Genomic DNA, 40430 nt, shown 5'->3' on the forward strand with positions numbered 1-40430 from the left:
ATCGCTCGGAATGCAAAGCCTCTGATCGAAAACCGCTAGTCGGGGCATCGCATGGCGACTATTATGCGCGCCTTCGAATTCAGCCTAAACAAGGCGCAAACCCATGCTAGTACTGGGATTAGAAACTTCCTGCGACGAAACCGGCGTCGCATTATACGACAGCGAACGCGGCCTGCTGGCCGACGCGCTGTTCAGCCAGATCGACCTGCACCGCGTCTATGGCGGTGTAGTGCCGGAGCTGGCCTCGCGTGACCACGTCAAGCGCATGCTGCCCTTGATTCGTCAGGTGTTGGCCGAGGCTGACTGCGTGCCGACCGAGATCGATGCGATCGCCTACACCGCGGGCCCGGGCCTGGTCGGGGCGCTGCTGGTCGGGGCCTCGTGCGCTCAGGCGCTGGCGTTTGCCTGGGGCATTCCGGCACTCGGTGTGCACCACATGGAAGGCCACTTGCTGGCGCCGATGCTGGAGCCAAAACCGCCGCAATTCCCGTTCGTCGCTTTGTTGGTTTCCGGTGGTCATACGCAGTTGGTTCAGGTCGATGGCATCGGCCAATACAGCCTGCTTGGCGAAACCCTCGACGATGCCGCCGGCGAAGCGTTCGACAAAACCGCAAAAATGATGGGGCTCAATTATCCGGGCGGACCGGAAATCGCCAAGCTGGCCGAGAAGGGCGTCGCAGGACGTTTCACCTTCCCGCGTCCGATGTGTGATCGTCCCGGTCTGGATTTCAGCTTCAGCGGCTTGAAAACCTTTGCTCTCAATACCTGGCAGCAGTGCGTCAGCGCCGGGGACGACAGCGAGCAAGCCCGTTGCGACATCGCGCTGGCGTTCCAGCAGGCCGTGGTGGAGACTTTGACCATCAAGTGCAAGCGTGCCCTGAAACACGCGGGCATGAAGCGCCTGGTGATCGCTGGCGGCGTCAGCGCCAACAAGGCCTTGCGCGCGTCTCTGGAAAAGATGCTCGGTGACATGCAGGGCGAGGTGTTCTACGCCCGTCCCGAGTTCTGCACCGACAATGGCGCGATGATCGCGTTTGCCGGTTGCCAGCGTTTGCAGGCCGGTCAGCAGGAAAGTCTGGCGATCAGCGTACAGGCGCGCTGGCCGATGGAGCAGTTGTCGGCGCTGTGATGGGCGGTGTGGCTGAGCGGTATTTAAAAATGCCGTTCGCGCCCGGCAAACAGGTCGCGTAGATTGCCGCGGTGGCGCCAGACGATCAGTAGCGTCAACGCGCTCATCGGCAGCAGCGCCTCCGGTTCCTGCCAGGCCAGCAAGGGCAGGGTCAGGGGCGTGGCGATCAGTGCCGCCAGCGAGCTGGTGCGGGTCAGGTAGAACGTCAGCAGCCAGGCGCACACCGCCAGCAGTGCGGCGGGTGGATACAGGCCCAGCAGCATGCCGGCAGCCGTGGCGACGCCTTTGCCGCCGCGAAAACGGAAATACAGCGGGAACAGGTGACCGATCACGGCGCACACGCCGATCCAGGCCTGGTCCTGCAGCGAAAGGCCGGCGGCCGCTGCGATCAGCACCGGTACCAGGCCTTTGCACAGATCACCCAGCAGGGTCAGGATCGCCAGTTTGCGACCGACCAGGCGCAGCATGTTGGTGGCGCCGGCATTGCCCGAGCCACTCATTCGCGGGTCCGGATTTCCGGTCAGGCGGCTGAGCAAAATGGCGAAGGACAGAGAGCCGAGCAGGTAGGCGAGGGTCGCCAGTAACCAAAACATGCTAACTATTCCGGGCGAGGACGCCCTGATTCTAACGGCGCATTGCGCCCTTGTCGTGCAGCGGAGAGAAGTGCTTGGACAGAGTGTTTATCGAGGGCCTGGAAGTCGACACCGTGATCGGTGCCTACGACTGGGAGCGTGGCATCCGACAGTGCCTGCGTCTTGATCTGAGCTTCGCCTGGGACAATCGCCCGGCCGCAGCCGGCGACGACCTGACCCTGGCGCTCGATTACGCCAGCGTTTCCACGCGCATCCAGGCTTTTGCCGAGCAATCTCAGTATCAACTGGTCGAGACCTTTGCCGAGCGTCTGGTTGAAGTGCTGATGGCCGAATTCAAGATCACTTGGGTGCGCCTGAAACTGACCAAACCGGGTGCCGTGCCGGCCGCCAAGGGTGGCGTGGGCGTGGAGATCGAGCGCGGATGTCGCTGACTCAGGTGTACCTCGGGCTCGGTAGCAATATCGAGCGCGAAACCCATTTGCACGCGGGACTCGACGCTTTGGCGACGTTTCTCGTCGATATCCGCTGTTCGGCGGTGTTCGAGAGCCAGCCGGTGGGGATCAAGAGCGGGCCGTTCTTCAATTTCGTGGTGTCGGCGTTTACCGATCTGCCGTTGATCGAACTGGATCGGCGCCTGAAATTCATCGAGGCCGATAACGGTCGCTATGCCCCGGATCGCAAGGGGCTGCCGCTGGATATCGACGTGCTGTTGTACGGCGATCTGACCGGCAACTTCGACGGCTTGATTCTGCCGCGCGCCGAAATTCTGAAAAACGCCTTTGTGCTGTGGCCGCTGTCGCTGATTGCGCCGGATCGGCTGCATCCTGGCGTGGGAAAAAGCTTCGCGACGCTGTGGGCAGAGGCGCAGATTGATCAGGTGTTGGCACCGGTGGCCTTTGAGTGGCGTGGGCAGCAGCTCACGTCTTCGGATTTGCGTTGAATTAACTGCCGCTTTCGCGAGCAAGCCCGCTCCCACATTTGGAATGCATTCCCCTTGTGGGAGCGGGCTTGCTCGCGAAGCTTTTCAGGCTGACGCCTCGTCTTTGTAGGCTTTTAGCGCCTTCAGTCGTTCTCGCTTCAGCGCTTCCCCCAGTTCCGGGCCTTTAAAACCCTTCTCCAGCAGCGGCTGCACCGCCACCCCGCGTGCCACATTGGCTGCCCCACGCAGATAATCGGCTTGGGGATAACTGCGCTGTTCCAGCCCCTTGCGTCCGCGCGCATCCATCTCGCACGCGACGATGAACTCCTCGAAACGCTGCGGTCGGCGATACACGTCAAAACTCTGCAGCAGCTCCAGCAAGGTCGATGCCTTCAGCTCCAGAGCGCGATGGCTGTGGGTGTGGTACTTGCCGACCAGAAGCGCCAACTCCTGACAATCCTTCGGTACCTTGAAGCGTTCGTTGACCGCTTTGATCAGCTTCAACCCAGTGTGCTCATGGGCGATATGTCGTGGCCACTCTTCTTCCGGCGTCAGGCCTTTGCCGAGGTCATGCAGCAGGCAGGCCCAGCGCACCGTCAGCGGTTGTTCGTGCAGCGCTGATTGCTCCAGAACGCTGAGAGTGTGCAGGCCGGTGTCGATTTCCGGATGATGAGCCTCTGGTTGCGGTACGCCGAACAACGCGTCGACTTCCGGCATCAATACTTTCAAGGCGCCACAGTCGCGAAGCACCTGAATGAACACCTGCGGTTGATCTTCCATAAGCGCCCGGGAGATTTCCTTCCAGCTGCGTTCGGCGGTCAAGGCCTGCAGTTCGCCCGATTCACTGAGCTGACGCATCAACTCCAGCGTTTCCTCCGCGACCGTAAAGCCAAGTCCGGCATAACGCGCTGCAAATCGGGCAACGCGCAGCACTCGGAGCGGATCTTCGGCGAATGCGGGGGAAACATGACGCAAGATGCGCGCTTCAAGATCGCGCTGGCCATGATACGGATCGGTCAGATGGTGCTGGTCGTCCTCGGCCATGGCATTGATGGTCAGGTCACGACGGATCAGATCTTCTTCAAGGGTGACTTCGGGGCTGGCGTGAAAAGTGAACCCGCCATAACCGCGACCGCTTTTGCGTTCGGTGCGGGCAAGGGCGTATTCCTCGCCGGTCTTGGGGTGAAGGAATACCGGAAAATCCGCGCCAACCGGACGATAACCCTGAGCAAGCATCTCCTGCGCCGTGGCGCCGACCACTACCCAGTCAATATCGGTCACCGGTAACCCGAGCAAGCGATCACGCACTGCACCGCCAACCTTGAAAATCTGCATAAAAAACCTCCGTTAGCCCGACAGGATAACCCTTGCGCCGAACTTTCGGAGGCCAGAGCTGCAGCTAAAGGTGAATCACGGCCAGGTCGAGCCGACCATAATCGCCTTCGCTGTGGTCGCTGCGCGGCGGTACGTGGTGGGTTTTCATGATCTGGTCGCCCTGCAGGGTTTCCAGATGAATGTCGAAGCCCCACAACCGGTGCAGGTGTTTCAGTACTTCTTCGGTGGAGTCGCCCAAGGGTTTGCGGTCATGTTGCTGGTGACGCAGGGTCAACGAGCGGTCGCCGCGCCGGTCGATGCTGTAGATCTGCACGTTGGGCTCACGGTTGCCGAGGTTGTACTGCGCGGCCAGGGTTTCACGAATGATCCGGTAACCGGTTTCGTCATGGATCGCCGGTACCAGTAGGTCGTCCTTTTGATCGTCATCGAGGATGCTGAACAGCTTCAGGTCGCGAATGACCTTGGGCGACAGGTACTGCAGGATGAAACTCTCGTCCTTGAAGCTGCTCATGGCGAACTTGATGGTCGACAGCCAGTCGGAACCGGCAATGTCCGGGAACCAGCGCCGATCTTCCTCGGTGGGTTCCTCGCACATGCGGCGGATGTCGCGATACATCGCGAACCCCAGTGCGTAGGGGTTGATCCCGTTGTAGTAAGGGCTGTCGAAGCCGGGCTGGAACACTACGCTGGTGTGCGAGGTGAGGAATTCCATCATGAACCCGTCAGTCACCAGGCCCTCGTCGTACAGGTCGTTCATCAGCGTGTAGTGCCAGAACGTGGCCCAGCCTTCGTTCATCACCTGAGTCTGGCGTTGTGGATAGAAATACTGGGCAATCTTGCGCACGATCCGCACGATTTCCCGCTGCCACGGCTCCAGCAGCGGGGCGTGTTTCTCGATGAAATAGAGGATGTTTTCCTGCGGCTCGGCCGGGAAGCGCGCGTTGTCCTTGTCGCTGTATTTGTCTGCTCCTTTGGGAATGGTGCGCCACAGATCGTTGATCTGCTTCTGCAAGTGTTCTTCGCGGTCTTTCTGGCGCCGGCGTTCTTCCTCGGCGGAAATCGGATACGGACGTTTGTAGCGGTCGACGCCGTAGTTCATCAGCGCATGGCAGGAATCGAGCAGGTCCTCGACCGCGTCGATACCGTGGCGCTCCTCGCATTGCATGATGTACTGCTTGGCGAACACCAGGTAGTCGATGATCGAGCTGGCATCGGTCCAGGTGCGGAACAGATAGTTGCCCTTGAAGAAACTGTTGTGTCCGTAGCACGCGTGCGCCACCACCAGCGCCTGCATGCAGATGGTGTTCTCCTCCATCAGGTAGGCGATGCACGGGTCCGAGTTGATCACGATCTCGTAGGCCAGCCCCATCTGCCCGCGACTGTAGGATTTCTCCGTGCTGAGGAAGTGCTTGCCGTAGGACCAGTGGTGATAGCCCAGTGGCATGCCGACCGAGGCATAGGCATCCATCATCTGTTCGGCGGTGATCACTTCGATCTGGTTGGGATAAGTGTCCAGGGCATAGCCGGCCGCGATCCGGGCAATCTCGCGGTCGTAGGCCTGGATCAGCTCGAACGTCCATTCGGAGCCGGTGGAGATGGGTTGGCGTTTCTGCTCTTTGGCGGTCATGTCACTAACCTGCGCTGGAAGAGTTCACGGAAGACCGGATAGATATCCCCGGCCGAGACCAGCTGCTGCTGGGCAAACGTGTCGGAAAAGGCTTCGGCGATGCGCTCATATTCGTACCAGAGGGCCTGGTGTTCGCGCGGGGTGATCTCCACATAAGTGTAGTACTGCACAAACGGCATGATCTGGTTGATCAGAATGTCCCGGCAGATCGGCGAGTCATCGTTCCAGTTGTCGCCGTCGGAAGCCTGGGCGGCGTAGATGTTCCACTCGTTGCTCGGGTAGCGCTCGGCCATGATCTCCTGCATCAGTTTCAGGGCGCTGGAAACGATGGTGCCGCCGGTTTCTCGCGAGTAGAAAAACTCTTCCTCGTCCACTTCCCGGGCGCTGGTGTGGTGGCGGATGAACACCACATCAATCTTGTCGTAGTTACGCTTGAGGAACAGGTACAACAGGATGAAAAAGCGCTTGGCGATGTCCTTGGTCGCCTGGGTCATGGAGCCGGAGACGTCCATCAGGCAGAACATCACCGCTTTCGAGCTGGGGTTGGGTTGTTTGATCAGCAGGTTGTACTTGAGGTCGAACGTATCGAGAAACGGCACCCGGTGGATGCGCGCGCTGAGTTTTTCGATTTCCGCTTCGAGTTCCTGAATATCGCCGAAGTTATCCGGCTCTTCACGCTTCAATCGCGCCAGTTCCTCCTTGGCTTCGCGCAGTTTGGCGCGGCTGCTGCCGGACAGCGCAATGCGCCGGGCGTGGGCCGAGCGCAGGGTGCGGATGATGTTGATCCGCGACGGGTTGCCCTCGTTGCTGATCCCCGCGCGTACGGTCTTGAAGGTGTCGGTGCCGCTCAGGTTGCGTTTGACCAGATTCGGCAGTTCGAGGTCTTCGAACATGAACTCGAGGAATTCTTCCTGAGTAATCTGGAAGACGAACTCGTCCATGCCCTCACCGGAATTACCGGCCTTGCCCGGACCGCGTCCGCCGCCACCACCCGGTGGACGGGCGATATGTTCGCCGGCAGTGAATTCCTTGTTGCCGGGATGAACCACGGTCTGCTTGCCGCCACGGCCATGGTGAAGCACCGGTTCGTCGATGTCGCGACCGGGGATGCTGATCTGTTCGCCGTGTTCCATGTCGGTGATGGAACGACGGCTGACCGCCTCTTCGACAGCCTTCTTGATGTGATCACGGTAACGCCGCAGGAAGCGCTGGCGGTTCACCGTGCTCTTGTTCTTGCCATTGAGACGTCGGTCGATCACATAGCTCATAGACCCCTCCGGGGAGCTTCAAGTCATAAGCTTCAAGCTACAAGAGAAAGCTCCCGCCGCTCTCGAGACCGGTCTTTGCTTTTCTCTTGCAGCTTGTCGCTGAAAGCTTGCAGCTGCTTTATTGCGATTTGCGGACCCGTAGGTACCATTCGGACAGCAGTCGTACCTGTTTGTCGGTGTAACCGCGCTCGACCATTCGAGTAACGAAGTCGTTGTGTTTCTGTTGATCCTCTTTGCTGGCCTTGGCGTTGAAGCTGATGACCGGCAGCAAGTCCTCGGTGTTCGAGAACATTTTCTTCTCGATGACCACCCGCAGTTTTTCGTAGCTGAGCCAGGTCGGGTTCTTGCCGTTGTTGTTGGCCCGGGCGCGCAATACGAAGTTGACGATCTCGTTGCGGAAATCCTTCGGATTGCTGATGCCGGCCGGTTTCTCGATTTTCTCCAGTTCTTCGTTCAGGGCGACGCGGTTGAGAATCTCGCCGGTTTCCGGATCGCGGTATTCCTGATCCTGAATCCAGAAGTCGGCATACAGCACGTAGCGGTCGAAGATGTTTTGCCCGTACTCGCTGTAAGACTCGAGATAGGCAGTCTGAATCTCCTTGCCGATGAACTCGATATAACGCGGCGCCAGGTACTCCTTGAGGTAGCGCAGGTAGCGTTCGCGGGTTTCGGCCTGGAACTGTTCCTGCTCGATCTGCTGTTCCAGCACGTACAGCAGGTGCACCGGGTTGGCGGCGATTTCATGCGGATCGAAGTTGAACACCTTGGACAGGATCTTGAACGCGAAGCGGGTCGACAGACCGTTCATGCCCTCGTCGACGCCCGCCGAGTCGCGGTACTCCTGAATCGACTTGGCCTTCGGATCGGTGTCCTTGAGGTTTTCCCCGTCATAGACACGCATCTTCGAATAGATGTTGGAGTTTTCCGGCTCCTTGAGGCGCGACAGCACGGTGAACTGCGCCAGCATCTTCAGGGTGTCGGGTGCGCAATGCGCCTTGGCCAGCGAGCTGTTGAACAGCAATTTGTCGTAGATCTTCACTTCGTCGCTGACCCGCAGGCAGTACGGCACTTTGACGATGTAGATCCGGTCGATGAAGGCTTCGTTGTTCTTGTTGTTGCGGAAGGTGTGCCACTCCGATTCGTTGGAGTGCGCGAGCAGGATCCCGGTGAACGGTATCGCCCCCAGACCTTCGGTACTGTTGTAGTTGCCTTCCTGGGTGGCGGTCAGCAATGGGTGCAGCACCTTGATCGGTGCCTTGAACATTTCGACGAATTCCATCAGACCCTGGTTGGCCCGGCACAGCGCGCCGGAGTAGCTGTAGGCGTCGGCGTCGTTCTGTGGGTATTCCTCGAGTTTGCGGATGTCGACCTTGCCCACCAGCGCCGAGATGTCCTGGTTGTTCTCGTCGCCCGGTTCGGTCTTGGCCACGGCGATCTGATTGAGGATCGACGGGTACAGCTTGACCACACGGAACTGGCTGATGTCGCCGCCAAATTCGGCCAGGCGTTTGGTCGCCCACGGCGACATGATGGTGTTCAGGTAGCGGCGGGGGATGCCGAAGTCTTCCTCGAGGATCGCGCCATCTTCGGTGGCGTTGAACAGACCCAGGGGCGATTCGAATACCGGCGAGCCCTTGATCGCGTAGAAGGGCACTTTTTCCATCAATTGTTTCAGCTTCTCGGCCAGGGACGATTTACCGCCACCGACAGGGCCGAGCAGGTAGAGAATCTGTTTCTTCTCTTCCAGGCCTTGGGCGGCATGGCGGAAATACGAGACGATCTGGTCGATGCATTCTTCCATCCCGTGGAAGTCTTCAAAGGCCGGATAGCGACGAATCACCTTGTTGGAGAAGATCCGCGACAGCCGCGAGTTGGTCGACGTATCGAGCAGCTCGGGTTCGCCGATGGCCATCAATAGACGCTCGGCGGCGGAAACGTAAGCGCTGCGGTCCTTTTTGCACAGCTCCAGGTACTCCTGCAGCGAGAGTTCTTCCTGGCGTGTGGACTCGAAGCGTTGTTGGAAGTGGCTAAAGATACTCATGACGTCACCTCGCTCGATACGTGGAGCCGACGCCGGATCACTCAGTCGATGCTGGCAAGCAGCCGCGGTGGCCGCTTGTTTACCCCCCAGAACACTTTCGCGGTCGACAACCTTGAAAGTCACTCCCGATGACCCGTGCGCCGGTGTACCGGCTCTCCCCTGTTTTGGATGGCCTGGGCTTAAGGATAGTTGGGAATTCGAGAGGTAAAGGCGAGATACGTAATTATGTGTGGCAGACCGTTCGTCTGCCACGCGCAGGCCCGCGTGAGCCGGGGCCTGCGTGCTGCAAAAAAATTATTCGGGTGTGCCTTGCGCGGTTTCCGCAGGATAAGTCGTACGCCACAACTCAAAGCCGCCGTCCATGCTGTAGACCTCGGAGAAGCCCTGACTGATCAGGTACGCGGCGGCACCCTGGCTGGAATTGCCGTGATAGCAAACGACGACAGTCGGCGCATCAAGGTCGGCGCCCTGGATAAAAGCGTGCAAGGAATGATTGTCCAAATGCTTCGAGCCACTGATATGCAGTGCGGCAAAGGTGGCGGGATCACGGACATCAACCACGACTGCGCCTTGTTCACGCAGGGCCTGGGCCTGTTCCGGGGGGATTCGTTTGAATTCGCTCATGGCGGGTTCCTGTAGCTCGGCAGAATGCGCAGTCTAACGCGGCGCGCTGACTGGCGACGTTTCGGGGATAAGTGGTGCGACTGATGGTGCAAGGCCGCCGTGTTCATCGCATTTGCATGACACGCGCTCGCCGCTGTCGACATTCATCAGGGTCAGGCTGCCGCCCCAGACGCAACCGGTGTCCAGCGCCGAGATGCCGGGCTCGTGAACATCGCCTTCCAGCGCGGCCCAGTGGCCGAAGATGATCCGCTGGCCGTGCGTCTTGCGCTCCTTGTGCTGGAACCAGGGTTTATAGCCCGGAGGTGCGGTGTCGAGACCTTCCTTGCTTTTAAGGTCGAGCTTGCCTTCGGCGGTGCAGAAACGCATGCGGGTGAAGTAGTTGGTGATGACGCGCAGGCGGGTCACGCCTTTGAGGTCGTTGTCCCATTTCGCCGGTTCATTGCCGTACATGCCGTCAAGGAAGGCAGGAAACAGATTGTCATCGCGCAATGCGGTTTCGACTTCGGCGGCGCACTTCAAGGCGCGACGCAGCGACCACTGTGGTGGAACGCCGGCATGGACCATGACCACGTCACGCTGCTCGTCGTAATGCATCAGCTTTTGCTGACGCAGCCACTCAAGCAGCTCAGCCGCATCGGGTGCCTCGAGAATTTCGCGCAACGTGTCGGACTTTTTCAGGCGCTCGATGTGCCGGCTGACGGCCAGCAGATGCAAGTCGTGATTACCCAGCACACAGACCAGCGATTCGCGCATGCCATAAAGGAAGCGCAGGGTCTCCAGTGACTGCGGGCCGCGGTTGACCAGATCGCCGACCAGCCACAGCCGATCAAGCCTGGGGTCGAACGCGACCTGCTTGAGCAGGCACTTGAGTGGTTCCAGGCAGCCTTGCAGGTCGCCGACGGCGTACGTCGTCATCAGTGCAAGGCTCCGGGTACGGCGAGGCGGAAGGGTTTGATGATTGCGTCAAAATGCTTGCCGTCGTCGGCGACCATTTCGTAAGTGCCCTGCATGGTGCCGACCTTGGTGGTCATCACCGTGCCGCTGCTGTAGGTGTGACTTTTGCCAACGTCGATCAGCGGTTGCTGGCCGACGACGCCGGCGCCGCGCACTTCTTCTTTATGCCCGTCGCCGTCGGTGATCACCCAGTGCCGCGACATCAGCCGGGCAGGGCGCTCGCCATTGTTGTGCACGGTGATGGTGTAGGCGAAGGCGAAGCGGTCGTGCTCGGGTTGCGATTGGTCTGCCAGATAGCGGGTAACGACGCTGACATCGACCTGATAACGAGGATCGGACATGCAAAAGGGCCTTAAGCAAAGCGGAACGCGAGGCGTAGCTGATGGGGAATCAGTCTAGGCAAGTATCGGGCAGTAAACCAGAGTGGCGGCCTGCCCGATAGCGTTCATCGCCGGTCAGTCGGCGGCGGGGGCTTGCGGGGCTTGTTCGCTGAGCTTGTCGGCCAGGCGCACGAATGCGGCCAGATCCAGTTGCTCGGGGCGCAGGCTGCCATCGACGCCGGCGGCTTCGATCTCGGCTGCGGTCATCAATTGCTTGAGGGTGTTGCGCAGGGTCTTGCGGCGCTGGTTGAACGCTTCGCGCACCACGCGCTCGAGCAGACGATGATCCTTGGCCGGGTGTGGCAGGACGGCGTGCGGCACCAGACGAACGATCGCCGAGTCGACCTTCGGCGGCGGGTTGAACGCGCCCGGGCCGACGTTGAACAGGTGTTCCACGCGGCAGTGGTACTGAACCATGATCGACAGACGACCCCAGTCACCGCCACCCGGACCAGCGGCCAGACGTTCGACCACTTCCTTCTGCAGCATGAAGTGCATGTCGCGAATGATGCCGGCGTTGTTCAGCAGGTGAAAAATCAGCGGCGTGGAGATGTTGTATGGCAGGTTGCCGACCACGCGCAGGCTGTTCGGCGCAGCGTTGAGGGTATTGAAGTCGAACTTCAGCGCATCGCCCTGATGCAGGTTGAAATTGCTCTTGCCGGCAAACTGCTGGTTGAGGATCGGGATCAGATCCTTGTCCAGTTCCACCACGTCGAGTTGCGCACCGGAGTTGAGCAGGCCAGCGGTCAGTGCGCCCTGGCCCGGGCCGATTTCCAGCATGCGGTCGCCGGATTTGGCGCTGATGGAGCGCAGGATGCGGTCGATGACGCCGGCATCGTGCAGGAAGTTCTGGCCAAAGCGTTTGCGCGCCTTGTGTTGGTATTGCTCGGTCATAAACGGGTCTCGGCCATCTGGTAGGCGGTTTCCAGGGCGACCTGCAGGCTGCCGGTGTCAATCTTGCCGCTGCCGGCCAGATCCAGGGCTGTGCCGTGGTCGACCGAGGTGCGGATGATCGGCAGGCCAAGGGTGATGTTGACTGCGGCGCCGAAGCCTTTGTACTTCAGCACGGGCAGGCCCTGGTCGTGGTACATCGCCAGCACTGCGTCGCAGTGCTCCAGATATTTTGGGGTAAACAGAGTGTCGGCAGGCAGCGGGCCACGAAGGTCCATGCCCTCGCCGCGCAGGCGCTCTAATGTAGGTTCGATGATGTCGATTTCTTCATGGCCCAGATGGCCGCCTTCACCGGCGTGCGGGTTGAGCCCGCAAACCAGGATGCGTGGCCGGGCGATGCCGAATTTGTCTTGCAGGTCGGCGTGCAGAATCCGCGTGACCCGCTCCAGCCGCTCCGGGGTGATCGCATCGGCAATCTCGCGCAGGGGCAGGTGGGTGGTGACCAGTGCCACGCGCAAACCGCGGGTGGCGAGCATCATCACCACTTGGGCGGTATGGGTCAGGTCGGCGAGGAATTCCGTGTGTCCTGAGAAGGCGATACCCGACTCGTTGATCACACCCTTGTGCACCGGTGCGGTGATCATCCCGGCGAAGTCGCCGTTCAGGCAGCCATTGCCGGCGCGGGTCAGGGCTTCCAGAACGAAGGCGGCGTTGGCCTTGTCCAGTTGCCCGGCGACTACCGGGGCGCTGAGCGGGGTATCCCAGACATACAGGCTACCGGCGGGCGCTGGCGCATTCGGCCAGCGACCTGGCGCGACCCCCAGCAAAGTGACGGCCAGCCCCAGCTGCGCGGCCCGCTCAGTGAGCAGGTCGCGGCTGGTGATGGCAATCAGGGGGTGTGGCTGGGCTTGCGAGGCGAGCAGCAGGCACAGGTCGGGACCGATGCCGGCTGGTTCGCCGGGTGTCAACGCGAAACGCTGGGGTTTCACTGCGCTGCCTGGTCTGCACCAGGGAGTTTGATTTCTACGTAGGCTTCTTCACGAATCTGACGCAGCCAGTTTTGCAGCTCTTCATCGTATTTTTTGTTACGCAGAACAGTCATTGCCTGTTGCTCGCGGGCCGACTCGGTGCTATCCGTGGCGCGGCGGCCAAGGACTTCCAGGACGTGCCAGCCGTACTGGGTCTGGAACGGCTTGGACAGCTGACCTTGTGGGGTCTTGGCCATCACTTCGCGGAATTCCGGTACCAGTGCGTTAGGGTCGATCCAGTTCAGGTCGCCACCGTTGAGTGCCGAACCCGGGTCTTCGGAGTAGTTCTTCGCCAGTTCAGCGAAGTCTTCGCCAGCCAGGATACGGTCGTACAGCGATTGCACCAGGGCTTTGGTCTTGGCTTCGTCGCGGATCGGGCTTGGCTTGACCAGGATGTGGCGCACGTGCACCTCATCGCGCATCTGGGTTTCACCGCCGCGTTTTGCCAGCAACTTGAGGATGATGAAACCACCCGGGGTGCGTGCAGGCTGGGTGATGTCGCCGACGGCCATGCTGCTCAGCTCGCGGTCGAACGGCGGTGGCAGTTGCGCGGCTTTGCGCCAGCCCATGTCGCCGCCTTCCAGAGCGTTGTCGCTGCCGGACTTGGCTACGGCCAACTGACCGAAGTCAGCGCCTTGCTTGAGTTGCTGGTAAACGTCCATGGCCTGACGGTAAGCGCTCTGAATCGCTTCAGAACTGGCGCTTTCCGGCGTAGGAATCAGGATGTTCGCCAGGTGCAGCTCTTCGGACAGCTGCATCTTGCCCAGGTCGGAGGCGAGGAAGTTTTTCACTTCCTGCTCGGAGACCTGGATGCGTTCTGCCACGCGACGCTGACGCACACGGCTGATGATCATTTCGCGCTTGATCTGGTCACGGGCGTCGTCATAGTTCAGACCATCGTGAGCCAGGGCTGCGCGGAATTGATCCACGGTCATGTTGTTGCGCTGAGCGATAGTGCCGACCGCCTGGTTCAACTCTTCATCGGTAATGCGGATGCCGGAACGCTCGCCGATCTGCAGTTGCAGGTTTTCGACGATCAGGCGCTCAAGCACCTGCTGATCCAGCACGCCCGGCGGCGGCATGCCGCCGCCACGCTTGGCGATGGTCTGCTGAACTTCGTGGACACGCTGGTCCAGTTGGCTCTGCATGACCACATCGTTATCAACGATCGCGACCACTTTATCGATGGACTGTACTGCAGCGTTGGCTGCAGTACCCAGGAACAGCGCGCCCAGCAGCAGCGGGCGCAGACAATCAGAAAGCTTGGTCTTCACGTTGACGATAACCTTGGATGCCTTTGTCGAGGAAGCTCTCTACCTTGGCGCCAGTCAGGCCGCCGAGTCCCTTCAGAACAATTTGGAGGAAGACGCCGTGGTCGCCTTTTTCGTTTTGCGGAGCTTCCTGACTGAATTCGTCGTAGGAAACCCAGTAACGGTTGATCAGGCGCAGTTTCCAGCAGCAGTTGTCGTACTCGAAACCACCAAAGGCTTCCAGTGTACGGTTGCGGTTGTAGTCGTACTGCCAGCGGCTGATCGCGCTCCATTGTGGAACGATCGGCCAGATGACCGAGAAGTCATGCTGCTGGATCTTGTAGTAGTCCTTCACGTAGCCAGGCTGGCCCGGGGTGCCATAGTCACCGCCACCCACCGCCCACTTACCGGTGTTCTGGTCGTAACGGATCTGGTCGTTACGATAGCGATAACCGACGTTGACCACCTTGTTCGGGTTGTCTTCGGGCTGGTAATGGAACATCGCACTGCCGGAACGCGGGCTGCGGCTGTCCGGGTCCCAGTTGTAATCGGCGGTGGTGCGCCAATCGCGGTTCCAGCGGTATTCGTATTCCAGCGCGTATGGCGAAACATTGGAGTGCGCGTCGTCACGGGTTTTGGCGTCGATACCTGGCAACTGGACTTCACGATCTTTGAAGTACAGGGCCTGACCTACACTGATGCGTTGACGTTCGAAACCGTTGTCTTCGATCCAGCGACTGGTTATACCCAGTGACAGTTTGTTCTCATCGCCGACCCGGTCGGAGCCAGAGAAGCGGTTGTCACGGAACAGCGAAGCATAGTTGAAGGTATATTCGCCCGTATCGAATACCGGAATGTCTTGCTGGTCGACTTCAGGCACATAAAGGTAGAACAGGCGTGGTTCCAGGGTCTGGCGATAGTTTTTACCGAAGAAAGACGTGTTGCGGTCGAAGTACAGGCCGCCGTCGATACTGGCAATTGGTACGCCACGGTTCTGGTTGCTATCGAATTTGCCATTGAGCTTTTGCGCATCCGGACTCAAGGAGTCAATCTGCGACTTGCCGGTACTGTCCAGATCAAGCTGGTACTGAGTGTACTGATATTTGAGCGATGGCTTGAGGAAGCCATAGGTCCAGTTCAATGGCAGGCTGACGCCCGGTTTCAGGTTCAAGCGGTCGCCATTGGCGCGAGCGAGCCCGAAGACGTTGTTATCGAGGCGCGGCTCAACGGTGCCATCTTCGTTAACAAAGTCGCCGCTTTTCAGATCACGATCAAACCGCACAATCTCGGTCTCGTAATCGAAGTTCAAACCTTTCGGATGATATGGCAGCTGACCATTGAAGGTGACCTGCGGCAAACGACCATACGGTGTGATGTTGGAAACTGTAGCTAGCTGGTACTGCTGGACATTCAAGCGCGCGGTATAGCTGTCGCCCCGGTAAGTCACCGAACCCTGCTGGTTCACGTAGTCAGCGCTCTTCACGCCGATCTGATCAGTGGTCAGATCCTGGAAGTAATACGGATCGCTGATCTTGGTGTAGTCAACCTGGGTGAACACGCGGGAGTCGAGACCGCCCTTGTGCTGCCAGTTGTACATGTAGCGATTTTTTTCGTAATCGGACTGCTTGCTGCGATCGGTATCTTCGTCGTTCAGATACGCCGCACCGAACTGGCCTTCGCTGGACTTGGTCAGGTAGCGGAACTCGCCTTCGACCAGCATGCCGCGCTTGCTCATGTAACGCGGGTACAACGTGGCATCGTAGTTCGGCGCCAGGTTGAAGTAGTACGGGGTCACCAGCATGAAGCCGGTGTCGCTGCCGGTGCCGATGGTCGGCGGCAGGAAACCCGATTGGCGACGATCGTCGATCGGGAAGTAGATGTACGGCGTGTACAGGATCGGAATGTCCTTGACCCGCAGTGTCACGTTGGTCGCGGTACCGAAGCCGGTGGCAGGGTTCAGGGTGATGTTGTTGCCCTTGAGCTGCCAGGCGTTGCTGTTCGGTTCGCACGTGGTGTACGTGCCGTCCTTCAAACGGATGATCGCGTTCTCGGCACGCTTGGCGTACAGCGCGTTACCGCGGATGCGCGATTTGTGCATCACGTATTCGGCGTTGTCGACCTTGGCTTCACCGGTGTCGAGCTGCACATCGGCGTGGTCGCCGACGATCAGCGCACCGTTGTCGCGGATGCGCACGTCGCCATTGAGTTCGGCGCGGCTCTCGGCTTGATACAGGCTGGCCTCATCGGACTCGACCTGCATGCTGCCCTGACGCAGGACCACGTCGCCGGCCAGCGTACCCACCTGATCTTCGGTGTTGTAGCGCGAGGCCTTGGCGCCGATAAAGGTCGGTGCGTCACTTTTATTCGTCTTGTCATTCATGCCAGGACGAATCGGTTCGATATAGGAACCAGAGCAGTAAGGACCGGTCTCGGCCAATTGGGCGGCGGTGAGCTTCTCGCGCGGAACCCAGTCGAGGTGACTGTAGTCTTCGCTACGGGATTTCAGGCCACGGCCCTTGGCTTCGGTGACGAGCGCTGGTTTGGCGCCTGCGGCCTCGGTGGTACCTGGCGCTGCCGGTGTTTCACCGGTGGCGCTGACGGCACTGCCGTCATGCACCGGACGCGGCGGCAATGCAGCTGCCGGCGTCTTGGGCGCACAGGCCCAGCCTCCCGTTGCCGAGACGGCGCAGTCATACTGCTCGGCGGCAACAACGAATTGGCTGGCCAGAGGTTGCATAGCCAGCAGACTGCCGGTTACCAACAACGGAAATTTTTTACGAAACGCGGGGGATTTCAATGCCATCTTATTAGTCCGGGCTTCCTGCGTGCCATCTGCCCGCGGTGTGGGCCGCACGCCTCTCGATGGTCTGAAAAAGATGCTGGATAATAAAGCATGACCCGCTTGACGGCTAGCGCCGTCGGAGACCCTTGCAATGCCTGACCAAGATGTACGCTTGCAACACCTGAAAGTTTGGCTCGATGAGCAGTTGGCAATCCTGTTTGCAGATCAGGGCTGGGGCACCGTACCCCCGGCCACGTTGACCGCGGCCAGCAGCGACGCGAGTTTCCGGCGGTATTTCCGTTGGGAAGGCGCGGGTCGCAGCTTCGTCGTGATGGACGCGCCACCGCCCCAGGAAAACTGCAAACCGTTCGTGGATATCGCCTTTTTGCTGGCGAAATCCGGAATTAACGTGCCGAAAATTTATGCAGAAGACCTCGAACGCGGATTTCTTTTGCTCAACGACCTGGGCAACAAGACCTATCTCGACGTAATCGACAGCGAAAATGCCGACGCTTTGTTCAACGATGCCCTACAGGCACTGTTGGCTTTTCAGCAATTGCCGATGGTTGCACCGCTGCCGAGTTACGACGTGGCTCTGCTGCGCCGCGAGCTGGAATTGTTCCCCGAGTGGTACGTGAAGCGCGAACTCGGCATCGAGTTCGACGCGGCACAGCAGCAACAATGGCAAGCCGTCAGCGAGCTGCTGATCGACAGCGCCCTGGCCCAGCCGAAAGTGCTGGTACACCGCGACTACATGCCGCGCAATCTGATGCTCAGCGAGCCGAATCCCGGCGTACTCGACTTTCAGGACGCGGTCTACGGCCCGGTCACCTACGACGTGACCTGCCTGTTCAAGGACGCCTTCCTCAGTTGGCCTGAAGAGCGCGTGCGTGGCTGGCTGCAAAGCTACTGGCAGCAAGCCGCGGCGCTGGACATCCCGGTGCAGGCCGACTTCGAAGACTTCCTGCGTGCCAGCGACTTGATGGGCGTACAGCGCCACCTGAAAGTCATCGGCATTTTCGCCCGCATCTGCCATCGCGATGGCAAGCCGCGTTACCTGACCGACGTGCCGCGTTTCTTCGCCTATATAGAAGCGGTGATTGCGCGTCGTCCGGAACTGGCGGATCTGCAGGCGTTGCTCGCCAGTCTGCGTGGCGGAGCGACGGCATGAAGGCGATGATTCTGGCGGCAGGCAAAGGCGAGCGCATGCGCCCGCTGACCCTGACCACCCCCAAGCCGCTGGTGCGTGCCGGCGGCGTGCCGTTGATCGAATATCACCTGCGCGCGCTGGCAGCGGCCGGTTTCAGCGAGATCGTGATCAACCATGCCTGGCTCGGTCAGCAGATCGAGGATTATCTGGGCGACGGTGCGCAGTTCGGCGTGAGCATCCAGTACTCGCCGGAAGGTGAGCCGCTGGAAACCGGCGGCGGGATTTTCCGCGCCTTGCCATTGCTCGGTGACGATGCGTTTCTGGTGGTCAACGGTGACATCTGGACCGATTACGACTTCAGCGTGTTGCATCAACCGATCAACGGTCTGGCGCATCTCGTACTGGCGGACAACCCGGCCCATCATCCGACGGGCGATTTCACCCTGACTGACGGTCGGGTCAGCGATGGCCAGCCGGATGCGCCAACCCTGACCTACAGCGGCATCGCCGTCCTGCATCCGCAGTTGTTCGATGGCTGCGCGGACGGCGCATTCAAGCTCGCACCGTTGCTGCGCAAAGCCATGGCAGACGGGCAGGTCAGCGGTGAGCGTCTGAAAGGTCACTGGGTGGATGTCGGTACGCATGAGCGTCTGGCCGACGCTGAAGCATTGATAGAAGCGAGTCGTTGATATGTTGTGGCCAGGGACTCTGATTGGAGCCGGAGCGGGTTTTGCGATCGCCAGCATTCCGGGGGCCATGCTTGGGGCATTGTTGGGGCAGGCGCTGGATCGGCGCCTGCACTTGCAGAGCTGGGGGCACTTGCGGGAAAAGCTCGGCGGCCGGCCGATGTTGCGCAACGACGAATTGCTGTTTGTGTTGCTCGGGCGTCTGGCCAAGAGTGACGGGCGGGTGACGGACGGCCATATCCAGCAGGCGCGCCATGAAATGAACGCGCTGGAAATGAGCGAGCCGGCACGGCGGCGGGCGATTGCTGCGTTCAATCGCGGCAAGTCCGGCGGTGACCGCCTGCGCGGGTATCTGCGCCGCCTGAGTGCTCAGCCGCATGCCGCCGAAGGCGTGTTGCGCGCCTGCTGGCGGATGGTCTGGGCCGATGGTCGCGCGGGCGTCAGTGAGCGTGAGTTGTTGGCGCAGTGGGGCAAGTGGCTGGGCTGGACGACGCACCAGATCCAGGCGCTGGCTAATGATTACGAGCCGAACAAACGGCCGATTGTCAGCGCCGCGGTGAGCTATCAGGAAGCGATGCGTCTGCTCGGGGTCTCGGCGACCAGCGAACCGGCGCAGATCAAACGCGCCTATCGACGGCTGCTCAGCCGTCATCACCCGGACAAGATCGCCGGCAGCGGCGCGACGCCGGAGCAGGTGCGTGACGCGACCGAGAAAACCCGTGAGCTGCACAATGCGTTTACGCTGATTCGGGCGCGGCGCGATTTTCGCTGATCGTTAGAGTTGAGTTGTTGATGAGGGCCTCTTCGCGAGCAAGCCCGCTCCCACCTTGATCACATTCCAACTGAAGGAACGCGATCAGGGTGGGAGCGGGCTTGCTCGCGAATGGGGCGACTCGGTCTATCAGTCAGTCTTCTGCGGATTCAACCAGCCACGCACCCGCCGGAACAACTGTTCCTGCTCAGCCTTTTTATCCGGCAACGCCTTGAGCGCCACCTGGCTGAACGCTGAAGTCTTCAGGCGCTTGCTGGCCTGCATGCGTTCCAGTGCCGCGGTGCGATCCAACGCCTTGTCCATGTAGAAAATGTCTGCGGTCGGCAGCTTCAAAGTCGGCGTCAGTTCCGCCAGCGGCGGCTTGGCCCTGCTCGGCGTTTGCGCATCGACCAGCACCAGTTTCTCGACCTGCGAACTCTGCCGCTCACTGAGGAAACGCGCCGCCCAGTACGCGCCCGTACCGTGGCCGAGGACCACGACCCGGCGAGCGCTTTGTTGTTCGGCGTAGGCAATCGCCGCGTCGATCCGCGCGAAAATTCGCTCGGCATCCGCCTTGGATTGTTCTTCAGTGGTTTCGGCGACCACCTGATCCGCCACTTCCGCCTCACCGCCCGCCGCCTGTTCGATCGGTTGCGCGGTGGTGGAATCCTTGCTGCCACTTTCCGGCGCTTTCGGCGCGGCGGCGGGCGCAATCACTCGCGGGGCGATAGCATCGCTTTGCAGATCCGGCAGGGTGATACTCAGGCTGCTCCACTCGACGTCGGGCAATTTGCTGCGCAACGGGCCGATCACTTGGGGCCAGTCAGCGGTTTCGCCGGCGCCGGGGACAATAATCACTGCACCTTTGGGTTCGGCGGTGTTGGCCGGTTTCCACAGGGCGAGGAACGTGTCGGCGCCGGCCTGCAATTGCTGCTGTTCTTGTGCCGGGACTTTGCGTTCGAGTGCCGCGGCTTCTTCCTGACTACGCTCAAGCAGTGGCTGGCGTTCGGCCGGTTTTTCGGCGGCCGGTTGCTCGGCAGTGGAGGCAGGCGCCGGGTCGGCGGCTTCGACGGAAAACGCACAAGGCAGGATCAGCGACAGGCACAATGCTGGCATTGCCAGGCGGTAGACAGAGGGCATCGGTTATTCCAGGCCAGAAAAGTATCCCGGCAGCCTAATGGGTTGGTCAGAATTTGTCAGTGTACGAGACTTCAATGATGCGTTTTTGCTGCCTGTGGGTTATCGGCTGGTTGTGTTTTCCCTTGATGGGCTGGGCGGCGTCTGCGCCAGCGGCGCATGCAGCGTTGTTGACGCCCGGCGAGCAGCAATGGCTGGCGCAGCACCGTGAGCTGCGCGTCGGTCTGGTGTTGCAGGCACCGTACGCGCAATACGACCGGCGTTTGCAGCGACTGTCAGGGGCCAACGTCGAACTGATGAAGGCGCTGGCCAAGACCCTGAATGTCGAGTTGAGCTGGCGCAACTTTCAGGATCTGGCGCAACTGGAAGACGCCGCCCGCGACGGCGAAATCGACATCGCCCCGGGCCTGACCCAGACCCCGGGTGCGCTGCGCCTGTGGTTGTTTTCCGATCCCTACATGCGTGTGCCGCAACTGGTGGTCAGCGACCAGAAGAGCGGCGGCGTGGTCGAGCTGGAAAAACTCGACAGCCTGTCTCGCGTCGCCGTGCGCATGCCCAGCGTCACCGCCGATTATTTGCGCAGCAATTATCCCCATCTCAATCTGCAAGGCGTGCCGCTGGAGCGCCAGGCGCTGCAACTGTTGTTGACTCAACAAGCGTCCTACGCCGTGGTGGATGAAGCGCAACTCGGGCGCTTGTCTGCCGAGCCGGAGTTCGCCGGGCTGGTGGTGGTCGGCGATATCGGTTTGCCGCAGCTGTTGCGGGTTGCCACGCGGCGCGACTGGCCGCAGTTGGCCGGGATTATCGAAAGCGCCTTGCGAGCGATCCCGGCCAAGGATCTGGAGCGCCTGCACAACCAATGGCTGCAACCCAAGTACCCGCGGCTCACGGAATCGCCGGGGTTCTGGCAGAACCTCAGCCTGTTGTTTGCGGTGTTGCTGCTCAGTTGTGCGGCCATCGTCATCTGGCAACGGCGCCAGCAACACAACCTCGAGCAGCGTCTGCTTGCCGCCCGCGAAGACATCGCCCTGCGCGCAGCGAGCGAAGAGGCCTTGCGCCTGACCCAGTTCTCCATCGACCAGAGCACCGTCGGCATTCTCTGGGTCAACTGGGACAGCCATGTGCGCTACGCCAACCGTGCGGCGGAACACATGCTCGGTTATCCACAGGGCGCGCTGATCGAGCGGCCGCTGATCGACTTCGAACCCGGTCTGCACATGGATCGCTGGCTCAACCTGTGGAAACGCGCGCGGGCCAGTGAAGAGGGGCCGCTGAGCTTTGAAACCAGTTGCGTGCGCGCCGATGGCAGCATCCTGCCGGCGGACGTTTCGTTGAGTTTTCTGCGCTTTCGCGACAGTGAGTATCTGGTGGTTTATCTCACCGACGTCACCGAGCGTCGTCGCGCCTTGGCCGCGTTGCAGGAAAGTGAAGCGCGCCTGCAAGGCATCGCCGCCAACGTGCCGGGGCTGGTGTTCCGTCTGGAGCGGGCGCCGGTGACCGGGCAGATTGATTTCGCCTACATCAGTGAGGGCAGCGAGAGTCTGGTCGGTTACGCGCCAGCCGCCATCGCGCACCGTGACATGGGTTTGCGCAGTCTGGTGCATCCGGACGACAAGGCCAGTTACCACCAGACCCAGGATCAGGCACTGGACACCGACAGTGACTGGTCGTGGCAGGGTCGCATCCTCACCCGTCAGGGCGAACAGCGCTGGGCCGAGATCAAGGCGATCACCCGCCAACTGGAGGATGGCGCCTATGTCTGGGACGGCATCGTCTGGGACATCAGCGAAAGCAAACGCATTGAACTGGAGCTGGCCGCCTCCCGTGAGCAACTGCGCGAGCTGTCGGCGCACCTTGAGAGCGTGCGCGAAGAAGAGAAGGCGCGGATCGCCCGGGAAGTGCACGATGAACTGGGGCAGATGCTCACGGTGCTGAAACTGGAAACCTCGATGTGCGAGCTGGCCTACGCGCAACTCGATCCGGGGCTGAACGAGCGCTTGAACAGCATGAAACGCCTGATCGCCCAGTTGTTCCAGCTGGTGCGCGATGTGGCGACGGCGCTGCGCCCGCCGATTCTCGATGCCGGGATTGCCTCGGCGATTGAGTGGCAGGCGCGGCGATTCGAAGCGCGTACGCAGATTCCGTGTCTGGTGCAGGTGCCGGACAATCTGCCGGCGCTCAGCGATGCCAAGGCGATTGGCCTGTTCCGCATCCTGCAAGAGGCACTGACCAACGTCATGCGCCATGCCCGGGCGCATACTGTGGAACTGACGCTGGCGCTGGACGGCGATGAATTGTGTCTGACGGTCAGCGATGATGGCGTAGGCTTTGTCGCCGCTGCGGATCGGCCGACGTCCTTCGGTTTGGTCGGCATGCGCGAGCGGGTGCTGATCATGGGCGGGCGCTTGCAACTTGAGAGTGAGCCGGGGGAGGGCACCAGTCTGCATGTGTGGGTGCCGGTGAGTGAGGTTTGAAGGTTTGTGGTGTTTGAGCTGACGCTATCGCGAGCAGGCTCGCTCCCACAGGATTTGGTGTGTACCTGAAATCTGGAGAAAAACGTGATCCGTGTACTGGTAGCCGAAGACCACACCATCGTCCGTGAAGGCATCAAGCAATTGATCGGCCTGGCCAAGGATCTGCAAGTGGTGGGGGAGGCGAGCAATGGCGAACAGCTCCTCGAAACCTTGCGCAGCGTGCCGTGCGAGGTGGTGCTGCTGGACATCTCGATGCCAGGGGTCAACGGGCTGGAGGCGATTCCGCGGATCCGTGCGCTGAACAACCCGCCGGCGATTCTGGTGTTGTCGATGCACGACGAAGCGCAAATGGCTGCCCGTGCGCTGAAGGTCGGCGCCGCTGGCTATGCGACCAAGGACAGTGATCCGGCATTGTTGCTGACAGCGATTCGCAAAGTCGCGGCCGGCGGGCGTTACATCGACCCGGAGCTGGCCGACCGGATGGTCTTCGAGGTCGGCCTGACCGACACGCGTCCGTTGCATTCGCTGTTGTCCGAACGCGAGTTCTCGGTATTCGAGCGCCTGGCCCAGGGCGCCAACGTCAACGACATCGCCCAGCAACTGGCCCTGAGCAGCAAGACCATCAGCACGCACAAGGCGCGGCTGATGCAGAAGCTCAACATCACCTCGCTGGCCGAGCTGGTCAAATACGCGATGGAACACAAACTCCTCTGACCTTGGCACAAAAAACTGTGGGAGCTGGCTTGCCAGCGATGAGGGAGTGTCAGTCACATCCATGCAAGCTGAACCACCGCTATCGCTGGCAAGCCAGCTCCCACAGGTTTCTCTGTGTAGCCTGAGAATGTGGGCATATCCGTTAGCGACACGCGCTTTTGCTTGTTCTTGCGGCTTGCAGCTCAACGCTCGCCACTGCTCTATCTATTAGCGCCATCCTTGTAGGGCAATCCCTACCCCCAACCTTCCATCCGGCTGAGGCGATTCTCTCCTGCGCCCCGATTTGCGTGACTGGCGCCAGCCACTAGGCTTAATCCACAGCAGTTACCAATAACAAAGGTGTGGGTATGAGCCAGGTCGATTCAAACGCAGGGGCCAGTGACGTGCTGGTCAGCTTTCGTGGAGTGCAGAAGAGCTACGACGGCGAGAACCTGATCGTCAAAGACCTCAACCTGGACATTCGCAAGGGCGAGTTCCTGACCCTGCTCGGGCCGTCCGGCTCGGGCAAGACCACCAGCCTGATGATGCTCGCCGGGTTCGAAACCCCGACCGCCGGCGAGATCCTCCTGGCCGGCCGTGCAATCAACAACGTGCCGCCGCACAAGCGCGACATCGGCATGGTGTTCCAGAACTACGCGTTGTTCCCGCACATGACCGTGGCCGAGAACCTGGCTTTCCCGCTGACCGTGCGCGGCCTGAACAAGAGCGACGTCAGCGACAAGGTCAAGAAAGTCCTGAGCATGGTCCAGCTCGACGCCTTCGCTTCGCGCTATCCGGCGCAACTCTCCGGCGGTCAGCAGCAGCGTGTGGCGCTGGCGCGGGCGCTGGTGTTCGAACCGCAACTGGTATTGATGGACGAACCGCTGGGCGCACTCGACAAGCAACTGCGCGAACACATGCAGATGGAGATCAAGCACCTGCACCAGCGCCTCGGCGTGACCGTGGTCTACGTGACCCACGATCAGGGTGAAGCGCTGACCATGTCCGACCGCGTCGCCGTGTTTCATCAGGGCGAAATCCAGCAGATCGCCCCGCCGCGCACCCTTTACGAAGAACCGAAAAACACTTTCGTCGCCAACTTCATCGGCGAGAACAACCGCCTCAACGGCCGTCTGCTCAGCCAGAGCGGCGAGCGCTGCGTGGTCGAGTTGGGCCGTGGCGAGAAGGTCGAGGCGCTGGCGGTCAACGTCGGCCAGACCGGCGAGCCGGTGACCCTGTCGATCCGTCCGGAGCGCGTCAGCCTCAATGGCTCGAGCGACCAATGCGTCAACCGCTTCTCAGGGAGGGTGGCGGAATTCATCTATCTGGGCGACCACGTCCGGGTGCGCCTGGAAGTCTGCGGCAAGACCGACTTCTTCGTGAAACAGCCGATTGCCGAGCTCGATCCAGCGCTCGCGGTCGGGGACGTGGTTCCGCTTGGCTGGCAGGTCGAGCACGTTCGTGCACTCGATCCGCTGTTAGAGGCGAACTGATCGCCCCCCGCAATACCAACACCAACCCTGCACGTGGAGAGAACAATAAATGTTGAGATCCCTGAAGTTCACCGCCCTGACCCTGGGCCTGATGGGTGCGGCCAGCGCCATGGCCGCCGGTCCCGATCTGACTGTGGTGTCGTTTGGCGGGGCGAACAAGGCGGCGCAAGTCAAAGCCTTCTATGCACCGTGGGAAGCGGCGGGCAACGGCAAGATCGTTGCCGGCGAGTACAACGGCGAAATGGCCAAGGTCAAAGCCATGGTCGACACCAAGAGCGTGTCGTGGGATCTGGTCGAAGTCGAATCGCCAGAGCTGTCCCGTGGTTGCGATGAAGACATGTTCGAACAACTCGATCCGGCACTGTTCGGCAAGACCGAGGATTACGTCAAAGGCGCGATTCAGCCATGCGGCGTGGGCTTCTTCGTCTGGTCGACCGTGCTCGCGTACAACGCCGACAAGCTGAAAACCGCGCCAACCAGTTGGGCTGATTTCTGGGACACCAAGAAATTCCCGGGCAAACGCGGCCTGCGCAAAGGCGCCAAGTACACCCTCGAATTCGCGCTGATGGCCGACGGTGTCGCACCGAAAGACGTCTACAAAGAGCTGGCGAGCAAGGGCGGTCAGGATCGCGCGTTCAAGAAGCTCGATGAGCTGAAACCGAACATCCAGTGGTGGGAAGCCGGCGCCCAACCGCCGCAATACCTCGCTTCCGGTGACGTGGTGATGAGCTCGGCCTACAACGGTCGCATCGCTGCCGTGCAGAAAGAATCCAACCTGAAAGTGGTGTGGAACGGCGGCATCTACGACTTCGATGCATGGGCCATCCCGAAAGGCCTGGACGCCAAGCGCGCCGAAGCGGCGAAGAAATTCATCGCCTACTCGGTGCAGCCGCAGCAGCAGAAGACCTACTCGGAAAACATCGCCTACGGCCCGGCCAACACCCAAGCAGTCCCGCTGCTGAGCAAGGACGTGCTGAAAGACATGCCGACCACCCCGGAAAACATCGCCAATCAGGTGCAGATCGACGTCAGCTTCTGGGCTGACAACGGCGAGCAACTGGAGCAGCGCTTCAATTCCTGGGCTGCGAAATAACCATCGCTCCCACTATGGGGGCTCCTGTGGCGAGGGAGCTTGCTCCCGCTTGAGTGCGCAGCACTCACAAAATTGGCACTGCCAACACAATTTTGGGGCCGCTTCGCAGCCCAGCGCGAGCAAGCTCGCTCGCCACAGGGAATCGCCATCCTCAGGCATGGTGTTTCAACACAACAGAGGTGGTTCGCCACCTCTGTAACGATCAAAGATTTGCGGAGTACGTCATGGCCATCGCCGTTCCCCTGAACGAGGGCGCCAGCCCCACCTTGAAGCAGAAGCTCAAGCGCGCCGAGCGGGTCAACCGCTGGAAGGCCCAGGCGTTGATTGCGCCGCTGGTGCTGTTTCTGTTGCTGGTGTTCCTGGTGCCGATCGTGGCGCTGCTCTATAAAAGCGTCGGCAACCCGGAAGTGGTCGGCGGCATGCCGCGCACCGTGGCGGCCATCGCCAGTTGGGACGGCCGTGGCCTGCCCGCTGAGCCGGTGTACAAAGCGGCCGGCGAAGACCTCGCCGAAGCGCGCAAAAACCAGACGCTGGGCGATCTGTCCAAGCGCTTGAACATGGAGTTGGCCGGCTATCGCAGCCTGCTGACCAAAACTGCCCGGGCGCTGCCATTTGCCGGCGAACCGGCCTCCTATAAAGAAGCTCTCGAAGCGCTTGATGAGCGTTGGGGCGATCCGGCCTACTGGCAAGCGGTCAAACGCAACACCAGCAGCATCACGCCTTACTACTTGCTGGCGGCGGTCGATCACCGCATCGACGATCTCGGTGAGCTGGCCCCGGCCACGCCGGATCAGGCGATCTACCTCGACATCTTCGCCCGGACTTTCTGGATGGGCCTGGTCATCACCGTGATCTGCCTGTTCCTCGCCTATCCACTGGCTTACCTGCTGGCGAATCTGCCATCGCGGCAGAGCAACCTGCTGATGATTCTGGTGCTGCTGCCGTTCTGGACCTCGATTCTGGTGCGGGTCGCGGCGTGGATCGTGTTGCTGCAATCGGGCGGGCTGATCAACAGCGCGCTGATGGCGATGGGCATCATCGATAAACCGCTGGAACTGGTGTTCAACCGCACCGGGGTCTACATCTCGATGGTGCACATTCTGCTGCCGTTCATGATTCTGCCCATCTACAGCGTGATGAAAGGCATCTCGCCGACCTACATGCGCGCTGCGATTTCGCTGGGTTGCCATCCGTTCGCCAGTTTCTGGCGGGTGTACTTCCCGCAGACTTATGCCGGCGTTGGCGCCGGTTGCCTGTTGGTGTTCATCCTCGCTATCGGCTACTACATCACCCCGGCGCTGCTCGGCAGCCCGAACGATCAGATGGTCAGCTACTTCGTCGCGTTCTACACCAACACCAGCATCAACTGGGGCATGGCCACTGCGTTGGGCGGCTTGCTGCTGCTCGCGACCGTGGTGCTTTATCTGATCTACAGCTGGCTGGTGGGCGCCAGTCGCCTGCGCCTGAGCTAAGGGGAATTTGAAATGCTGAGTCCTTACATGTCGCCCATCGAACGGGTGTGGTTCTACAGCTTGCGGATTCTCTGCGGCCTGATCCTGCTTTTCCTGATTCTGCCGGTGCTGGTGATCGTGCCGCTGTCGTTCAACTCTGGCAGTTTCCTGGTGTATCCGCTGCAGGGCTTTTCCCTGCACTGGTATCAGGACTTCTTCGCCTCGGCGGAATGGATGCGTTCGCTGAAGAACAGCATCATCGTCGCCCCCGCTGCGACCGTGCTGGCTATGGTCTTCGGTACGCTGGCCGCGATCGGCCTGACCCGTGGCGATTTCCCCGGCAAGGCGCTGGTGATGGCGCTGGTGATTTCGCCGATGGTGGTGCCGGTGGTGATCATTGGTGTGGCGAGTTATCTGTTCTTCGCACCGCTGGGACTGGGTAACAGCTTCTTCTCGCTGATCGTGGTGCACGCGGTGCTGGGTGTGCCGTTCGTGATCATCACCGTGTCGGCGACGTTGCAGGGTTTCAATCAGAATCTGGTGCGGGCGGCGGCCAGTCTCGGCGCTTCGCCGTTGACCACCTTCCGCCGGGTGACCCTGCCGCTGATTGCACCGGGGGTGATTTCCGGGGCGTTGTTTGCTTTTGCGACGTCGTTCGATGAAGTGGTGGTGACGCTGTTCCTCGCCGGCCCTGAGCAAGCGACGCTGCCACGGCAGATGTTCAGCGGCATTCGCGAGAACCTCAGCCCAACGATTGCGGCGGCGGCAACCTTGTTGATCGCGTTCTCCGTCATCCTGCTGTTAACCCTGGAATGGCTGCGCGGTCGCAGCGAGAAATTGCGTACCGCGCAGGTCTGACGCTGTACGTGGTCAAAACTGTGGGAGGGGGCTTGCTCCCGAAAGCGGTGGATCAGTTGAAGTAGATGTCGACTGACCCGCCGCTTTCGGGAGCAAGCCCCCTCCCACAGGGAATTTGTGTCGTATGCGAAGTTTTGTGTCATTCATGGGGTGAATGCCAGACAACCCCAAATCCCCAGCTAACCTTGTGCTCAGCTCCCACATCTATAAGAGGCTGCGCACGATGAGTCTGTCTCAGTTCAAAATCGCTCACAAACTGATCACCGGCGCCGGGGCCATCGAGCAACTGGCGGCGGAACTCACGCGGCTGGATATCGACAACCCGCTGATCGTCACCGACGCCGCGCTGGTCAAGTCCGGCACGGTGGAGCTGGCGCTGTGCCAATTGGGCGGGCGCGAGTATGAGATTTTTGATCGGGTGCTGCCGGACCCGGAAATCGCCATCGTCGAAGATTGCATGCGTGTGTACCGCGAGGGCGGGCACGACGGCTTGATCGGCCTGGGCGGCGGCAGTGCCATCGACATCGCCAAGAGTGTTGCCGCGTACGCCGGTTATCACGGCGCGCTGGAAGACCTGTTCGGCGTCGATCAGGTGCCGCGCAAAGGCCCGCCGCTGATCGCTATCCCGACCACCGCCGGCACCGGCTCGGAAGTGACCAACGTCGCCATCCTCTCCGACAAGGTCGCGCAACTGAAGAAAGGCATCGTCAGCGACTACCTGTTGCCGGACGTGGCGCTGGTCAGTCCGCAAATGACCCTGACTTGCCCGCGCAGCGTCACCGCCGCCAGTGGTGTCGATGCGCTGGTGCATGCCATCGAATCCTATCTGTCGGTCAACGCCTCGCCGATCACCGATTCGCTGGCGCTCGGCGCAATCAGGTTGATTGCCAGGTCGCTGCCCAAGGCCTACGCCAATGGCGGCAATCTGCAAGCCCGTGAAGACATGGCCACCGCCAGCCTGATGGCCGGCATGGCGTTCGGCAACGCGGGGGTCGGCGCGGTGCATGCGTTGGCGTATCCGTTGGGCGGGCGTTTCAACATCGCCCATGGCGTCAGTAATGCGTTGCTGCTGCCTTACGTCATGACCTGGAACAAGATGGCCTGCGTCGAGCGCATGCAGGATATCGCCGAAGCCATGGGGGTGAAGACCGCTCATCTGAGTGCCACGGAGGCGGCGGATAAAGCCGTGCAGGCGATGACCGAGTTGTGCGCGGCGGTGGAAATTCCGCCCGGGCTGCGCAGTTTTGGCGTGCCGCAAGAGGCGATCCCGGCCATGGCCGTGGAGGCCGCGGGAATCGAGCGGTTGATGCGTAACAACCCGCGCCAGCTCAGCGCTGCGGATATCGAGAAGATCTACCGAGCGGCGTACTGATCATCGCGGTCACGGTGCGCGCACGGAAACTTGAGGTATACAATGCGCGCCATCGTGATTTAGCTCAGAAAAGGTGCGTCATGCAGCCCTTCGTAATTGCTCCGTCGATTCTCTCCGCCGACTTCGCCCGCCTCGGCGAAGAAGTGGACAATGTTCTGGCCGCCGGTGCCGACTTCGTCCACTTCGATGTCATGGACAACCACTACGTGCCGAACCTGACCATCGGCCCGATGGTCTGCGCGGCACTGCGCAAGTACGGCATCACCGCGCCGATCGACGCGCACCTGATGGTCAGCCCGGTGGATCGCATCGTCGGCGACTTCATCGAGGCCGGCGCGACCTACATCACTTTCCACCCGGAAGCCACGCTGCACGTCGATCGTTCGCTGCAACTGATCCGTGAAGGCGGTTGCAAGTCCGGCCTGGTGTTCAACCCGGCGACCCCGCTGGACGTACTCAAGTATGTGATCGACAAGGTCGACATGGTCTTGCTGATGAGCGTCAACCCGGGCTTCGGCGGGCAGAAGTTCATCCCTGGCACCCTCGACAAACTGCGCGAAGCGCGGGCGATCATTGATGCCTCAGGGCGTGACATCCGTCTGGAAATCGATGGCGGGGTCAACGTCAACAATATCCGTGAAATCGCTGCGGCCGGTGCTGACACCTTCGTCGCTGGTTCGGCGATCTTCAATGCGCCGAACTATCAGGAAGTCATCGACAAGATGCGCTCCGAACTGGCGCTGGCGCGCCCATGAGCGGTTTTGAGCAGTTGTTCCCGGGGCAACTGCCACGGTTGGTGATGTTCGATCTGGATGGCACGTTGATCGACTCGGTTCCCGACCTGGCGGCCGCGGTGGACACCATGCTGCTCTCCCTCGGCCGCAAGCCTGCCGGCATCGAGGCGGTGCGCGAGTGGGTCGGCAATGGCGCACCGGTGCTGGTGCGCCGGGCGTTGGCCGGTGGCATCGACCACTCGGCGGTGGACGACGTCGAGGCCGAGCACGCGCTGGAAGTGTTCATGGAAGCCTACGGCGCGAGTCATGAGCTGACGGTGGTCTATCCCGGCGTGCGCGACACCCTCAAGTGGCTGCACAAGCAGGGCGTGGCCATGGCGCTGGTCACCAACAAGCCGGAGCGCTTCGTCGCGCCGCTGCTGGATCAGATGAAGATCGGCCGCTACTTCAAGTGGATCATCGGCGGCGATACCCTGCCGCAGAAGAAACCTGACCCGGCCGCACTGTTCTTCGTGATGAAAATGGCCAACATCCCGGCCTCGCAATCGCTGTTCGTCGGCGACTCGCGCAGCGACGTGCTGGCGGCGAAAGCGGCGGGGGTCAAATGCGTGGCGCTGAGTTACGGCTACAACCATGGCCGGCCGATTGCCGAAGAGTCCCCGGCATTGGTGATCGACGATCTGCGCAAGCTAATTCCCGGTTGCCTCGGTACAGCCGCTGAGATAACTTTGCCCGACGCTTCTCAATCTCCTTCTGGAAACGCCATCGTGGTGGTCACCCGCAAACTCTGGATGAAAGTCATCAAGGCTCTGGCCCGCTGGCGTTGGCGCGCCTGACTGGTTCCTGGCCGGCTTGCCGGCGCGTTTGCACACCTGACTGTTAGCACCTCACACCACGAGGCACCTCATGATCCGCGAAGAATTCCTGCGCTTGGCCGCTGACGGCTACAACCGCATTCCGTTGGCCTGCGAAACCCTGGCCGACTTCGACACGCCGCTGTCGATCTACCTGAAACTGGCCGACCAGCCCAACTCCTACCTGCTCGAATCGGTGCAGGGTGGCGAGAAATGGGGCCGTTACTCGATCATCGGTCTGCCGTGCCGCACCGTGCTGCGGGTGCACGACCATCACGTGAGCATCACTGTCGATGGCGTCGAGACCGAAAGTCATGACGTCGAAGACCCGTTGGCTTTCGTCGAAACTTTCAAGGCCCGCTACAACGTGCCGACCATCGCCGGTCTGCCGCGTTTTAACGGTGGCCTGGTCGGTTACTTCGGTTACGACTGCGTGCGCTATGTCGAGAAGCGTCTGGGCAAATGCCCGAACCCGGATCCACTGGGGGTGCCGGACATTCTGCTGATGGTCTCTGATGCGGTGGTGGTGTTCGACAACCTCGCCGGCAAGATGCACGCGATTGTCCTCGCTGACCCGGCGCAAGCCGATGCTTACGAGCAGGGCCAGGCGCAATTGCAGGAACTGCTGGAGAAACTGCGTCAGCCGATCACCCCGCGCCGTGGCCTGGATTTCAGTAAGCAACAAGCGGCTGATCCGGTGTTCCGCTCCAGTTTCACCCAGAGCGACTACGAAAAAGCCGTCGACACCATCAAGGAATACATCCTCGCGGGCGACTGCATGCAGGTCGTGCCGTCGCAGCGCATGTCGATCGACTTCAAAGCCGCGCCGATCGACCTGTATCGTGCGCTGCGTTGCTTCAACCCGACGCCGTACATGTACTTCTTCAACTTCGGCGACTTCCACGTCGTCGGCAGTTCCCCGGAAGTGCTGGTGCGGGTCGAAGACAATCTGATCACCGTGCGCCCGATTGCCGGCACCCGCCCGCGTGGCGCCACCGAAGAAGCGGATCTGGCGCTGGAAGAAGACCTGCTGTCGGACGACAAAGAGATCGCCGAACACTTGATGCTGATCGACCTGGGTCGTAACGACACTGGCCGGGTTTCGGAAATCGGTTCGGTGAAGCTCACCGAGAAAATGGTCATCGAGCGTTATTCCAACGTGATGCACATCGTCTCCAACGTCACCGGCCAGTTGAAGGCCGGGCTGACCGCGATGGACGCGCTGCGGGCGATTCTGCCGGCGGGCACCTTGTCCGGTGCGCCGAAGATCCGTGCGATGGAAATCATCGACGAGCTCGAACCGGTCAAGCGTGGCGTGTATGGCGGTGCGGTCGGTTACTTCGCCTGGAACGGCAACATGGACACCGCAATTGCGATTCGTACCGCGGTGATCAAGAACGGCGAGCTGCACGTGCAGGCCGGTGGCGGCATCGTCGCCGACTCGGTGCCGGCGCTGGAATGGGAAGAAACCCTGAACAAGCGCCGCGCGATGTTCCGTGCTGTGGCCCTGGCCGAGCAGACCCCGGAAAGCTGAGTTCGCACAATTCCCCCGGGTGGGAGCGGGCTTGCTCGCGAATGCGGCCTGTCATTCAACATTAATGTCGACTGATACACCGCGTTCGCGAGCAAGCCCGCTCCCACATTGGATTGTGGTCTGGCATAAAAAAACGCGGCGCCCGTGAGGGCGCCGCGTTTTTTATGCCTACAGATCAGAAATCCAGACTGACCCCGACATTAACCCCCTGCTGGGTAAAGTCATCATCCTTGCGCACGTTGTAGCTGGCGCGTAATGCCAGGTCCGGAGTGAGCTTGTGGCTCACGCCCAGGTTCAGGCGATTGAGGTTGGTCTGCGGCTCGTAGCCTTCGAGCGTGAAGCGGTTGTTCGGCAGGCTGTTGAGGTTGATGGTCAGGTCCTGGCGGTCGTCGTTGTACTCACGCTCGTGAGCGAATTCGCCGAACACTTCGGTCTGCGCGGTGATCTGGTACTTGCCCTGGATACCCAGGCCCAGACGCCGCGAGTTGCGCGATTGGTCATCGAAGGTCAGCGCCGTGGAATCCGCACCTTTTTCCGAGTAGCCATCGACTTCGGTCTTGCCGAAATCGGCGCTGACGAACGGCGACAGGTGCCACGGGCTGCTGGCCTGCTGCGCGATGTCGTAGCCGATGCGGCCGCTGATCGCCAGCACATAACCGTCGGTATCGCCTTTCTCCCCGCGCTCGTTGACCCCCAGCTGGAATTTACGCTTGAGGCTGTCGTAGTCGAGTTTGCCGGCGGTCATCGCCAGATCGCCCCACCAGCGGTCTTGCTGATACTGGGCGAACGCGGTGCCCATGTAGGAATTGAGTTTGTATTCCGAGTCGGCGTCGCCGGCTTCGAGTTTCTGGTGGTAAAGACCTGCAGCCACACCGACACGCCAGGCTTCGTTGACGCGATAGCTGCCGCCGATGTTCAGGTTATAGCCGTTGCCATCGGCACTGGCTGCGCTGTGCTGGCCGTCGAAATCCTGATGCTGACCGCCACCGGCAACAATCGCCCGCCATTGGCCGATGCCCTGCCAGTTTTCCCAGTCGGCCAGCCATTGATTGCGCAGTTCATCCTGATGCGCGCGCAACGAACCTTGGGCCATTTCCGGCAGCAGGGTCAGCTCCCAAGGGGCGGCCAGCAGCGAGTAGGCGTAATCGGCAATCAGCCGCTGGCCGGCTTCGGTCGGGTGCACCGAGTCGTTGTAGATCAACTTGGTGGGATCCGGTGTGGCGCTGTTGATGCCGTATTTGGCGTTCTCGGTGCAGCTGTTGCCGCTGAAGCAAGTGGCCGTCAGGTTCTGGTCGGTCGCGAGGCCGAACTGCGCCGGGTTGGCGAAGGCTTCTTTGAGCAGTACCGGAATGTTCAGCGGAATGATTTCGGCGTTGATGCCCTGCAACTGCTTGACCAGTTCGGTATTGAACTGGGCGCTGAGCTGTGAGGTAAAGCTCTGTAGCGGCGAGCCGTTGATGGCTGGGGTCAGGCCGATGTCCGGCAGCAGCCAGACCATGATGTATTTGGCGCCGGCGCCTTGCAGCGTGCGGGCGCTGTCGGCCAGGCGATCGGCCGCCGAGCTGGCCTGATCGAGGCTGAGTACGCGGCCCTGAAGGAAGTCGTTGCCGCCCCCGGACAGGTAATACAGGGCGTTAGGATCGGCGCGGAAGCCGTTCGACGGCAGGTAACCGGAGCGGGTGCGTTCACCGGTGGCGGACTGCGTGGTGATCGAATCGAGAATCTGGTCGGTACGATAACCGCCAACCGCCCAGTTGTTGCCATCCGGCAGTCCTTCGCCGGCGCGCACGGCCGAGGACGAGGAGGCAGTCTGGTCGGGGCTGAAACCGAGTTTGCCACCGATGATCTGGGTGGCATTCAGGTCGCGGTTTTCCCCGGTGCCATCCTTGTACAGCGGGCCGGTGCGGTTGGTGTAGCGTTGCGTGGCGCCGGCCGGGCCACCGGTGTCCTTGAAGGTCCCGGCATCGTTCAGGCTGTCACCGAACACGATGAAGTTGGAATAGGGAGCGGGTGCTGCGTACGCCTGGGCGCAAGCCATGGCGAGCAGGCAACCGGCGAGCGGTACAAACAACGTCTGTTTGATCATGAGCAAGTCCGTTTATTTATTGTTGTAGGTGAACGAAACGACAGTACCAAAAACTCCCGGCGTTTTGCCATCGGTCGCGAAGCCTCCCTTAGTTTTGTCCCCCGTCGGCCCCGCCATATTGCACGCTCTGCCCAGCTAAGTTACTGTGCCGGAACGTATGAACGAGACCTTCCCCGTGTTGATCGTCAGCAAACTCCTGGATCAAGTCATCAAGGCACACGCCCGTTGGCGTTGGCGCGCCTGAATCTTTTCTGCCGGCCCGGCCGGATCTGTATCGCTTTGCCTTCCTTGCCCGTTTGAAATGCCGCTGTGCCGACGCCATCTGCGCGTCCGACATCGTGCAGCGCCCTGCGGGCTAGTGATTCGAAGGCTGTCTTCAAGTAAGAATTCAAGAGGTTCGAAACGCCATGTTGCTGATGATCGACAACTACGACTCCTTTACTTACAACGTCGTGCAATACCTCGGCGAGCTGGGTGCCGAGGTCAAGGTGGTGCGCAACGACGAACTGACCATCGCTGAAATCGAAGCACTCAACCCGGAGCGCATCGTGGTATCTCCCGGCCCGTGCACGCCGAGCGAAGCCGGCATCTCCATCGAAGCCATCAAACATTTCGCCGGCAAACTGCCGATCCTCGGCGTTTGCCTCGGCCATCAGTCCATCGGGCAAGCGTTCGGCGGCGATGTCGTGCGTGCCCGACAAGTGATGCACGGTAAGACTAGCCCGGTATTCCACGAGGACAAGGGGGTTTTTGCCGGTCTGAATCATCCGTTGACGGTTACCCGCTACCACTCGCTGATCGTCAAGCACGCGACTTTGCCCGAGTGCCTGGAGCTGACCGCGTGGACGCAGCACGATGACGGCTCGGTCGACGAAATCATGGGCCTGCGGCACAAGACCCTGAACATTGAGGGCGTGCAGTTCCACCCTGAGTCGATCCTGACCGAACAAGGTCATGAACTGTTTGCCAACTTCCTCAAACAAACCGGCGGCACGCGCTAAGGACTCCCATGAATATCAAGACAGCCCTGAGCCGTATCGTTGAACACCTCGACCTCAGCACCGAAGAAATGCGCGACGTGATGCGCGAAATCATGACCGGTCAATGCACCGAGGCGCAGATCGGCGCATTCATGATGGCGATGCGCATGAAGAGCGAGAGTATCGACGAAATCGTCGGCGCCGTTTCCGTGATGCGTGAGCTGGCCGACCAGGTCGAACTCAAGACCCTCGACGGTGTGGTCGATGTGGTTGGCACTGGCGGTGACGGTGCGAATATCTTCAACGTGTCGACCGCATCCGCGTTCGTCGTCGCGGCAGCCGGTTGCACCGTGGCCAAGCACGGCAACCGTGCGGTGTCGGGCAAGAGCGGCAGCGCCGACTTGCTCGAAGCCGCCGGCATCTACCTGAACCTGACGCCGGTGCAGGTCGCTCGTTGCATCGATAACGTCGGCATCGGTTTCATGTTTGCCCAGACCCACCACAAAGCGATGAAGTACGCCGCCGGCCCGCGCCGCGATCTCGGCCTGCGTACGCTGTTCAACATGCTTGGCCCGCTTACGAATCCGGCCGGTGTGAAACATCAGGTGGTGGGCGTGTTTACCCCTGCGCTGTGCCGGCCATTGGCCGAAGTCTTGCAGCGCCTGGGCAGCAAGCACGTGCTGGTGGTGCACTCGAAGGATGGTCTGGACGAGTTCAGTCTCGCCGCGCCGACCTTCGTCGCTGAACTGAAGAACAACGAAATCACTGAGTATTGGGTCGAGCCGGAAGACCTGGGCATGAAGAGCCAGAGCCTGCACGGCCTGTCGGTGGATGGACCGGAAGCATCGCTGGCGCTGATTCGTGACGCACTGGGCAAGCGCAAGACCGAGAACGGCCAGAAAGCTGCCGAAATGATTGTGCTCAATGCCGGTGCGGCGCTGTACGCGGCTGACCTGGCGACCAGTCTCAAAGAAGGCGTGGCGCTTGCGCACGACGCACTGCACACCGGTCTTGCTCGGGAAAAACTCGAGGAGTTGGGTGCCTTTACCGCGGTATTCAAAGTGGAGAATGAGGGATGAGTGTGCCGACGGTTCTGGAAAACATTCTGGCGCGCAAGGTCCAGGAAGTCGCCGAGCGCAGCGCTCGCGTCAGCCTGAGCGAGCTGGAAAGTCTGGCCAAGGCGGCCGATGCACCCCGCGGTTTTGCCCAGGCATTGCTGGCGCAGGCCAAGAAGAAGCAACCGGCGGTGATCGCTGAGATCAAGAAGGCCTCGCCGAGCAAAGGCGTGATCCGCGAGAACTTCGTGCCGGCCGATATTGCCAAGAGCTACGAGAAGGGCGGGGCGACCTGCCTTTCCGTACTGACTGATATCGACTACTTCCAGGGCGCTGATGTCTACCTGCAACAGGCCCGCGCCGCGTGCAAATTGCCGGTGATCCGCAAGGACTTCATGATCGATCCGTACCAGATCGTCGAAGCCCGTGCGCTGGGCGCCGACTGCGTGCTGTTGATTGTCTCCGCACTGGACGATGTGAAAATGGCCGAGCTGGCCTCGGTGGCCAAAGGCGTCGGTCTCGATGTGCTGGTGGAAGTGCACGATGGCGATGAGCTGGAGCGCGCACTGAAAACCCTCGACACGCCGCTGGTCGGGGTCAACAACCGCAACCTGCACACCTTCGATGTCAGCCTGGAAACCACCCTCGACCTGCTGCCGCGCATCCCGCGCGACCGTCTGGTGATTACCGAGAGCGGGATTCTCAACCGTGCCGACGTCGAGCTGATGGAAATCAGCGACGTCTACGCGTTCCTGGTGGGCGAAGCGTTCATGCGCGCGGAAAGCCCGGGTACCGAACTGCAGCGCCTGTTCTTCCCGGAGCGTGGTGTGCCGGTCAGTGGTTCGACCCTCGACTGATCTGCTTCAGACCGAGTCGACCCTTTCGCGAGCAGGCTCGCTCCCACAGGAAATGTATTATTGATGTGGGAGTGAGCCTGCTCGCGAAGGGGTCATAAGATTCACTACAGACTGCTCGTCTAACGGATTTCTTTATGACTCCAGTTTGCCTCCCCATCGAAGCCGGCCTGCAAGCCGAACAAGACTTGCTCGCTTCCGTCTGCGCCGGCGACGCCGAATTCGGCCTGCTGTTCTGGCAACCCAGCGATCGCGCGCTGGTCATGCCGCGCCGCCTCAATCGCCTACCCGGTTTCGAACAGGCCTGCGAAGTCTCCGCCGCTGCCGGTTGGCCAGTCTTGCTGCGCGAAACCGGCGGCGAACCGGTCCCGCAATCCGCTTCCACCATCAACATCGCGTTGGTCTACGCCCCACCCCGCAGTGAAGGCGATCTGAACCGTATCGAAACCGGTTACCGGCGTCTGTGCGATCCGATCTGTGAATTGCTGGATGAGTTGGGCGGCACGTCGTCGTTGGGTGAAATCGCCGGCGCGTTCTGCGACGGTCGCTTCAATGTTAATCTCGACGGCCGCAAGATGGTCGGCACCGCTCAGCGCTGGCGCCAGAGTCAGGGCGGTCAGCGTCCGGTGGGGCTGGTGCACGGGGCGATGCTGATGGATAACGAGCGCGAATCAATGGTCGCGGCGGTCAATCGCTTCAATGAAGCCTGCGGTCTGGAGCAGCGAGTGCGGGCCGAAAGCCACATCGCCCTGCATGAGAAATTCGCTGCGCCAAATGCGTTGGCGCGTCTCGATGAGCTGTTTCGTCTGATGCTGGCGCAGGTCTACAGCGCCTGAATAGCGCGCTTAGCGCGTGCCGAAGACCACCATGGTCTTGCCTTTCACATCGACCAGGTTGCGTTCTTCAAGATCCTTGAGCACGCGACCGACCATCTCCCGCGAACAACCGACAATTCGGCCGATTTCCTGACGCGTCACCTTGATCTGCATACCGTCCGGGTGGGTCATGGCGTCAGGTTGTTTGCACAACTCCAGCAGGCAACGGGCCACGCGACCGGTGACGTCGAAGAACGCCAGGTCGCCGACCTTGCGCGTGGTATTGCGCAGACGTTGTGCGATTTGTCCGCTGAGAACGTAAAGAATGTCTGGATCCTGCTGCGACAATTCGCGGAACTTCACGTAGCTGATTTCGGCGATTTCACATTCAACCTTGGTCCGCACCCAAGCGCTGCGTTGCTGTTCCTGACCCGCTTGTTCGAACAGGCCCAGCTCCCCGAAGAAATCCCCGGCGTTTAGGTAGGCGATGATCATTTCGCGACCGTCGTCATCTTCGATCAGGATCGTCACGGAACCCTTGATGATGAAGTACAGCGTGTCCGAACGGTCACCGGCGCAGATGATGTTGCTCTTGGCCGCATGGCGACGACGCTGGCAATGCATCAACAGCTTGTCGAGGTTCTTGATTTTGGGTGTGGGGGTAATAGCAACCATGGTTGTATCCCGAAAAGACTGCACGGTGATGTTTGATTTTTTTATGAGGCGCTGAAGGCGGTCGCTACACAGGCTGACAATTGGCGCCAGCGAATTGGCGCCAGCTTACCAGACACTTCGTCGAAAATTCGAGAAATTACCTACACAGCAAAGGCATCCGTCCTAGGAACGCCGGGCGCTGTCAGAGCAAAGGCCTGTGCTAAGCTGGCGACCCTTTTTTCTACAGTGGAGTCTTGGCGATGAAGGCACGCATCCAATGGGCTGGCGAAGCCATGTTCCTCGGCGAATCCGGTAGCGGTCATGTCATGGTCATGGACGGTCCGCCGGACGCCGGTGGTCGTAATCTGGGTGTTCGCCCGATGGAAATGCTCCTGCTGGGCGTTGGCGGTTGCAGCAACTTCGACGTGGTCAGCATCCTCAAGAAGTCGCGTCAGGCGGTTGAAAGCTGCGAAGCGTTCCTCGAAGCCGAGCGCGCGACCGAAGATCCGAAGGTGTTCACCAAGATCCACATGCATTTCGTGGTCAAGGGCCGGGGTCTGAAAGAAGCCCAGGTCAAGCGCGCCATTGAACTGTCTGCCGAGAAGTATTGCTCGGCCTCGATCATGCTCGGCGCAGCTGGCGTGGCGATCACTCACGATTATGAAATCGTCGAACTCGGTTGAACCGACATTCAACTATCATAAAAGCAGTGCAGACTCTGGCGATCCCTCGCTGACGTCTGCATAATGCGCCACTTTTTTCAGGGCAGTGATCGGTCAACCGATGGGTCATCCGCCTGAACAGATAACCAAAATCTTCATCTAGATGTGTTGTTAACCGTACTTATCTGGTGTGTTGTTAGAACTTGTCGTTTTTGGTTTATTT

The 40430-nt window shown here is 60.7% G+C and carries 36 protein-coding genes; 21 read left to right on the plus strand and 15 right to left on the minus strand.

Annotation, left to right across the window (positions count from 1 at the left end):
* Positions 1–103 precede the first annotated feature (103 nt).
* Positions 104–1129 carry a tRNA (adenosine(37)-N6)-threonylcarbamoyltransferase complex transferase subunit TsaD gene (gene tsaD, locus ACIOUG_RS19870; protein ID WP_401068006.1) on the plus strand — a complete coding sequence of 342 codons (1026 nt, stop codon included), beginning with the start codon at positions 104–106 and terminating at the stop codon, positions 1127–1129.
* Positions 1130–1152: 23 nt separating this feature from the next.
* Here the strand turns inward: tsaD and plsY are convergent, their stop codons facing one another.
* Positions 1153–1722 carry a glycerol-3-phosphate 1-O-acyltransferase PlsY gene (gene plsY / locus ACIOUG_RS19875; protein ID WP_027610711.1) on the minus strand — a complete coding sequence of 190 codons (570 nt, stop codon included), beginning with the start codon at positions 1720–1722 and terminating at the stop codon, positions 1153–1155.
* 74 nt (positions 1723–1796) lie between these two features.
* Here plsY and folB point away from each other — a divergent pair, with 74 nt between their 5' ends.
* The gene (folB, locus tag ACIOUG_RS19880) at positions 1797–2153 is read left to right on the plus strand and encodes a dihydroneopterin aldolase (protein ID WP_003228857.1); all 357 of its coding nucleotides are present in this window, start codon (positions 1797–1799) and stop codon (positions 2151–2153) included.
* Positions 2144–2662: a 2-amino-4-hydroxy-6-hydroxymethyldihydropteridine diphosphokinase gene (folK, locus tag ACIOUG_RS19885; RefSeq protein ID WP_401068010.1), complete on the plus strand. Its 519-nt coding sequence runs from the start codon at positions 2144–2146 to the stop codon at positions 2660–2662. Before folB ends, folK begins: the two co-directional genes overlap by 10 nt.
* A gap of 84 nt (positions 2663–2746) precedes the next feature.
* On the opposite strand, the gene ACIOUG_RS19890 is transcribed toward folK, so the two are convergent.
* From ACIOUG_RS19890 to ACIOUG_RS19940, 11 genes are all read right to left on the minus strand, one after another.
* Complete coding sequence (locus ACIOUG_RS19890; RefSeq protein WP_401068012.1) at positions 2747–3976, minus strand: multifunctional CCA addition/repair protein; 1230 nt, start codon at positions 3974–3976, stop codon at positions 2747–2749.
* 64 nt (positions 3977–4040) lie between these two features.
* A complete protein-coding gene (locus tag ACIOUG_RS19895) occupies positions 4041–5603 on the minus strand; it encodes a SpoVR family protein (protein ID WP_401068015.1) in 1563 nt (520 codons plus the stop codon).
* A complete protein-coding gene (locus ACIOUG_RS19900; protein ID WP_003228849.1) occupies positions 5600–6871 on the minus strand; it encodes a YeaH/YhbH family protein in 1272 nt (423 codons plus the stop codon). Before ACIOUG_RS19900 ends, ACIOUG_RS19895 begins: the two co-directional genes overlap by 4 nt.
* A gap of 118 nt (positions 6872–6989) precedes the next feature.
* Positions 6990–8912, minus strand: a complete 1923-nt coding sequence (locus ACIOUG_RS19905) for a PrkA family serine protein kinase (RefSeq protein ID WP_003228848.1) — start codon at positions 8910–8912, stop codon at positions 6990–6992.
* Positions 8913–9206: 294 nt separating this feature from the next.
* Positions 9207–9536, minus strand: coding sequence for a thiosulfate sulfurtransferase GlpE (gene glpE / locus ACIOUG_RS19910; protein WP_401068018.1), 330 nt, complete (start codon positions 9534–9536; stop codon positions 9207–9209).
* Positions 9537–9569: 33 nt separating this feature from the next.
* A complete protein-coding gene (locus ACIOUG_RS19915) occupies positions 9570–10451 on the minus strand; it encodes a symmetrical bis(5'-nucleosyl)-tetraphosphatase (protein WP_401068020.1) in 882 nt (293 codons plus the stop codon).
* Positions 10451–10831: a Co2+/Mg2+ efflux protein ApaG gene (gene apaG, locus ACIOUG_RS19920; RefSeq protein WP_401068022.1), complete on the minus strand. Its 381-nt coding sequence runs from the start codon at positions 10829–10831 to the stop codon at positions 10451–10453. Before apaG ends, ACIOUG_RS19915 begins: the two co-directional genes overlap by 1 nt.
* A 114-nt stretch (positions 10832–10945) precedes the next feature.
* A complete protein-coding gene (gene rsmA / locus ACIOUG_RS19925; protein WP_003228841.1) occupies positions 10946–11764 on the minus strand; it encodes a 16S rRNA (adenine(1518)-N(6)/adenine(1519)-N(6))-dimethyltransferase RsmA in 819 nt (272 codons plus the stop codon).
* Positions 11761–12750 (minus strand): 4-hydroxythreonine-4-phosphate dehydrogenase PdxA, encoded by a 990-nt coding sequence (pdxA, locus tag ACIOUG_RS19930; RefSeq protein WP_401068024.1) that lies wholly within the window; start codon positions 12748–12750, stop codon positions 11761–11763. The genes rsmA and pdxA overlap by 4 nt, the downstream gene beginning before the upstream one ends.
* Entirely contained in the window at positions 12747–14063 is a 1317-nt protein-coding gene (gene surA, locus ACIOUG_RS19935) for a peptidylprolyl isomerase SurA (protein ID WP_401068027.1), read from the minus strand. The genes pdxA and surA overlap by 4 nt, the downstream gene beginning before the upstream one ends.
* Positions 14044–16842, minus strand: a complete 2799-nt coding sequence (locus tag ACIOUG_RS19940; protein ID WP_401068029.1) for an LPS-assembly protein LptD — start codon at positions 16840–16842, stop codon at positions 14044–14046. Before ACIOUG_RS19940 ends, surA begins: the two co-directional genes overlap by 20 nt.
* A gap of 130 nt (positions 16843–16972) precedes the next feature.
* Here ACIOUG_RS19940 and ACIOUG_RS19945 point away from each other — a divergent pair, with 130 nt between their 5' ends.
* Genes ACIOUG_RS19945 through ACIOUG_RS19955 form a run of 3 tightly spaced genes read left to right on the plus strand, consistent with a single transcriptional unit; the run spans position 16973 to position 19429 of the window.
* Positions 16973–17992, plus strand: a complete 1020-nt coding sequence (locus ACIOUG_RS19945; RefSeq protein WP_401068031.1) for an aminoglycoside phosphotransferase family protein — start codon at positions 16973–16975, stop codon at positions 17990–17992.
* Complete coding sequence (gene murU / locus ACIOUG_RS19950; RefSeq protein ID WP_401068033.1) at positions 17989–18660, plus strand: N-acetylmuramate alpha-1-phosphate uridylyltransferase MurU; 672 nt, start codon at positions 17989–17991, stop codon at positions 18658–18660. Before ACIOUG_RS19945 ends, murU begins: the two co-directional genes overlap by 4 nt.
* Before the next feature lies 1 nt (position 18661).
* A complete protein-coding gene (locus ACIOUG_RS19955; protein ID WP_027610724.1) occupies positions 18662–19429 on the plus strand; it encodes a TerB family tellurite resistance protein in 768 nt (255 codons plus the stop codon).
* Positions 19430–19558: 129 nt separating this feature from the next.
* On the opposite strand, the gene ACIOUG_RS19960 is transcribed toward ACIOUG_RS19955, so the two are convergent.
* Positions 19559–20548: an alpha/beta hydrolase family protein gene (locus tag ACIOUG_RS19960; RefSeq protein WP_401068036.1), complete on the minus strand. Its 990-nt coding sequence runs from the start codon at positions 20546–20548 to the stop codon at positions 19559–19561.
* A 74-nt stretch (positions 20549–20622) separates the two neighbouring features.
* Between ACIOUG_RS19960 and ACIOUG_RS19965 the strand changes: the two genes are divergently transcribed.
* From ACIOUG_RS19965 to trpE, 10 genes are all read left to right on the plus strand, one after another.
* Positions 20623–23019 (plus strand): PAS domain S-box protein, encoded by a 2397-nt coding sequence (locus ACIOUG_RS19965; RefSeq protein ID WP_401068038.1) that lies wholly within the window; start codon positions 20623–20625, stop codon positions 23017–23019.
* Positions 23020–23103: 84 nt separating this feature from the next.
* Positions 23104–23733, plus strand: coding sequence for a response regulator transcription factor (locus ACIOUG_RS19970; RefSeq protein WP_003228820.1), 630 nt, complete (start codon positions 23104–23106; stop codon positions 23731–23733).
* Positions 23734–24080: 347 nt separating this feature from the next.
* Positions 24081–25205 carry an ABC transporter ATP-binding protein gene (locus ACIOUG_RS19975; protein ID WP_108591995.1) on the plus strand — a complete coding sequence of 375 codons (1125 nt, stop codon included), beginning with the start codon at positions 24081–24083 and terminating at the stop codon, positions 25203–25205.
* A 49-nt stretch (positions 25206–25254) separates the two neighbouring features.
* A complete protein-coding gene (locus ACIOUG_RS19980; protein ID WP_007966450.1) occupies positions 25255–26298 on the plus strand; it encodes an ABC transporter substrate-binding protein in 1044 nt (347 codons plus the stop codon).
* A gap of 224 nt (positions 26299–26522) precedes the next feature.
* Positions 26523–27770 carry an ABC transporter permease gene (locus ACIOUG_RS19985; RefSeq protein ID WP_401068044.1) on the plus strand — a complete coding sequence of 416 codons (1248 nt, stop codon included), beginning with the start codon at positions 26523–26525 and terminating at the stop codon, positions 27768–27770.
* 12 nt (positions 27771–27782) lie between these two features.
* The gene (locus ACIOUG_RS19990) at positions 27783–28607 is read left to right on the plus strand and encodes an ABC transporter permease (RefSeq protein ID WP_003228811.1); all 825 of its coding nucleotides are present in this window, start codon (positions 27783–27785) and stop codon (positions 28605–28607) included.
* A 223-nt stretch (positions 28608–28830) separates the two neighbouring features.
* Positions 28831–29979, plus strand: a complete 1149-nt coding sequence (locus ACIOUG_RS19995) for an iron-containing alcohol dehydrogenase (protein WP_401068048.1) — start codon at positions 28831–28833, stop codon at positions 29977–29979.
* Positions 29980–30059: 80 nt separating this feature from the next.
* Complete coding sequence (gene rpe, locus ACIOUG_RS20000; RefSeq protein WP_003228808.1) at positions 30060–30734, plus strand: ribulose-phosphate 3-epimerase; 675 nt, start codon at positions 30060–30062, stop codon at positions 30732–30734.
* On the plus strand, positions 30731–31549 hold the full coding sequence (locus ACIOUG_RS20005; RefSeq protein ID WP_401068051.1) for a phosphoglycolate phosphatase: 819 nt from the start codon (positions 30731–30733) through the stop codon (positions 31547–31549). Before rpe ends, ACIOUG_RS20005 begins: the two co-directional genes overlap by 4 nt.
* Positions 31550–31619: 70 nt before the next feature.
* Positions 31620–33101 (plus strand): anthranilate synthase component I, encoded by a 1482-nt coding sequence (trpE, locus tag ACIOUG_RS20010; RefSeq protein ID WP_003228804.1) that lies wholly within the window; start codon positions 31620–31622, stop codon positions 33099–33101.
* 175 nt (positions 33102–33276) lie between these two features.
* Here trpE and estP read toward each other — a convergent pair whose 3' ends face one another.
* Positions 33277–35187, minus strand: coding sequence for an esterase EstP (gene estP / locus ACIOUG_RS20015; protein ID WP_401068054.1), 1911 nt, complete (start codon positions 35185–35187; stop codon positions 33277–33279).
* A 407-nt stretch (positions 35188–35594) separates the two neighbouring features.
* On the opposite strand from estP, the gene ACIOUG_RS20020 reads away from it, so the two are divergent.
* From ACIOUG_RS20020 to ACIOUG_RS20035, 4 genes are all read left to right on the plus strand, one after another.
* Positions 35595–36188, plus strand: coding sequence for an aminodeoxychorismate/anthranilate synthase component II (locus ACIOUG_RS20020; protein WP_401068057.1), 594 nt, complete (start codon positions 35595–35597; stop codon positions 36186–36188).
* Positions 36189–36196: 8 nt separating this feature from the next.
* Positions 36197–37246: an anthranilate phosphoribosyltransferase gene (gene trpD, locus ACIOUG_RS20025; protein ID WP_401068059.1), complete on the plus strand. Its 1050-nt coding sequence runs from the start codon at positions 36197–36199 to the stop codon at positions 37244–37246.
* Complete coding sequence (gene trpC / locus ACIOUG_RS20030) at positions 37243–38079, plus strand: indole-3-glycerol phosphate synthase TrpC (RefSeq protein ID WP_108183973.1); 837 nt, start codon at positions 37243–37245, stop codon at positions 38077–38079. Before trpD ends, trpC begins: the two co-directional genes overlap by 4 nt.
* Before the next feature lie 134 nt (positions 38080–38213).
* Positions 38214–38912, plus strand: coding sequence for a biotin/lipoate A/B protein ligase family protein (locus ACIOUG_RS20035; protein WP_401068062.1), 699 nt, complete (start codon positions 38214–38216; stop codon positions 38910–38912).
* Positions 38913–38921: 9 nt separating this feature from the next.
* Here the strand turns inward: ACIOUG_RS20035 and crp are convergent, their stop codons facing one another.
* Positions 38922–39566, minus strand: a complete 645-nt coding sequence (crp, locus tag ACIOUG_RS20040; RefSeq protein WP_401068065.1) for a cAMP-activated global transcriptional regulator CRP — start codon at positions 39564–39566, stop codon at positions 38922–38924.
* A gap of 239 nt (positions 39567–39805) precedes the next feature.
* On the opposite strand from crp, the gene ACIOUG_RS20045 reads away from it, so the two are divergent.
* Positions 39806–40228, plus strand: coding sequence for an OsmC family protein (locus ACIOUG_RS20045; protein ID WP_401068067.1), 423 nt, complete (start codon positions 39806–39808; stop codon positions 40226–40228).
* The last annotated feature ends 202 nt before the right edge of the window (positions 40229–40430 follow it).

The sequence above is a fragment of the Pseudomonas sp. NPDC087803 genome, from assembly GCF_044742995.1.
Lineage (GTDB): Bacteria > Pseudomonadota > Gammaproteobacteria > Pseudomonadales > Pseudomonadaceae > Aquipseudomonas.

Coding starts and splice junctions, on each gene's coding strand:
- tsaD (WP_401068006.1), top strand. CDS start 104: ATGCTAGTACTGGGATTAGAAACTTCCTGCGACGAAACCGGCGTCGCA.
- plsY (WP_027610711.1), bottom strand. CDS start 1,722: ATGTTTTGGTTACTGGCGACCCTCGCCTACCTGCTCGGCTCTCTGTCC.
- folK (WP_401068010.1), top strand. CDS start 2,144: ATGTCGCTGACTCAGGTGTACCTCGGGCTCGGTAGCAATATCGAGCGC.
- ACIOUG_RS19890 (WP_401068012.1), bottom strand. CDS start 3,976: ATGCAGATTTTCAAGGTTGGCGGTGCAGTGCGTGATCGCTTGCTCGGG.
- ACIOUG_RS19895 (WP_401068015.1), bottom strand. CDS start 5,603: ATGACCGCCAAAGAGCAGAAACGCCAACCCATCTCCACCGGCTCCGAA.
- ACIOUG_RS19900 (WP_003228849.1), bottom strand. CDS start 6,871: ATGAGCTATGTGATCGACCGACGTCTCAATGGCAAGAACAAGAGCACG.
- ACIOUG_RS19905 (WP_003228848.1), bottom strand. CDS start 8,912: ATGAGTATCTTTAGCCACTTCCAACAACGCTTCGAGTCCACACGCCAG.
- glpE (WP_401068018.1), bottom strand. CDS start 9,536: ATGAGCGAATTCAAACGAATCCCCCCGGAACAGGCCCAGGCCCTGCGT.
- ACIOUG_RS19915 (WP_401068020.1), bottom strand. CDS start 10,451: ATGACGACGTACGCCGTCGGCGACCTGCAAGGCTGCCTGGAACCACTC.
- apaG (WP_401068022.1), bottom strand. CDS start 10,831: ATGTCCGATCCTCGTTATCAGGTCGATGTCAGCGTCGTTACCCGCTAT.
- rsmA (WP_003228841.1), bottom strand. CDS start 11,764: ATGACCGAGCAATACCAACACAAGGCGCGCAAACGCTTTGGCCAGAAC.
- ACIOUG_RS19940 (WP_401068029.1), bottom strand. CDS start 16,842: ATGGCATTGAAATCCCCCGCGTTTCGTAAAAAATTTCCGTTGTTGGTA.
- ACIOUG_RS19945 (WP_401068031.1), top strand. CDS start 16,973: ATGCCTGACCAAGATGTACGCTTGCAACACCTGAAAGTTTGGCTCGAT.
- murU (WP_401068033.1), top strand. CDS start 17,989: ATGAAGGCGATGATTCTGGCGGCAGGCAAAGGCGAGCGCATGCGCCCG.
- ACIOUG_RS19955 (WP_027610724.1), top strand. CDS start 18,662: ATGTTGTGGCCAGGGACTCTGATTGGAGCCGGAGCGGGTTTTGCGATC.
- ACIOUG_RS19960 (WP_401068036.1), bottom strand. CDS start 20,548: ATGCCCTCTGTCTACCGCCTGGCAATGCCAGCATTGTGCCTGTCGCTG.
- ACIOUG_RS19965 (WP_401068038.1), top strand. CDS start 20,623: ATGATGCGTTTTTGCTGCCTGTGGGTTATCGGCTGGTTGTGTTTTCCC.
- ACIOUG_RS19975 (WP_108591995.1), top strand. CDS start 24,081: ATGAGCCAGGTCGATTCAAACGCAGGGGCCAGTGACGTGCTGGTCAGC.
- ACIOUG_RS19980 (WP_007966450.1), top strand. CDS start 25,255: ATGTTGAGATCCCTGAAGTTCACCGCCCTGACCCTGGGCCTGATGGGT.
- ACIOUG_RS19985 (WP_401068044.1), top strand. CDS start 26,523: ATGGCCATCGCCGTTCCCCTGAACGAGGGCGCCAGCCCCACCTTGAAG.
- ACIOUG_RS19990 (WP_003228811.1), top strand. CDS start 27,783: ATGCTGAGTCCTTACATGTCGCCCATCGAACGGGTGTGGTTCTACAGC.
- ACIOUG_RS19995 (WP_401068048.1), top strand. CDS start 28,831: ATGAGTCTGTCTCAGTTCAAAATCGCTCACAAACTGATCACCGGCGCC.
- rpe (WP_003228808.1), top strand. CDS start 30,060: ATGCAGCCCTTCGTAATTGCTCCGTCGATTCTCTCCGCCGACTTCGCC.
- ACIOUG_RS20005 (WP_401068051.1), top strand. CDS start 30,731: ATGAGCGGTTTTGAGCAGTTGTTCCCGGGGCAACTGCCACGGTTGGTG.
- trpE (WP_003228804.1), top strand. CDS start 31,620: ATGATCCGCGAAGAATTCCTGCGCTTGGCCGCTGACGGCTACAACCGC.
- estP (WP_401068054.1), bottom strand. CDS start 35,187: ATGATCAAACAGACGTTGTTTGTACCGCTCGCCGGTTGCCTGCTCGCC.
- ACIOUG_RS20020 (WP_401068057.1), top strand. CDS start 35,595: ATGTTGCTGATGATCGACAACTACGACTCCTTTACTTACAACGTCGTG.
- trpD (WP_401068059.1), top strand. CDS start 36,197: ATGAATATCAAGACAGCCCTGAGCCGTATCGTTGAACACCTCGACCTC.
- trpC (WP_108183973.1), top strand. CDS start 37,243: ATGAGTGTGCCGACGGTTCTGGAAAACATTCTGGCGCGCAAGGTCCAG.
- ACIOUG_RS20035 (WP_401068062.1), top strand. CDS start 38,214: ATGACTCCAGTTTGCCTCCCCATCGAAGCCGGCCTGCAAGCCGAACAA.
- crp (WP_401068065.1), bottom strand. CDS start 39,566: ATGGTTGCTATTACCCCCACACCCAAAATCAAGAACCTCGACAAGCTG.
- ACIOUG_RS20045 (WP_401068067.1), top strand. CDS start 39,806: ATGAAGGCACGCATCCAATGGGCTGGCGAAGCCATGTTCCTCGGCGAA.